The organism is Paraburkholderia sp. GAS82 (assembly GCF_050436285.1).
Taxonomy (GTDB): domain Bacteria; phylum Pseudomonadota; class Gammaproteobacteria; order Burkholderiales; family Burkholderiaceae; genus Paraburkholderia; species Paraburkholderia phenazinium_B.
In genome coordinates, this window is the sequence record NZ_JBNDLX010000018.1 from 1 (window position 1) to 57671 (window position 57671).

The following is a 57671-nucleotide window of genomic DNA, read 5'->3' on the forward strand; positions in this document are numbered from 1 at the left end:
GATAATCCGATGCCCACTCAAGCCGAATGGAGCGCCGTGCGCGCGAAACTGGCCTTTACCTGTGTCCACGAGGCGGACCACCTTCCGCCGCTCGACCCTCAGGCCGATATGCTGTTCAAATATGCCCTCTTCATCGAAAAGAAACCCGGCCCGAAGGACTTCAATGCTGCTGCCCGCTACTACCGGATAGCTGCCGCATATGGTCATTACAAGGCTAACCACAACCTCCAACTGCTAGTGTCCACCGGACAGGCCTCGTCGCCCCACGCGGCCACGGAAACGATTGACCTGGCTGAACAGTTGATCGCCGCGGGCATCCCCGGCGGCTACTACGACATGGGTCACTACCTCGAACTCGGCTATGGAGTGAAGCAGGACGAAAGGAAAGCGCGGATTTATTTCCGCAAGGCCGCTGACCTCGGTAGCCCCGAAGGGCAATATTATGTCGGCGACCTGCTTTCCCCAAAGGATCGCGCGCCGGACGTTTCGCGGCAGATGATGGAGTGCGCAACTGACCAGGGATACGGAAAGGCGGCCAGCTACCTCGCTATAGACCTGAAGACAGATAAGCAATACTCACAAGCTGTCCTGGCGTTTCAAAAGGGTGTGGCTGCAGGTGATGCGACATCTGCCTTCGCTTTGCAATATGGGCTCGATTCGGACCCGTCGGACAAACTCTATTACGTTGGACTATCCAAGGATTCTGAACGCACGCGTCGGTACGGCTTGATCTGGAATTTTCTTGATGCTCACCAAGGCCTGAATCCGAAGGTGCCGGACATCGACCGGATTGTGCCGCTGCCTCCCGCGAAGCTACCGGAGTGGGATGGTACGTTCCAGTGGCAGAAGGAGCAGGACGCCGCCCAGCCACCGCAGAAGCCTGCCGAGTCGCTGGTTACAAAGCTGGCCCGTGAGAAAAACCTCGACCCTGCGACGGGCCTGCCTCTCACGCCGGCTAAAAAGGACAACCGTTTGCCGCTTGGCGCCACGGCTCGCACCAACGAGTTCTGCCCGCAGGATGGCGTCTGGCGCGCGAAACAATGGGCGGGTCTCAGTCCGGACGCGACACGGCGTATCGGCAAGGGGGAAATCATGCCGCGCCTCACCATAACCCAGCCGCGTGCCATACCGGGACTCGACGCGTTGCTTGGGATGCGCCAGCACCATACCGATGTGACGTGGAGCCTGGTTGCCTACAGCGACGAGGCGTAGGACACCCGGTTCGACCAACGTCAACCGGTGCAGCATGGAGGTGGACAGCGAACCGAACATCTGTCATGAGCGCATGGACGTGACGCAGTCGCTACGCAGGCACCTGTGGGATATCCATATCCATATCCATATCCATATCAATAGCATTGAAGACGGCGCGTCGGACGACCCGAAGCTTGCGGCCGCAGCGTGGGAGTACATCATCAGTCGGAACGCAGGAAAGCAGAAAAACGGCGAGACGCCGTTTGCGTCGCTCGTCGGTTTCATGTGGACGGGCGCGAGCTGTTTGCGGTTGGACTGAACGATGAAGAAACGAAGCACATCAATTGCGATCTGCCTGGCGCTTGCGCTTAGCGCCTGTTCGAACAAGGATAATCCGATGTCCACCCAAGCCGAATGGAGCGCCGTGCGCGCAAAATTGGCCTTTACCTGCGCCCACGAGGCGGACCACCTGCCGCCGCTCGATCCGCAGGCCGACGCGCTGTTCAAATATGCCCTATTCCTCGAAAAGAAACTTGGCCCGAAAGACTACGATGCGGCCGCCCGCTATTACCGGATTGCCGCCGCGCATGGTCATTACAAGGCCAACCACAACCTGCAACTGCTGGTGTCCACCGGACAGGCATCGTCTCCCCACGCGGCCACGGAAACGATTGACCTGGCCGAACAGTTGATTGCTGCGGGCATCCCGGGCGGCTACTACGACATGGGCCACTACCTCGAACTCGGCTATGGAGTGAAGCAGGACGAGAGGAAGGCGAGGATCTATTTCCGCAAGGCCGCAGATCTCGGTAGCCCCGAAGGGCAATACTATGTCGGCGACCTGCTGTCCCCAAAGGATCGCGCGCCGGACATTTCGCGGCAGATGTTGGAGTGCGCAACTGACCAGGGATATGGCAAAGCTGCAAATTATCTTGGTATAGACTTCTCGACCAACAATCTGTATCCCGAAGCAGTCGTGGCATTTCAGAAGGGTGTGAAAGCTGGTGATACGCAATCCGCACTAGCCCTTCAAGAAGGGTTTAGTGGACCACCATCAAGTAATAAGCTTTTCTTTCTAGCACTTACTCAGGATCCAGAGCGCTCACGCCGCTATGAACTGATCGGCAGGTTTATCGACGACAACGACGGTCTCAATCCGAAGGTGCCGGACATCGACCGGATCGTGCCGCTGCCTCCCGCGAAGCTACCGGAGTGGGATGGTACGTTCCAATGGCAGAAGGAACAGGACGCCGCCCAACCACTGCAGAAGCCTGCCGATGCGCTGGTTACAAAGCTGGCGCGCGAGAAGAACCTTGACCCTGTAACGGGGCTCCCCCTTGCGCCCATCAGAAGTGCGGAGGCTGAGCGAGTGCCGCTCGGCACGCTTGTCAGTCCTGGCAATGTCTGTCCGCAGGACGGCGTCTGGTGTGTGCAGCCATTCGATATCCGTAACCCTGAGGCAACGCGTCGTTTCACCAAGGGCGAGACGATACCGACCCTAGGCCTGAACGATCCTCGCATCATTCCGGGACTGGACTGGTTGCTTGGCATGCGCACACACAAGACTAATATGGCGTGGACTCTGAAGGCTTACGTCGACCAAGCGTAGAGCGCACGGCTCGGCCAATGTCAACCGGCGCAGCATGGAGGTGGATAGCGAACTGGACATCTACCACGAACGGATGGATGTGACGCAGCCATTGCGCAGGCACCTGTGGAATATCCATACAAACGGGCAGGGGGTACAGGATGCCCTTCAAATCGCGAGCAAGTATTGGGAACTGATAATTTCTCGAAATGCCAGCAATCGGAAAAACGGACTAGCTCCCATCGCATCACTCATTGGATCCATGTGACTGGCAAAAGCCGTTTGCGGCTGGACTGAACGATGAAGAGACGAAGTAAATTAATTGCGATCTGCCTGACGCTTATGCTCAGCGCCTGTTCGAACAAGGATAATCCGATGCCCACTCAAGCCGAATGGAGCGCCGTGCGCGCGAAACTGGCCTTTACCTGCGTCCACGAGGCGGACCACCTGCCGCCGCTCGATCCGCATGCCGATACGCTGTTCAAATATGCCCTGTTCCTCGAAAAGAAACCCGGCCCGAAGGACTTCAATGCTGCTGCCCGCTACTACCGGATCGCCGCCGCGTACGGTCATTACAAGGCCAACCACAACCTGCAATTGCTGGTCTCCACCGGACAGGCATCGTCTCCCCATGCGGCCACGGAAACGATTGACCTGGCCGAACAGTTGATTGCTGCGGGCATCCCTGGCGGCTACTACGACATGGGCCACTACCTCGAACTCGGTTATGGCGTGAAGCAGGACGAGAGGAAAGCGCGGATTTATTTTCGCAAGGCCGCAGATATGGGAAGTCCGGAAGCCCAGGCCTACGTCGGAAAGCTGCTGGAGCCTAAGGATCGGGCTCCGGAAGTCGCTCGTCAGATGCGACAGTGCGCGACTGATCAAGGTAATCGCGATGCAGCCAATGAGTTGGGCATTGATCTGAAGACGGACAAGCTCTATGCCGACGCTCTTGGTGTTTTTCAAACAGGTGTGGCATCCGGGGACCCGACATCCGCGTGGTTCTTGCGATTCGGTTTCGATACGAATCCATCGGACGAGATGTCTTACATCGGACAGCCTAAGGATCATGAACGATCACGCCGATACGGTTTGATCTGGAAATTTCTGAATGACCGCGACGGTCTCAATCCCAAGGTGCCGGACATCGACCAGATCGTGCCGCTGCCTCCCGCGCAGCTACCGGAGTGGGATGGCACGTTCCAGTGGCAGAAGGAGCAGGACGCCGCGAACCCACTGCAGAGACCCGAGGAGAAGCTTGTTGAACGTCTTGCGCGTGAGAAGAACCTTGACTCCGCGACGGGGCTTCCTCTAGCTCCCGCCAAAAGCGCGAAGGATGGGCGGGTGCCTTTGGGTACTGTCGCGCATACGGGTGAAGTCTGCCCACGGAGTGGTGTGTGGTGCGGCAAGCATTGGGCTTCGGTCCGCTACGGCGCGACACGGAGCCTTCTGCCGCCTGAGAGGAATCCTGAGAACCGGGGCGACAGCCCTGTTTTTCTTTTCTCCCGTACTACTGGGGGTGACGGTGTTGCTCAAGGAGGAATTGTTTGATGAGCAAGCATACCGACCAGGTGAAAGAAGTCACGCACTCTCCGCTAACCGTAGCTGGCGCAACGTTTCCGGCCGGCATTCCCGCTTGGTATGAGCAGACGGGTGGCGTGTCCGACCGGCATCTGCTATCCGGCCGGCACATGCGAAGTACGTCACGGAAAATCCATATCCGCCCCGTCACCCCTCGCTACTTCATCTGCTAGTTAGACAACGAAACATAAGGCGAAGTCAAAGGCGTCGGCGGGAACGGCTGCAAACCATTCTGCTTCGTGAAGCTATATCGCACATACACGGCGGCCAGCCATTCGCGATATTGATAAGCATTGCCGAGCGAAGCAGTCGCGCCCACCGCCAGTTGCGGCCCAAGCTGATACTCGCCGACTGCGCTAAATGAGTACGCGACTCCCGTCTTGCTCTGACCGGGGTAGATCGCGCCGCTGTCGAGCGTGGTCGTGGTGACGCTGTCCATGTTCGTGGCGGCATCGCTCTGCAATGTCGAGTCCGTCGGGAAATACGGCGAAGAATTGAGGCGATAGTGCTGTACGCCGATCGATCCCTTGAGGTCGTAAGTGAATTGACCGTTGCGACCCATGTACTCGATAGGCAGGTTCAGGATGACGTACTGCTGCGGACTAAAGTAGCCACCTTGGCCATACGTGAAGTAGGACAGATTCTTGTCGTAGTGCATGAGCGTCGTGTTGACGCCGACAGTGAAGGTTTGATCGGCGTCTTTATAGACGCGCGTATAAACCCCGCCGCCGCCTTTAACCGCAATGTTATCTTCCACGTTGCGGCCGGTGTAATACTGGCCCGAGCCGTTCACGTACAGACCGCTCGTGCCGTCGTCCCAGGCGATGCTGGCGAGACCACCGTTCGACGTTACGCCACCCCACTCGAGGTTTTGCCCCGAGTCCTTCGCACCTGCGTACGAGAGCAAGCTGTCCGTGACTGCGCGCCTGGCGACGGCAAGTGTGTACGACACCTTGTCGGTCACGCTGCCGTCGTACTCGGCGCCACCGACGATGTTCTCAATCGGAAAGCCGATCGGTGTCGTGCCGACGTCGGCCTTGAAATTCCTGGCTTCATAGCCAATTGATAAACCCACGCCGCTTGCGTTTTGCGAACCGAACTGATTGGTTGCATCGACCACTTCGGTCGAGCTTGTCGTTTTGCCAGGCAGATAAGGCGCGAGCCCCGAGCCAAACCGTGCGATCGTCGAGAGCTGGTTGCTCGCAGTGCCCGCATCGAGGGTTACCGGCGTGGCTGTCACAACGATGTGGCCGTTGCCGGCCTGGATGCGTCCCTGGATCGGCGCTTCGATATCGGTCAACTGGGACAGACCGTCTTCGCCTGAGCGGTTGCGAAATACGACGCCGCCGGAAACCGTACTCGTCTGCTCTCGATTGACCTGCGCCAGTTCCTCGGCAACACCAAGCGTTTGCGAATTGGCAGCATTGACCGGCGACGGCGCATAGCTGCCGCCGCTAGCCGGCGCAGCTTGCGCAGCGGGAGCCTGCGGATAATACGGCTGTGCATAACCCGCCGGCGGTTGCGGAATGTACGGCTGCTGCTGCGCGTAGGCTCCCTGATTCGCATAGGGCTGCTGAGGATACGCCGGTTGCCCATACCCCTGCTGCGGATACGGCTGCGGCGCATACCCTTGCTGTTGTTGCGGGTAAGGCTGCGTATATCCCTGCTGTTGCGGATACGGTTGCTGACCGTAATACGGCTGCTGCCCATAACCCTGTTGCTGACCATACGGCGCTTGCGCGTACGCCTGTCCCGCGCCGTTCGCCTTGCGCGTGGTGGCCTGATTGCGGGCCGTCTTCTGCTTCTTGCTAGACTTGCTCTGATTCGCAGGAAGCGGCGCATAGCCGCCCTGAGTCTGCTGTGCCGCTGCATTGGCTTGCGCCTCGCGTGCCGCAGGCGACATCGGCCACGGCGTCGACACGTAGGGCGCAGGCGCCCCATACGGCGTCGCCGCTTGCGCAGGATAAGGCGCGTTATACGGCAGCGGCGCCTGTTGCATCGGCGCCTGTCCCTGTCCCGGATACGGTTGCAAGGGCACGGCGCCGGGTGCGCCCGCCTGGGACGAACCGGAGTCGTCGGGACCGTAGCCGCCCGCTGCGTTACTCGAACTCGGCGCACTGGACGGCGCGCCATAAGGCGTCGTGTACGGGACCACAGGCGCGACAGGCGCCGTGGGCGCCACATAGGGCGCTACGTACGGTGCGGGCTGTGAAGGCGGCGGATAGGTCGGCACGGTCTGCGTCTGATAGGAAGACTGCGAATACGGGGACGCGCTGGGCGCGGCATACGCCGGTGCCCGTGCGCCGACGTTGAAGCCAGCGCCTGCGCTGGATGTACCACTCGAGCCGGCGGCATCGGCCGGCACATCGACGGCGGTTTTTCCTTCGAACGGATTGGTGCCGGGCAGCGGCGTCGCGCCGATCCGGCGCATGGCCACTTCCCAGCCGCGTGGCACATTGCTCGCCGAGCCGGCGCGCGGCGCGGCCAAACCCACGGGTGTGTTGGCCGCGACCAGCGAGCGTTGCAGATACGTGGCCGCAAGCGTCAGCTTGCCCTCGGCGCGATACATGCGGCCAACGGCTGCCAGCACGCCGGGGTCGTCCGGCGCAGCATTCAGTGCCTGGGTGGCAAGCGCCTCTGCATAACGGAAATCCTTCGCGCCTGTAGCGGCAGGGATGGCCGCCAGCATCAGGCTCAGATCATCGGGGCGGCGCGTAAGTGCTACGCGGTAACTGGCGAGCGCATTGCGGTCATCGCCCGCCGACCCATAAAGGCGTCCAAGCGCAGCCTGCAGATCCGGATTGTCAGGCATCGCCGCGAGCCACGGCGCGATCACGTCGTAAGCGCTTGCGAGGTCGCCACGCTGCCGCACGGCATCGCATTGCCGTACGACGATCGTCAGATTCAGGTTGCCGAAATCGGTGCGTTGTTGCGGCGTCAACTGCATCCCGGCGAGCTGGCGCATCACCGTGCCCAGTTCGGCATCCTGATGAGTCGCGAGCAGGATGCCGGCGTATTGCAACAGCAGATCCGTATTGCCGGGCGCGGCGCTCATGGCGTTGCGTACGAGCCACAGTGCGCGGTTCGAATCGCCTGCCTGCTGATAGGCCGACGCCACCACGCCGATCAGTTCCGGATTGCCGGCTGCCACGGGTTCCGCGGCGGCGAGTGTCGCGAAGGCCTGCTGGGTCTGGCCGTGCTTCGCCATCTGGATCGCGAGGCTCGCCTGTTGATGTACCCACAGGCGGTGCTGCAACGTCGTCATGGCGTCGGTGCGCTGGGCCGGCGGAATCCGGTCCAGTTGCGAGAGGCCGGTTGACCAGTCCTCGGTTTCCGCCGACAGCAACGCACTCGCATAGAGCGCATCGGTCATGTCGGGATGGGCTGCCAGAAGTCCGTCCATCATGCTGCGCGCGTTGCCGATCGCGCCCTGGCGCACGTAAATGCGCGCGAGGTCGAGGCGCATCCACGGATCGTCAGGATTGCTGAGCAGCGCGTCTTCGAACAGACTGCGTGCCGCACCCAGATCGCCGCGCGCCTCGGCGGCACGCGCCTGGGCGGCCTGCGCTTCGCCGCGCAGCCGATCGATACCGCCTGCTTTCGACTGCTGTTCGGCATTGAGCTGATTGGCAAACTGCAGCGCTTCGTCGCCGCGTCCCTGCGCAGCAAGTGCGCCGACCAGGCCGCGAATCGCGTCGGGGTTGTCCGCCTGGCGGCGCAACGCCATCCGGTATGCCTGTTCCGCACCGGCCGGATCGCCGTTGTTCAGCAGCATTTCGCCCAGCAGCACCTGCGCGGTGACATCGGACGGGTTGATCGCAATGGCGCGCTCGAATAGCGACTTGGCCTTGGCGAATTCCCCGTTGCTGCGTGCGCCGATCGCGTCGCTGGTATAGGTCCAGTAGGTCGCGCTCAGCAACGCGTCTTTCCAGCGTGCCGGATTGCCGCTGCGCGAGGCCCGCTCCAGGTCGTCGCGCGCCTCGGAGAAGTGTTCCTGCTTGAGTGCGGCGATACCCATGCCGCCGAGCGCGTCGCTATCGTTCGGACTACTCGCTAGCACTGAAGAGAATTTGGCGCGCGCCGTGGCAAGGTCGCTGCGGTCGAGCGCAGCGAAGCCTTCGGCGATCGTGCGGCCGCGTGCATCGACGGCAGCGTTCTGCTGGGCGCGTTCGCGCGCAGCGCTGTCCTGTTGCACCATCGAATCGAAGCGCGCCTTGACCGCGGCATCATCGGGTGTAAGTTGCAGGTAGCTCTGATAGAGCGGGGCGTCGGGGGCGCGTGCATCGAGCCATAGCAACGCTTGTCGCCAGCTCTTGCGTGCGGCTGGGCCCACCGTGTTGTCACCGGAGAGCTTCTCGAGCTGGCCGATACCTTCCCGACGCGTGACGTCGCGATACGTCAGATGCTGAGCGTATGCGAGCGCGTAGCGCGGATCGTCCGGATTCTGTTGTGCGAGCTGCTGCAGTCCGCGGCGTGCCTGGTCCCAGCCTTGCGGCGTGGCTGCGAGTGCCTGGTAATACTCGAGCTGCAGCTCGGGCGTAGCGGGTTTGCCTTGCAGCGCGCGCTGATATTCCTGCACGGCGCTTGCCGCCTGGCCGCTTTGCTGCAGGCGCCGGGCGTCGTTGACGGTCTGGTCGCGCACGCTGCTTTCGCCAAGGCGCCGGCCGAGATCGTCGATGGTCGGATAGTTCGGCGCGACTGCCCGCAGGCGCGCCAGATATTGCTGCGCGCCGCTGCCGTCCTTGCGGTCGGCGAGCACCATGCCCATGCCGAACAGGGCGTCGGGCTGCTTGGGATCGATGCGCAGCACTTTCTGCCACGCCTGCTCGGCGAGGTCGCCGCGGTGGTGCGCTTGCCAGTACTTGCCCTGATCGATCAGCACGTTGAGCGGATCAGACGAAGCCTGGGCAAAAGCGGTGGTGGGCAGCGTCGCCGCAGCGACGCTAGCGAGGCTCAGCGCCAGCGCGAGGGCGCTCAATCGCATGCGTTTCTCCAACTCGGCACGAGGCGGCCGGCATCGTCGAAGCGATAGCGGCCGTCGATGAATCCGGTGCCGAACAAGCCCAGCACACGATCGTAATAGACTGGTTCGTGACCTGCGACGGGGTTGTCGAGCGCCGCCAGGTGGGTGCGTGCGAGTCCGAGGCCGCGCTCGTCGCCGAGCGCCTTGAAGTAAGGCGCAAGTGCGCCCCAATAGCTGAGCGGTCCTTCGCCGCTGACGCTGCCGGTGGTCGCCGCGACCTTCTCGGGCGGGAAGCCCGCCTGGGCGACCTGATTGCGCATGCCGCCGAGGGCGGCGAGCCAGGGCTTGGCGAGCGGATCGGCAGAAGCCGTCATGCCGGCCCAGAGATACACGCGGATCGCGTCGTAGCTGCCGGTGTCGCCGTTCTTCGGATCGACCACGAACTGGCCGGCGCGCCATGCAGCCCAGTCGGGCACGAAACCTTGCGGCGACGTTGTTTTGACGAGCTGGTACGCGTTATCGGCGAGTTTGTTCCACGGGCCGCCCGGCTGCGCCTTGGCGAGCGCACGCAGCACCGGCAACGGCAGGTAGCTGGGATTCAGGCGCGTCACGCCGCCGGCCTGAAAGCCCTGCGGGCCGGGCAGCAGCATGGGACCGAGGCCGGGCAGGCTGGTCACCTCCTTGCTCACGATCTGCGCGGCGAGTGCTTCGCCGAGTTTCGTATAGCCCGTGTCGCGCCACAAACGGCCCGCTTGCAACAGATCGTAGGCGATCCACAGATCGGAGTCCGAAGCAGAATTCGGATCGAGCACGCCGAACGAGCCATCCGGCTTCCTGCCCCATTGCCATGCAGGCAGACGCAGGTTCTGCGCGTCGAACTGGTTGCCGGCGAGGTTGGTGCGAGTCCAGTCGAGCAGCCGGTCGAAAGTGGCGCGATCGTTCGCGACCAGCGCGAAGAACATGCCGTACGACTGGCCTTCGGAGGTGGTTTGCTGGGTCGGCGTCGAATAGTCGATCACGCGCCCGTCGGCCTGCACGAAGTGTTCGACGAAGGTGCGATACGCTGGCCAGTCGCACTGCGCGGAAGTCGAAGCCGGGGCCGTAGCCGCGGCGGCCGCAGCCGGGATGGCCGCTGACGTCATGGACGCAACGAGACCGAATGCAAGTGCCACGGGCGCCGTGTTGAGTTTGACCGCCATATCAATCCTTCAGGCGGCGCGCGGCGATCGAGCGCAGCGCACGGTAGAACAGCGCGGCGATGATCAGCGCGGCGAGGACGCCGCCGAGCAGCAGCAGGAGCGGGTGCGACGACAGCGCCCAGCGCATATATTCCTGCGGCGACAGATGGCCGATGTAGTAAGCCACGCCGTTCGACGTGATCGTGACGCTGCGGCCGTGGATCACGGCCATCGCGCCCTGGATCTGCGGCAACACGTCGGCGTCGAGCAGGGCCGAGCTCAGGTCCGCATCCGACTGGCCCGCGGCGCTGACAAACGCGACGGCGCTACGACCCTTCTGCAACGGCGATTCGAAGCCGGTCAGCAGGGCCGCGCCGTTCGAGCTGACGAGCGACAGGTCCGCACGCGCCGGCGCGCGTTCCACGCCGCGTTCGCCATGCCACCAGTCTTCCAGCTTGAAGACGATGTCGGAGAGCTCGAACGTGCGCGAGTCGCCATCGCTCGAGAACGGCATCGATTTGGCCCAGCGCTGCAACAGCGGCTGACGGTCCGGAGAGCCGAAAATCAGCAGGTCCTTGTTGGCGTTCTGGTCAACCTGGTCGGCGCTCGTGACGGTCACGCCCGTAGAGGGGTAGCCGGTCGAGGCACCCATGCGGCCCATCTCGAGCAGGTACAGGCTGTAGTCGCTCGAGTCGGCATCGTTTGGCAAGACCACGGCGGTTTCAGAGAGGTCGGCCATCCGCGTGAACGGGAAGCCGCTGTTGGCGAACGCGGCCAGATCGGGCAACGCCATGTAATGCGGGAACGACGACAGGTCGATGCTCGAGTTCGGATCGATCGAGCCCACCACGTTGTCGAGCAAGCGGCCGTGACATTCGCCGGTGTTCGGAATGTCGTAGTAGAAATGCAGCCGCAACTGTGCCCGCGGCGTCAGCAGCAGGGGCGGAATATGGACAGTGCGCCGCGCGTCAGCGGTGTTATCCGGCAGGATGTTGTTGAAATAGTGGCCGAGCTCGAACACCGAGGCGGGCCGCGCCGGAATCGGCAGCGCCTGGACGAAGCCGTCGTTGATGCTGATGTTCAGCGAAGAGCGGTCCGGCGTCGGCCGCACGGTATAGCGGTAGCGCAAGTCGATCGGCGCGCCCTTGGTGTGCCACATGAACAGATCGGGCGGCACGCGCAGGTTGACGCGCACGGCGTCGGCATCGTAGCCGGAGACGGTCAGATCGCGGGCATCGGCCAGTTCGCCAAAACGCACCGGCCGGTTGGTGGGCAGCCAGTTCGGCGCGTCGTACGGAGCGCGTGGGGCGAGTTCGTTCAGTTGTGTGATCGTCGCGCTTTCGCCCGAGAGCACGCTCTGGCCCACACCGAGTGCTTTCGCGGCGGTTTTCAGTTCGGCTTCGTTACGCCCGAGCACCAGCAGCAGTTTGCCGCGCGCTGGAGCTTCGCGGTCCACCACCGCAATGGTCGGTCCGGAGATCGCGGGAATCGTCACGCCGGCGGGCCGTTGGTCGGCAGTGGCGAATATCACGGCATTGCCCGACAGCGGCACTTCGTCGACCTGGGCAGGGAACAGCGCGCCGCGATAGCCAGCCAGCGCACCGAACCACGACGCCACGATACCCGCCGCTTCCAGCGTTTCGTCGCCAGGCTTGGCCGGGAACACGAACGGCAGCTCGAGGCGCCGCACATCGCGGCGATCGAAGAACGGCTGCGGCAGCGCTGCGAGATCGGGCTTGCTGGTGAGCGACGCGTAGGTCAGATCGAGCGAGCTCGCATTGCTGACGGTGGCCCACAGCGACGAGTTCGCCGGGTCCTCGCACCGTTCGGTGTAGTGGCCGATCAACTGCACGTTGAGGTGGTTGAACTCGGTGATGAAGCGCGGATCGATCGACACGTCGCGCGCCACCAGCAGGCCGGCCTGCTCGTGCGGCACCGGCAGCGTTGCCGCGACTTCGCCGTTGATCAGCACCTTCAGTTGCGAGATGCTCGGCAGCAGAGCCGGCGAGTAGCTGTAGATCAGATGCAGGATCGCGCCGGTCACTACTTCGTCGTTACGCACCGAGAAGGCGATACCGTTCTGGCCTTCGGTGCCGCGCAACTGCAGCGGATCGAGCGCGCCGAAGTCGGCAAAGGTGAGCGTCTGGCGACGTCCGCCCGATACCAGCGTGCCGGGTTCCGCGGTGGTCGGCGTCTTGATGCCGAGCGCTTTCACCGAGGACGCCGCGAGCGCCGGAGTCGGCGTTGCCAGTGCGGGCTGGGTGATCGCATTCGGATCGAGTGGTATTGCGGCGCTTGGCGCGGGCACGTTCCCCACGCCAGTGGCGTCGGGCGTGCCGGGCGGCGCGGCGGCGCCATGCGGCGCACCGGCGACGAGCTCCGCAGCCGACGCCAACGGCACCGCGAACGCGGTCTGAAAAGCCAGCCATAAGGCAAGTCCGCGAACGAGGCGGCTAGAGCGCAAGCGCAATGCCCATCCTGTCATGCCGTGCTCGCCTTGCAAGTGTTGTTGGTATGTCCGCGCAATCCCATGGCCCATAAGTCAGTCTTTTTTCGTTTCCAGCTTTTTGACATCGATAGGGCGGCTACGCATCGAGCCGCGCAGATCTTCATAGAGGTGTTCGAACAGGCCGGCGATGCCGCGTACGCCGACCAGCAGGACGTGCGAGAGTCCGCGCAACGGGGTGTCCGTTGGGCGGCCTTCGGCCCAGCCCATCCAGGCATCGGCGCGCGCGAACGTCGACTTCACGAACTCGTATTCCTGCTCGCGCGACATGGCATCGAAGCGCAAGCCGACCCGGCCGGGTGCCGTGAAGCCGACCGTGGCCGGGAACGCGTATTCCTCATCGCCGCGGAACAGCGACACGGTGACGCGTTCGTGCATCGGCACCTGGATGCCGTTCGGCAACTCGACGCCGACGCCGCCTTCGGAGTAGTCGATGGTCTGGCAAGCCAGCGTGCGGCCGGTCGAAAACTTCAGCATCACCGGCATCTTCATGGCCACGCGGTGCACGGCGCGAATCTGCCGGCGCTCGCTTGCCGCGGCCACGCTCGCGCCGAGGATCAGCATGTTATAGCCGGTCCACCCCAGATTGAGCACGGTGGTTTTGACTTCGCTGGACACGTCCCACCGCAGGTAGATGTGCACGAGTCCGACGATAAAGCCGAGCAGGTTCAGCAGCAGCAGGAACAGGTAGGGACGCGAGATCGCCCAGTCGAAATAGTTCTTTTCGATCTGGCCGCCCTTGGCCGTCACGTTGAATTTGCCGAGCTTCGGGTTGATCAGCGCGAGCAGCGTCGGCGCGGTGATGTACGAGGCCAGCACCGATTCATAGACTTCCGCCCAGAACGAATGGCGGAACAGACGCTGCATGCGCGAGTTGGTGATGCTCGCATGCATCATGTGCGGCAGCGCGTAGATCGCGATCGTGCCGGCCGCGGCTTCGATCACGTGGGCGCCGAAAAACAGGAACGACAGCGGTGCAGTCAGGAACACGAGGCGCGGCACACCGTAGAAGAAGTGCATCATCGCGTTCAGGTAGCACAGCCGCTGGCCGATTTTCAGGCCTTTGCCGGTCAACGGATTGTCGATCCGGAAGATCTGCGTCATGCCGCGCGCCCAGCGGATCCGCTGGCCGATGTGGCCCGAGAGACTTTCGGTGGCGAGCCCCGCCGCCTGGGCAATCGCCAGATACGCGGTGGTGTAGCCGAGGCGGTGCAACTTCAACGCAGTGTGCGCATCTTCCGTAACGGTCTCGACTGCGATGCCGCCGATCTCTTCCACCATCGAGCGGCGCAGCAACGCACACGAACCGCAGAAGAAGGTCGCGTTCCACAGGTCGTTGCCGTCCTGCACGAGGCCGTAGAACAGTTCGCCTTCGTTCGGCACCTTGCGGAAGGTGCCGAGGTTGCGCTCGAACGGGTCGGCCGAGAAGAAATGGTGCGGCGTCTGCAGCATCGACAGCAGCTTGTCGCGCAGGAACCAGCCGAGGCCGATCTGCAGGAACGAGCGGGTGGGGATGTGATCGCAGTCGAAGATCGCGAGGTACTCGCCGCTGGTGATCTTCAGTGCTTCGTTGATGTTGCCCGCCTTCGCGTGGCGGTTGTGCGTGCGGATCGTCCAGTGCACGCCGACTTCCTCGCAGAACGCCTTGAACTCCGGACGGCGGCCGTCGTCGAGTACGTGGATGGACAGCTTGTCGGCCGGGTAGTCGAGTGCGAGCGCTGCGTAGATGGTCGGTTTGACGACCGAGAGCGGCTCGTTGTACGTGGGGATGAACACGTCGACGGTCGGCCATGCGTTGCGGTCGGCCGGCAAGGGCATCGGCTCGCGCTTGAGCGGCCAGGCGGTCTGGAAGTAGCCGAGCATCATCACGATGGTCGAATAGACCTCGGCCGATACCAGCAGCAGACCCCAGACGGCGTCGAGCGGATGCTCCCAGTAGGTGGTGGCCGTCAGCCGCCAGAACATATAGCGGCCCGACGCGACCACCGACAGCATGATCATGACGAGCGTCGCATAGCGTCCCTGCAGGCGGCGAAACAGCAGCGCGCAGATAAAGCAGCAGGTCGCGAAGGTCAGTTGCTCGTAGAACGCCAGCGGCACGGTGAACACGAAGTACAGGATCACCAGCGCAAACAGCGTCAGGCAGACGGAGACGACCGTGCTGCCCCACAGGCGCGCGTCGACGATGCGCTCGAGCCGCGAAGGTGGCGCGGCGGTATCGATGCCCTCTGATTGCGGTGTGCTCATGCAACACTCCTCGGCGAAACAGCGATCGCGTCGATTCGCGACATCAGCCACTGGCCGCAGGAGCGAAAATCGACGGCTGCCTGGCTGAGCGGATCGTAGTGAATCAGCGTGGTGTCGCAGGCAAGCGACTCGCTGACGCCTTCGTCCTGATGGATGACTCCAGGGAAGAGCTTGTCGCCGAGCAGATGGCGCAGCACCTTGAGGACGTCTTTGGTCAACTGGCGCGACTGGTCGACCTGGTTGATCACGTAGCCGACCCCTCCGAACTCCGGACGCGGCGAGGCGTAGGTTTCGATCATCCGCTCCATCTGCGGAATCGCTGCGTAGGAGGCGGCGTCCGCCAGCACCACGTTCAGCGCGAAGGTCGCCGCGCACAGGGCTGTGCGCGTATACACCGACGAGCCTGGCGGTGTGTCGATGACCACGATGTCGGAGGCTTCGAGCCGTAGCGTGGCGAGCGCATGCGCGAGCCACAGCGGATCGTGATCGATGTGCGCTTCGAAGCGGCGGCGGTCGTCTTCGAGAACGGCGCCGTAGGGCAGCACCGTGACGCCATCGACGCCGTCGAACATGACGCTCTGCCACGCGTCGCCGCTCAGGGTGGCGCGCGAGAGGCCGTCGATGCTGTCGAGCGGTACGCCGAAATGCAGGCGCAGCGCGTTTTGCGGGTCGAGGTCGAGCGCGATCACACGCCGGCCGCTGGTGGCGAGAACGGAAGCCAGGTTGGCAGCAAGGGTGGTCTTGCCGACCCCACCCTTCGCCGATACGACCGCAATGACTTTCATGAGCGACGTGGGCCGTTGGTCAGCCACGAGTGGGGAGCAGGCGTTGCCGCGGCGGGTGCCTCACCGCGCAAACGATCGAATACTGAAGCGAGCGGTGCCGCTGTGTTTTGAGGCGCGGGTGTTGCGGTGGCTGAAGCCGGGTTGTGCGCGGCTGGCTTGAACAGCTTGCCGAGGATCGACCCAGGCTGTGCTGTGGCGACTGCCGGGGCGGGTGTGGGTGCGGGTGCCGCTACAGCTGCGCGCGGCGTCCCGGCGGTAAAGCTGGACGAGGTGGTCGGGACGCGCGAGACACCGGCCCCCGCGAACTTCGCAGAAAACAGCGGCGCGGCGGGTGGTGCGAACGCGCGCAGAGCGGGCGCAGCCGCCGGTTGCGAGGGAACAGCATGCGCAGTGGCCGGAGCCACTACCGGCGGCACGTTGCCCATATGAGCGATAGAAGCAAAACCGGGAGCTGTCGATGCCACGACCGGCGGGATGGGTGGGACCGTCGGAATCGACGCAGCCGGTGCAATGGCCGCGGCCGCTGCCGCTGCTACCGGCGCGGCGGTCTGGCTTGCGGCAACCTGCGGATCGGCAACCTGCGGCAACGCCGAAAAGCGTTCTGCACCGCGCGGTCCGTCCGCTTTCACAACATTGGCAACCGGCGGAATGTTGCGACGATGCGGCCGCGCAAACAACGGCGCCTTGCTGCGCATCAGTGCCGGCCCGGTCAGCGGCGTGTCGGCGGAGACGGACGCCTCGGGCTTGTCGTCTGCAGCGGCCTGCGCCTGCGCGGCGTCGTCGGCCTGTTTCGAAGCGGCATCGCGCCGTTGCACGATCGCCGGAATCGACGGTTGCGTCAGATCCAGCGTGACGAGCAGCGGCCAGCGCGTGCGCGCCGTGCTGGCCTCGTTCTCGCGACCGATCTCCTGATAGTCGCTGGCATTCCCGCCGAAATGCCCGAAGAGGGTTTCGATATCGCTCGAAGGACTCATGTCGCCGCCATGTTGTTCATGTCTGTCTTGTCTTGCGTTGCCCGTTTCTACGGCCGTCACAGCCAGTAGAAGTCCATCCCCTGACTGGGCTCATGCCGGCTGGCGGCCAAGCCTGAATTCGATCGTTGCGTGCTCATCGAACTCGCTCGCTTGCGCGACCGACAGACCCTCTGCACCGAGTGCGCTGAGCCAGGTCTGATAGACGCCTTCGAGAAAGGCGGGCGTCCAGCTGAGCGCGGCGGAGCCGAAAGCATGCAACGGCGCGCACGAGTGAGCGATGCGCAGGTAATCCGGTTCGTCGGAAAGATCCACGTAACCCCAATCCGCTTCCTGCCAGCGCGCGTTGAATGCCTCGGCGAGATCGGCAGTCGAGCCGCAGGGCGGCAAGGGATGCGCCGCTGCAAAACGGCAACCGACGCGATACATCAACTGACGCAGTTCGCCTTGCCCGATCTGCGCTTCGAACTCTTCTGCCAATGCAGTGAGCAAGCCGCGCCATTGAGGGGAGATCTGGCGGTCGAGCAGGTAGTCGAGAATAGGGACCATGTTTTCCGAAAAGGATGACCGTCTGCTGTTTATCCGTCGTTAAAACGGGTGTCTGAAGCCGGACATCTGAAAGTGATTTTTGGTAAGGCGTGCGTGGCACGTGCCGACGGTTGTTTTTACCTGTGCTGCGTGCTGTATGTTGATCGGCGCCTCTTTATCTGCAGTCTACTTAAGAGATAAATATTTCGCTACCACCGTCCGGCGTGAAGTTATATGGCCTTGCGCACACTGCGCATTAACAGAAGCAAACTTTGCGCGAATTTTTTTCCGATCCGTTACGCACGAAGGCGTACAGGGCGAGGACGAAAACGAACGACCTCGAATTGAAACGGTTTGGGTCCGTTGATCGACGCATAGGACTGTTGTGCGGTTGCATCATTGACGCACCTGCCGCGCCGCGAATAAGTGCTCTGCTAGCCGACGCTTTGCTTGCGGTAAGAGTGACCTGCGCGCCGCCCAGTGGCGTGGCTGGCGCGACGCCGCTCGCCGCGGAAATTTGTTTTTGATGAGGGCATTAATATTTGTCAGACATATGCCGTTAACCAGCGGCAGAGTGACGGAACCAGGCTGACTTCTATCAACATGCTCCCCATCCACGCGCAACACATGACCGATGCCCATTTGCGTGACCGCTTTCATCGACGTTCGCTTGACCAGCAGCGCCCGCTTTCGACGATCACGATGGCGTCTACGGTCGTGGCTGCCCTGTTGTTCGTGCTGGCACGCAGCCTCGTAGCCGGCCCCACCATTTCGATTTCTTACCGGCTCGCGTGTGTCGCGATGCTGGCGCTGCTGGTGGCGGGCGTGCGCAAGGCGCGCACCACCGGAATCTTCGGCGCTCTCGGGGTTGGGTTTACGCTGGTGCTGGTGATCCTGATCGCGCTGAACGTCGATGGCCTGAATGAGCCGTTACTGTGGGCGCTGCCTGCCTTGCTGGTGATTCCGATCTGCGCGGCGCCGCTCTGGCTCACGCCGACGCACTTCTTTGTCGGCACAGTCGTATTCTACGCAAGCGGTTTACCGCTGCTGTTCAGGCAAGGGTATACGCACGATGTGAACGTCGTGACGTTGCTATGGGTGGCGATCGGCGTGCCGACTGCGTCGGTGTTCCATTTCGGCTTCTACTGGTTCCGGCGCGATCACTTCCTGCTGGAGAACCGCCTTGCCGAGCTGGCTGCGACCGATCCGCTGACCGGCCTGCAAAACCGCCGTTCGTTCATGGAGCAGGCCGAGCGGCGCCTCTCTAAGCTCGCTGAAGGCGTCAAGGTCTGCGCGATTTTTGTCGACATCGACTATTTCAAGTCGTTGAACGACCAGTTCGGCCATGCTGCCGGCGACCAGACGCTTTATGAAGTCGCCCAGGTGCTGATGGATCAGACCATCGCACAGGACAGCGTGAGCCGTATCGGCGGGGAGGAGTTCGCGATCTTGCGGCGCGAGGGGCTGGCGTCCGCGCTTGAACTGGCTGAACGTTTGCGCGGCGCGGTCTCCCGTATCGCTCGCCCGGATGGTTACGTGACTGCAAGCTTCGGCGTGGCCGAGCATCGCACGGGAGAGAGCATCATGGCCTTGCTCGACCGCGCCGACGAAGCGCTGTTGCGCGCCAAACAGTCCGGCAGAAATCGCGTCTGTGCCGAGCGTGCGAGTCCGTTCGATCCGCTGCACCTGCTGTTTGCCGGCGACCCGGCCGACCCGTCGGGAAGCGCACGGCCCAGATGGGAAGACTACTACCTGACGTCGCACTTTCAGCCGCTCTATAGCTTGTCGCATCAGAAGCAGGTCGGCTTCGAGGCGCTGCTGCGCGGCGAGCAGAGCGATGGTTCACTGGTGCCCCCCGCGGTGCTGTTTGCGCCCCGGCCGCTCAGCGACGAAGGCGAGCTCGATCGCGCCAGCCACGTGGTGCACCTTGGCAACGCGCAACGACTGATACCCGACGAAGCGTGGATCTTTCTCAACATCCTGCCGGCCACTTTCGTCGCAGATGGGTATGCCGACCAGCTTGCCGCGATCGTGCGCTCGGCCGCACTCGAGCCGGAGAAGATCGTCCTCGAAATTCTCGAGTCGCATGGCGGCAGCGTCGACGAGATGTCGCGTGCCGCGGCGCGTTATCGTCAGCACGGCTTTCTGATTGCCGTGGACGACTTCGGCGCGGGTCAATCGAACCTGGACCGGCTGTTCCGCATCCGTCCGGACTTCGTCAAGCTGGACGGCGAGCTGATTCGCGCGACGATTCCGGACACCCAGCATTCGATCCTGCCCAAACTCGTTTCCTTGCTGCATCAGGCGGGCATGCTGGTGGTGGTCGAGGGTGTCGAGACGACCGAGGAACTGATTCTGGCCGTCGAGTCGAATGTCGATTTCGCGCAGGGTTATCTGCTGGGCCGGCCGGCTGCCAGAATCGCGCCGCCGGACGCGGTCAACCGGATGATCGACCGCTCGTTCGATGTGATTGCGCAGGGCCGCGCACATCTGCATGCGCTGTTCGAGAACAAGGTCGAGCCGTACCGGTTCGCTTTGCGCAGCGCCGCCGATGCATTGCTGAGCGGCATCGCCATGGAGGATGCGTTTGCCGATCTGTCGCAGCACGACCTCTGCATCAGCTGCTTCATCCTCGATGACCGGGGGCGTCAGATCGGACCCGAAGTGGCTGGCGTCGCGAGCACGAGCCTTGCCGGCACGTTGCAGCCGGTCTCCGATCCGCGCGATGCGCGCTGGGACCATCGCCCGTATTTCCGCAACGCGGTGCTGCTGCCGGGCGTGCCGGTAGCCAGTAATCCTTATCTGTCGCTCGCGAGCGGACGGCCGTGCGTCGCGGTGACGGTGGCGATCCAGTCGCCGCAAATGCGCTCGGTGGTCGGCACGGAACTCGACTGGTCCGCGCCGCATCTGCCCTGGCCGGCCAGCGAATAGTCAGGAACCCTGAGCGGTGCGAGGCGCGCGTGTCGAGCCGCGCACGACGAGCTTTGGCTCCGACGTGACACACATCCGCGGCGCGTCGCCGTTAGCCCGCACGCCGCGCGGCGATGCCTCGATCAGTTCACGCAGCAAGGACACCGCCAGTTCGGCCGCTTCGACAGTCGGCACGGCGATGGTGGTCAGCGCAGGCCGCGATTCCTGGGCGAGCCGGATGTCGGTGATGCCGACCACGGAGAGATCATGCGGCACCTGCAAACCGAGATCGGCGGCTGCATGCAGGGCACCGAGCGCGGGCAGGTCGTTGGTTGCGAGGATCGCGGTCAGACTGGGATCCGCTTCGAGCAATTCGCGGGTCGCACGATAGCCGCCCTGGGTCGTGTCCGGCGCGTAGCGCACGGGCGAATCCGCGACATCGAGACCGGCAGTGCGCAGCGCGTCGAGGAATCCTTCGTAACGTGCCGCATGGATGCCGGCCACCTTGCTGCCGACGATGGCGCCGATGCGCCGATGCCCCAGTTCGAGCAGATGCTGCCCAGCCAGTTGCCCGGCGAGCCTGAAATCGACCGCCACGCAGGGCAGGCCGGGCGGCTCGTTCGGACGTTCCCACATGCACAGCACGACCGGCGCGCCGCGCGCCTCGGTCTTGTGCAGATCGGCGAAGTCGAGATTCGCGTTCATGACCAGCACGCCTTCGGAGAGTGTGCCGGCGATCTGTTCCAGATACGCGCGGCCTGCCAGCGGATCTTCGTTCGTATTGCAGATGATCAGAAAGTGGCCGCTGCTGCGCGCCGCACGCTCGACCGCCAGCGCAAACTCGGGATAGAACGGGTTGGCGATGCTCGAGACCATCAATGCAATGGTTGGCGCACGGCCCTCGGCGAGTGCTCGTGCCGCGAGATGCGGCTGATAGCCGAGCGCTTCGACGGCATCGAGCACCCGTTGCCGGGTCTGCGCGCCGACCCGGCCGCGATTGCGCAGCACGTTCGACACCGTGGCGGGGGTGCAACCGGCGCGGCGTGCGACTTCGCTCAGTGTTGGCATGGTTGTTCAGTATGTGGGACTGTTTCTCAAAATTTGCGTCCGGCATGAAGGCACGGCACCATTAATCGCACAGACAGCAAGATTTCGGAGACGCTGCAGGCCATTGATCGCACGCGGTCAATTTTTTTCGGCCGAACAGATTAAGCGCTTAATCTCCGACTTCGAGCCGATTAAATCACGGAGACGGAGCAATGGCGAGCATTTCGTTAAGAGGCGTCCAAAAATCGTACGGTGACGGTGCACCCGTCATTCGCGATGTCGATCTCGAGATCGGCGAGAACGAGTTCTGCGTGTTTCTCGGCCCGTCCGGTTGCGGCAAGTCCACCTTGTTGCGCATGATCGCCGGTCTCGAGGACGTGAGCGATGGCGATCTCTTTATCGGCGGTCAGCTCGTCAACGCCGTGCCTTCGGCCCAGCGTGGCGTAGCGATGGTGTTCCAGAGCTACGCGCTGTTCCCGCATATGACCGTGTTCGAGAACATGGCCTTCGGCCTGAAACTCGCCAAAACGCCCAAGGACGAAATCGACCGCAAGGTGCGGGAAGCGGCGCGCGTCCTGCAACTCGAAGCGCTGCTGGACCGGCGTCCCAAGGCTTTGTCGGGTGGGCAGCGGCAGCGCGTGGCGATCGGCCGCGCCATCGTGCGCCAACCCGGCGTGTTTCTGTTCGACGAACCGCTCTCCAATCTCGATGCCACCTTGCGCGGTCAGACCCGCGTCGAAATCGCCCGGCTGCACAAGCAGTTTGCCAAGGCGAGCGTCGTCTACGTGACGCACGACCAGATCGAAGCCATGACGCTCGCCGACAAGATCGTGCTGCTGCACGCCGGCAAGGACACCGAGCGCTACGGCAGCATTGCCCAGATCGGCGCGCCGCTCGAGCTGTATCACCGTCCGAAGAGCCGCTTTGTGGCCGGCTTTATCGGTTCGCCCCGGATGAATTTTTTGCCGGGGAAGGTTGCCTCGATCGACGCCCGCGGCGTGAGCGTGAAGCTCGATGGCAGCGGCGAGACCGTGCGTGTGAGCGTCGACGGGGCAGCGCTTGGGGTCGGGCAGCCTGTGACGTTCGGCGTGCGGCCTGAGCATCTGGAAATGGTCGAAGGGGTTCAGGAAGCCCCTGCCGATACCACCCATGAATCTTCGTTGCTGACCCGCGCGGTCTCGCTCGTCGAGCAACTCGGTGAGCACAGCTATGTCCACCTTGAAGAAGGCGAGGGCATCGTATTGATCGCCAAGGCGCCTGGAGACACGCGTCTGAAGCAGGGCGATCAGGCTGCCTTCCGGGCGCCTGCACCGGTCTGTCATTTGTTCACCGAAGACGGCTTCGCCGTGGCTTCGCTCGAATCCGTCGAACACTACGCATAAAGGAAGGGCACTCGGATGCGCCTTGGAGTCTGTTACTACCCGGAACACTGGCCGGAGTCGATGTGGGAAGACGACGCCCGCCGCATGAAAGCGCTCGGCATCGAACAGGTTCGGATTGCTGAATTTGCCTGGAGCCGGATGGAGCCAACGCCTGGCGAATACGACTGGGCCTGGCTTGATCGCGCCGTCGACGTGCTCGGTGCGGCTGGCCTGCAAGTGGTGATGTGCACGCCGACCGCGACGCCGCCGAAGTGGCTGATCGACCGTCATCCAGACATTCTGCCGGTTGGCGTCGACGGCCGTCCGCGGGCCTTCGGTTCGCGTCGTCACTACGATTTCTCGTCGCCTTCGTATTTTGCTGCTTCAGAACGTATCTGCACCGCAGTGGCCGAACGTTACGGCAAGCATCCGGCCGTTGCGTACTGGCAGACCGATAACGAGTTCGGTTGCCATCAGACGGTGGTCAGCTATTCGCGGGCGGCGGTGCTGCGGTTTCGCGAGTGGCTGAAGGCGCGCTATCAGACGATCGATGCGCTGAACCGCGCGTGGGGCACGGTGTTCTGGAGCATGGAGTACCGCAGCTTCGACGAGATCGACGCGCCGGTGGCGACCGTCACCGAGGCGCATCCGTCGCACCGGCTCGACTACCGGCGCTTCGCATCGGATGAGGTCGCGCGCTACAACCGCATGCAGGTCGAGATCATCCGTGCGCATTCGCCAGGCCGGCCGGTCGCGCACAACTTCATGCAGTTGTTCACCGAATTCGATCACTACAAGGTCGCTGCCGATCTGGATGTCGCCACATGGGATAGCTATCCGCTCGGCGCGCTCGAAGAGCAGTGGTTTGCGCCCGAACTCAAGGCGAAATGGCTGCGCACCGGTCATCCGGATTTCGCATCGTTCAATCACGATGTCTATCGTGGCATGTCGAAGCTGCCGTTCTGGGTGATGGAGCAGCAGCCGGGGCCGGTCAACTGGGCGCACTGGAATCCGGCGCCGCTGCCTGGCATGGTGCGTCTGTGGAGCTGGGAGGCGTTTGCGCACGGGGCGGGCTGCGTGTCGTATTTCCGCTGGCGTCAGGCGCCGTTTGCCCAGGAGCAGATGCACGCGGGTTTGAATACGCCCGATAACCTGCTGGATCTTGGCGGCAGTGAGGCAGCCCAGGTGGCCAAGGAGATTCACAAGGTGCTGGCCGCGGACGCCGACGCGAATGCGAACGTGCGCTCGAAGGTCGCGCTCGTCTACGACTACGAGGCGAAGTGGTTGTTCGAAATTCATCCGCAGGGTGCGGACTTCCACTATCCGCGCTTTGCGTTCGAGTATTACTCGACACTGCGCGGATTGGGTCTCGATGTCGACGTGGTGCCGGTCGATGCGCCGCTCGATGGCTACAGGATGATTGTCGTGCCGCCGTTGCCGGTGGTGCCCGCGGACTTCGCGCAGCGTCTGGCCCGCTCGGGCGCACCGGTCGTGCTCGGGCCGCGCACCGGCTCGAAGACAGACGATCTGCAGATTCCCGCGGGGTTGCCGCCGGGGTCGCTGGCCTCGGTATTGCCGATGCGCGTGTGGCGCGTCGAGTCGCTGCGGCCCAATGTAGCTGAACCGGTCAGGCTCGCGGGTAGCGCAAGCCTCGATGACGGGGTAGGGCGGCATTGGCGCGATCTGATCGAAACGTCGGAGTCGGCCAGCGCGGCAGCGCTCGAGATTCGCGGCCGTTTCGCCGACGGTCATCCCGCGTATGTTCGGAGCGGTTCGATTCACTACCTGGCGAGCATCTTCGACGACGTCCTGACGACGCGACTGTTTGCAGGCGTCGCGCGGGAAGCAGGACTTGATGTGACGGCGCTCGGCGACGGTTTGCGTATCAGCCGGCGCGGTGGGTTGGCGTACGTGTTGAATTACGGCGAGCAGTCTCATACGCTCGCGGATGTCGCGGACGATGCATTTGTAATCGGCTCGCGTGAAATCGGGCCGCAGGGCGTGGCAGTTTATCGGACCAGTTAGAGCTTAAAACGACGTAAAAACCAAGGAGACAGGCATGCAATTCAAACTTCGGAAGGTTCTGGTTGCCGTCGCGCTGACGGCGGCCACCGCAGCGGCATCGATGGCCGGCAGCGCGCAGGCAGGCACGCTCGCGATCAACATCGCGTTCAAGGGCGCCAGTCAACGGGCGGTCTGGCAGCAGGTGATCGACGAGTTCAAGAAGGCCCATCCGGGCACGGACGTCAACGTGTCGTTTATCGATGAGGAAGCCTACAAGGTGCAATTGCCTGGCTGGCTGTCGACGGTCTCACCCGACATCGTCAACTGGCACGACGGTGAACGGATGGCGTATTACGCACAGCGCGGCCTGTTCGAGGACCTGAGCGGAGACTGGAGCAAGAACGGCTGGAACAATACCTACGCCTCGACGAAGGAAGCCTCGTCGTATAAGGGCAAGCAGTACGCGGCACCGACCGTCTACTACTCGTGGGGCATGTTCTATCGCAAGGATCTGTTCCAGAAGGTGGGGATCGCGAGCGAGCCGAAAACGTGGGACGAGTTTCTCGACGCCTGCAAGAAGTTGAAAGCGGCCGGGATTACGCCGATCGCCGTGGGTGGCCGCGATGCCTGGACGCTGGCCGGCTGGTTCGACTATCTGGATCTGCGCCTGAACGGCAACGCGTTCCATCAGAAGCTGATGGCCGGGGAAGTGCCGTACACCGATCCGCGCGTGAAGAAGGTGTACACGACGTGGAAGCAACTGATCGACGACGGCTACTTTATCGACAATTCGCTCTCCTACGATCTGGACGCGGCGCAGCCGTTCCTGTTCCAGGGCAAGGCCGCGATGATGCTGATGGGGACGTTCATCACCGGCGGTTTTCCGGCAAACGTGAAGCCGGAAATGGGCTACTTCCAGTTCCCGATCATCGATTCGAAGGTGCCGACCGCCGAGGATGGCCCGGTCGAGTCGCTGCATATTCCGTCGAAGGCGAAGAACAAGGCGGATGCGCATGCGTTCCTGGCCTTCGTCGAAACGCCGGAAATCGGCGCACAGCTTGCGACGGGGCTCGGGTCGTTGTCCGCGAACAGCAAGTCGCCGGAACCGGAAGATCCGATTTCGAAAATCGGCTTCCAGATTCTCGCCAACACGAAGGGCGGCATTGCGCAGTTCTACGATCGTGACATGACCAAGGAGATGGCCGACGAGGGCATGAAGGGGATGCAGCAGTTTATCTCCGATCCTTCGAAGCTCGACGACGTGCTGGCGCAGCTTGAGCAGACGCGGCAGCGCATCTACAAGAAGTAAGAGAAGTACGAGAAGTGAGCGTGGGCGGCTTCGCGCCGCCTGCGCTTGATCGAGATCGAGCAGGAGACTCGCCGTGGTTCACTCCGTCAGCCGTCAATCCATTACCGGCAATGCCGGGCCGGGAGCTTCGGGCTCCTCCGGCAGCGCCTTGCCGCGTGCGGCGAAGCAGCAGCGCGGTCCATCGCCTACGGCGCGCCGGCAACAGCGTGCGGCGTTTGTTTTCCTCGCGCCCGCTTGCGTGATGGTGGCGATCTATGTCATCTGGCCGATTCTCTCGACGATCCGCATCAGCTTTTTCAACTGGGATGGGATGACCGATCCCAGTTTCGTCGGGATAGCGAACTATCTGGAGCTGTTCCACACGCGCGCTTTCTACACCGCGCTAAAGAACAATCTGATCTGGTTATTGCTGTTTCTGCTGGCGCCGCCCATGGGGCTTGCTGTCGCGCTGTATCTGAACCAGGCTGTGGCCGGCATTCGCGTCGTCAAGTCACTGTTCTTTGCGCCATTCGTGCTTTCAGGCGTGGTGGTCGGGCTGATTTTCTCGTGGTTCTACGATCCCACCTTCGGCCTGCTCGCGCTGATACTCGGGCACGGCGTACCGGTGCTCGGCGATGCGCGTTATGCGACGCCGGGCATCATCTTCGCGGCGTTGTGGCCGCAAACTGCCTACTGCATGATCCTGTATCTGACGGGACTGACCTCGCTGAACAGCGAGCAGGTGGAGGCGGCTCGCATGGAAGGCGCTCAGGGCTGGTCGATGCTATGGCATGTGATCCTGCCGCAACTGCGGCCTACCACCTTCATGGCGATTGTGGTCACGGTGATCGGCGCGTTGCGCAGCTTCGACCTGATCTCGGTGATGACGGGCGGTGGGCCGTTCGAGAGCTCCACCGTGCTGGCGTATTACATGTACGACCAGGCAATCAAGTATTACCGGGTGGGGTATTCCGCGGCCGTCGCCGTGGTGTTGTTCGCGATCATGCTGGTCTATATCGTTTATCACCTGCGGCGGATGCTGCGCGCCGAGCAATAAGGAGCCCGATATGTATCCGATGCCGATCGACAAATGGCGGCCGACCTCACGGCGGCTATACAAGCTCTCGCTGCCGGTGGCGCTGCTGATCTGGCTGCTGCCGATGATCGCTGTACTGGTCACCTCGGTGCGCTCATCCGATGAGCTAAGCGAAGGCAACTATTGGGGCTGGCCGAAGCACTTTGCGATGTGGGACAACTATCGCGACGCGCTGACCACCTCGCCAATGCTGCATTACTTCTGGAACAGCGTGCTGATTACGGTGCCCGCGGTGGCTGGGTCTATCACGCTGGCGGCAATGGCGGGTTTTGCACTGGCTATCTACCGTTTTCGCGGCAACAGCACGTTGTTCGCCACTTTCGTGGCGGGCAATTTCGTGCCGGTGCAGGTGTTGATGATTCCGGTGCGGGATCTGTCCTTGAAGCTTGGGCTGTTCAATACAGTCGGCGCGTTGATCCTGTTTCATGTGTCGTTCCAGACGGGCTTTTGTGCGCTGTTCCTGCGCAATTTCATCAAGCAGTTGCCGTTTGAGCTGGTTGAGGCGGCGCGGATTGAAGGCGCCAACGAATGGACCGTGTTCTTCAGGATTGTCCTGCCGCTGATCCGCCCAGCGCTCGCGGCTCTCGCCATTCTCGTGTTCACGTTCGTGTGGAACGACTACTTCTGGGCGCTGTGTCTGACGCAGGGCGATGAGGCGGCGCCAATCACCGTCGGCGTGGCCGCGCTGAAGGGGCAGTGGACGACGGCGTGGAACCTGGTATCGGCGGGGTCGATTCTGGCGGCGTTGCCGTCCGTGGCGATGTTCTTTGCGATGCAAAAGCATTTCGTCGCGGGGCTGACGTTTGGCGCGACGAAAGGGTGATGGCCAAGGTAATGTGATGCGCTGAGTTCGAAGCGATGTTCCGTGTTCTCCTCCGAGAGGGTTGCCCGCTTATGCGGGCTTTTTTTTGCGCGACGCGGTGGGAACCTGTCCCGCGCTCGCTGTTGGCGTTAGCCATTTGGACGATATGGCTATGGATGAACGCGCTACATAGAATGGTCAGTTCTTCGAAAAAATTCAGGCAACGTTGCAACTCGAACTTCCGACCATCGATTCACCAACAGAAGTCGCCCACCGCTTTTCTGACATTGCCTATCGCGGAATCCAGTGGGACTTGAGTCATCTCGATCCGTTTGCGTTCAGGGTGGATCTCGGACTCGGTACTGACATTACGGTCCTCGTGCTCTACTCGTGCCATTGCTTCTCGCATAGCATCCAGTGGGATAAACGTCTGCGTGATGCGATACCTGCTCACGAGGTCTACTTCGATGGCAGGGAGCATCGGATTTTGAACCCGCAGCGATACGAACTCTCCCGCCGGTTCCTGCCGGACATGGTCTCCAATCTTTCTAACCGGCGGATCACGATCGCCAACGAGAAGATGCCGAACTTTGTCACTATCGAGAATGTGAATGCGGACGGAACGGCCTCGCTCTATGCTGTCTTTTTCGAGGTGAAAAAGGATAAGAGTCGCAGGTGTCGTCTTGTACTGCGCATACAGTCAGCATATCTGCTGGACAGCGGGCTGACGAACCGCCAGGCGAAAGGCGGGAAGATTGCGTTTGAGACGCTGTTACGCTCTACCTACCTCGGCAAGAGGGTTCGCGGCTAAGGATACAAAGACAAACGGCCACCTTTCGGTGGCCGCCGCATGCGGGGTTCTCTATCTGTCTTTCGACAAAACTCCCACTCCTGGTGGGACCCGGTTGCCCGGGCGGCGCTACGTTTTTCGCACCCGCTTGTACGTAGTTTACAGGTGTCCATGCTATCCGCGATGAGCTTTCTGGTCAAGGGAACTCGGCCTGCGGCGCAACGAGAATCGTCTGATACGGCGAGGGGGGCTCCTCCCCCCTAAAATCTCGCTTGACAGTATTTGACATGTCAGATAATATGCATTGCAACGATCACGGAGTCAGCGATGGATCACTACACGAAAGAACGGTTTCAGTCGGAGGAAAGCATCGGCTTTTTCATCAACAAGGCCCGCAACCTCCTGATCGCGGAGTTGGACAACGCGCTGAAGGACCTGGAGATCACCAGCCAGCAAATGGGCATTCTGCTGTCCATGCAGCGCGGCGTTGCGACCACGCCGTTCGAGTTGTCGAAGTTCCTCGGTATCGACACCGGCCTGATGACCCGAATGCTCGACAAGCTCGAGTCCAAAGGCCTGCTGGAGCGCTCGCGTAGCCTCGAAGACCGGCGGGTGGTCAACCTGACACTCACGAAGAAGGGCGGCGAAGTGGCGAGTCAGATTCCCGACATCGCACCAATGGTACTGAACCGGCGCCTCAAGAGCTTTACCAAAGAAGAGTACAAAGAGTTCGGCCGCTTGCTCAAGAAATTCCTTGAAAGCTGAGAGGCATTTTTTTACCCATATATCTGACAGGTCAGAGAATGAAGTCACAGTTAAATGGAAAGATCGTGGGTTTGCGGCTCGCGAAGGCCAGCGTAACCGTGATCTGCGCGGCGGTGCTGTCGGCGTGCGCCAACTATGCGGGTATCTCGAGCGACAAGCAGATGGCGCAGCCGCAGAGCTTCGCGACCCAGCAGAGCATCCCATCGGATCAGGGCCGCTGGCCGGCAACGGATTGGGCCGATCAGTTCGGCGACGCGCAACTCAAGGCACTGCTGGCCGAAGCACTGCAGGGTAGTCCGACACTCGCGCAGGCTCGCGCCCGTATCGCCGCTGCCGCGGCATATACCGAAACGGCGAAGTCGAGCACGCTGCCCAAGGTAGGCGCGAGCTACTCGTTCACTCGCGAGCAGTACTCGGGTACCGCGTTGATCCCGCCACCTTATGCCGGTAGCTGGCAATCGGAAAACGAGGGCTTGCTGACGGCTTCGTACGACCTCGATCTGTGGGGCAAGAATCGCGAGGCGCTCAAGGCTTCGATGTCGCAACTCCAGGCAAGCGAAGCGGATGCGGAGGTCGTCAAGCTGACCTTGACCTCGGCGATCGCGCGCAACTACAACCAGCTGGCCCGGCTGTACGCATTGCACGACATCGCGCAACAGGAGGTCGAGCAGCGCGAGCAGATCGACCGCATCACGGCGGGTCGCATTGCCAACGGACTGGATACCGAAGTCGAGCGCAAAACGGCGCAGGCCAATCTCGCCACCAGTCGCGCCGCGCTGGCCTCGTTCGACGGCAGCATCGTCACGACGCGCTATCAACTGGCTGCTTTACTCGGCGCAGGTCCCGATCGCGGCCTGTCGATTGCGAGGCCCACGCTCGGCATTGGCGATGAGGTACGTTTGCCCGATAACCTCCCGGCCGATCTCGTCAGCCGTCGCCCGGATCTGGTGGCGGCCCGCTGGCGCGTCGATGCGCTGACGCACGACGTCAAGGAAGCCAAGGCTGAGTTTTACCCCGACATCAACCTGAGCGCGGCTGTCGGTCTGGATGCGTTCGGCTTCGGCCGTTTCCTGACCGCAGCAAGCCGCACCGCCAACGCGGGGCCGGCGGTCCATCTGCCGATTTTCGACGGCGGCGAACTGCGCGCGCAACTGAAAGGGCGCTACGCCGATTTTGACGATGCCGTCGCGGGCTACAACCAGACGCTCGTTACGGCGCTCTCGGAAGTCGCCACGCAGCTCGCGCAGATCCGTTCCACCGACACCCAGCTCGGCGACGCCGAGGCTGCCCAGGACGCCGCGCGCAGCGCTTACCAGTTGGCGCTAACCCAATACCAGGCGGGGCTGACGAATCAGCTCACGGTGCTGAATGCCGACACCAATGCACTCGCTGCCGACGAGTCGGTCGCCAATCTGAAGATGAATCGCCGCGATCAGCAGATTGCGCTCGCGCAAGCGCTCGGCGGCGGTTACACGGAGGACGCCGGTGCCAGTGCAGAGGCCAACGCAGGCACTGGTGAACGGTCCAACACAAGCAGCCAGCCGGATGCATCAGCGGCTCGACCCAACCCTGTCGTCGCCGCACGCTAAGGCGCGTTTTGCGACACCTTCATTCTTTGCCTGGAGTCATTGAAATGAGCGATACAACCACTATCGAGCGCGCGCCGGCCCAAGCCGGACAACCCGAGCAGACCGGACAGCCCGAGCAGGCTGGCCAGGGTGACACGCAGAATCCCGGTAAGCGCAAGCTTATGCTGATACTGCTGGCCGCCACTGTCGCGGCGGCCGGCGCTGCCTACGGTGGGTACTACTACACGATTGGGCGCTTCGAGCAGTCTACCGACGACGCCTATGTAAGCGGCAATCTCGTGCAGTTGACCCCGCAGGTCAGCGGTACTGTGGTTGCCGTCAACGCGGACGACACGCAGATCGTCAAGCAGGGTGATCCGGTGGTCACGCTGGACGGCGCCGACGCAAGGGTCGCACTCCTGAACGCTGAAGCGACGCTCGGCCAGACCGTGCGGCAAGTCAGCGGTCTCTATGTGAACAACGACTTCTACGCGGCAAACATCGCCCAGCGCGAGTCGGACCTGGCGCGCGCGAATGACGATCTGAAGCGTCGTGAAGCCGTGGCCGGAACGGGGGCCGTGTCGGGAGAGGATATTTCGCATGCTCAGGACTCCGTCAGGTCCGCAGAGGCGTCGCTCGAGGCAGCGCGTCAGCAAGCCGAAGCAAATCACGCGCTGACCGACCGGACCACGATTGGCCAGCATCCGGATGTCCAGGCCGCGGCGTCGAAGGTGCGCAATGCTTACCTCGACTACGCACGCAATACCTTGCCCGCGCCGGTGACCGGCTATGTCGCGCGTCGCTCGGTTCAGGTCGGCCAACGTGTTGCCCCGGGCACACCGCTGATGGCGATCGTACCGCTCGACGGGGTGTGGGTTGATGCGAACTTCAAGGAAGGGCAACTGCGGCACATGCGCATCGGTCAACCCGTCACATTGACGGCTGATGTCTACGGATCGAATGTCCAGTATCACGGCAAGGTGGTGGGCTTTTCGGCCGGCACTGGCGCGGCCTTCGATGTATTGCCGGCGCAGAACGCCACCGGCAACTGGATCAAGGTCGTGCAGCGGCTGCCGGTGCGCGTACAACTGGACCAGCGCGAACTCGATGCGCATCCGTTGCGGATCGGTCTGTCGATGCAGGTCGAAGTGAATACACATGACGAGTCCGGCACCCAGTTGGCCGCTGCAGTCAACACGACGTACCGCACGGATGTATTCGCCCAGTACGGCGCGGCAGCCGAGGCCCAGATCGAGCAGATCATCGCCCAGAACATACCGCTCAGCCAGGGCGCATCGAAGGGTGCTCCGCAGAAGATCGCCGTACGTCACGCGACATCGCGGAACGCCGGTTGACCTTCAACAGCCCACGCAGACGCCAATTTTTTTGCCGTATTAGCTGACAGGTCAGATAGACGTGCACGCTTTCTGACCGTCGATCCTTCCGACGGGTGATGAAATGAATCAATCGACCAATCCCGCTGCACTCGCGCCGCTCTCCGGCGGCAAGCTCGTGCTGGCGACTCTCGCCGTGGCGCTGGCCACTTTCATGAACGTGCTGGACTCGTCGATCGCGAACGTCGCGATTCCGACCATCGCCGGTAACCTCGGCGTATCGGTGGACGAGGGCACCTGGGTGATCACGCTGTTCTCGGCCGCCAACGCGATCTCGATTCCGCTCACCGGGTGGCTGACGCAGCGGGTCGGACAGATCAAACTGTTTGTCTGGGCGATCCTGCTGTTTGTGGTGTCGTCGTGGCTGTGCGGCCTCGCGCCGAACCTGCCGGTGCTGCTTGCAGCGCGGATCGTGCAGGGCGCGGTGGCCGGTCCGCTGATCCCGCTGTCGCAAGCGATTCTGCTCGGCTCCTATCCAAAGGAAAGGAGCTCGCTTGCGTTGGCGCTGTGGGCGATGACTGCGACTGTCGGTCCGATTGCCGGCCCGGTGTTAGGAGGCTGGATCACCGACAGCTATTCATGGTCATGGATCTTCTATATCAACATTCCTGTAGGCATCTTTGCCGCGGCGGTGACGTGGGCCATCTATCGCGAGCGCGAAACGCCGACCAAACGTCTGCCCATCGACAAGGTAGGTCTGCTGTCGCTGATCGCCTGGGTGGGCTCGCTGCAGGTGATGCTCGACAAAGGCAAGGATCTCGACTGGTTCAACTCGCCGGTCATCGTCGCGCTAACGGTGTTCGCGTTGATCAGTTTCGCTTTCTTTCTGATCTGGGAGTTGACGGAGAAAAATCCGATCGTCAACCTGCGGTTGTTCGCAGGACGAAATTTTCTTGGCGGAACCGCGGCGATTTCGGTGGCGTATGCCGTGTTTTTCTCGAACCTCGTGCTGTTGCCGCAATGGATGCAAGAGTATCTGAACTACCGCGCCGTCGATGCGGGTCTCGTCATGGCGCCACTCGGCATCTTCGCCGTGCTGCTCTCGCCGGTCATCGCGAAGCTCCTGCCGCGTTCCGATGCCCGCGTGCTTGCGACCCTGGCGTTCCTCGGTTTTGCGGCCGTGTTCTTCATGCGCTCGGGTTATACGACGGGCGTCGATACTCGCACGCTCGTGCTTCCGACTTTGCTGCAGGGCTTCCCGACCGGCTTTTTCTTTGTGCCGTTGACCGCGATCATTCTCTCGGGACTAACTGCCGAGAAGATTCCCTCTGCGGCTGGTCTGTCGAATTTCGTGCGCGTGTTTGCCGGCGCCGTAGGGACTTCGCTAGCGAGCACAGGCTGGAACAATCGCCAGATCCTGCATCACGCTCGCCTCGCGGAACAATCGAGCGTCGACAACCCAACCTTTGTTTCCGGGCTCGATGCAGTGCAAACGACACTCGGCGGTGGTTCGCATCAGGCGCTCGCATTCTTCGAACGTTCGCTCGACGCGCAGGCGGCCATGCTTGGCCTCAATGACATCTTCTGGCTCTCAGCGGTGATCTTTATCGCCATCATTCCGCTGATCTGGTTGACGAAACCGGGTAAGGGTAGTGCGGATGCAGCGGCTGCCGCTGCGCACTAAGCAGTCCCGATCGTGCTGCCGCGGCGCGTGGTACTACGCGCCGCTCGCTCAATGGCTTTTTATATACCAGGTCGCATAGCTGACGACGAGCGCGACCTTGCACACGCATTCGACTAACGAGAGCGTGAACAGCTCGTGCGAGATCGTGTATTCGAACGGTAGCGTAGAGGCGACCGCGAACACGCTCGATGCGCAGAGGAAAACAAACAGGGTGCGTGCATACCGAACCCCGAAAAATGCCGCGGCACCGACTGCCAGTAGCAGGCATTTGGCGAGCATCAGCGCGAGGAAGCGCGTGAGGCCATCAGTGGGGTTCAGTTCCCAGGGTGTTTCGACGATCGACCATACACACACCAATGCGATGCAAACCGGCATCGCGCGTCGCGCGAGCGGGGCGGCCTGTGCATGCGACGCCGCTACGTGTTGCTCGTGTGCGGCGTCAATGTGCGCGCGGCGCATGTGACCGTCCCATGTATCTTCAACGTTCATGAGTTTCTCCGTCAACGGACCGTGCTGTTTACGCAGTCTGCTTGATATAAGACGGCAACCCAAATTAAATTTTGTTAAAACCCCCAATTTTATGGAGGTTTTTTTGTTTTGGGCTTATGCCGCGGTCTCAGGTGAACGTTCTGTGTCAGCGCGGTGACACAACGAAGCACTCATTTAGTGTGACTAGTCGGCGCGCGCGTTGCTCACGTGTCGCGCGCCGCGTTGGCATTCACGGCCCTCTGCATTCAGTCCGCGCTCGCGCCAGTGCGCTTAACTAGCCAACTTCGCCGCGATTCCGGCAACGTGTTTTCCCTGGTAGCGCGCGATTTCCAGTTCGTTCTGCGTTGGGTGGCGGCTACCGTCTGCACCTGCCATCGTTGTCGCGCCATAAGGTGTGCCGCCCGTGATCTCGTCCATTTTCACGAGTCCTGCACATGCGTACGGCACGCCCACGACCACCATGCCGTGGTGCATCAACGTGTTATGGAACGAGGTGATGGTGGTCTCCTGGCCGCCGTGCTGCGTGCCGGTCGAAGCAAACACGCTGCCCACCTTGCCGACCAGCGCTCCTTTCATCCACAGGCCGCCGGTTTGATCGAGGAACGTCCGCATCTGGCCGGCCATATTGCCGAAGCGCGTCGGCGTGCCGAAGATAATGGCGTCGAAATTCGCCAGATCGTCGGGCTTGGCTACAGGCGCCTTCTGGTCGAGCTTGACGCCGTGAGCCGCCGCCTGATCGGCCGGAATGGTTTCGGGCACGCGCATGACCGTGACCTCGGTGCCTGGCACCGAGCGGGCGCCTTCGGCCACCGCTTCCGACATGGTTTCAATGTGGCCATACATCGAGTAGTAGAGAACCAATACTTTCGCCATGATGTCTCCTGGGGTGAGCGGCCGCGCCTGACGGGAAGTGATGCGTTTGAACGGCCTGCGCATCTAACAGTAGCACCGCTTTTGCGCGCGTGGGCGTAACTTGTGTATGCGTGGAGCGCCTGGCCGGCGTTGTCGTTGGGTAACTGATCTGCAGTGAACCCGGGTTTTGGAGTGTGCGACACTGCCTTCTGTTAGTCATCTGTAGCGTACGCATATGCTGGATCCGTTTGCCATGAGTTATCGTTTTGCTGCGCCCGATGAGGCAGAGGTGGTGCGGGCGATCGAGTACGAAGCCGCGCAGCGCTTTGCTACGGTCGGCTTGACCGGCATTGCGGACGCCCGGCCGATGAACGTCGACTTTGTGCGCCGGAAGATCGAGGCGTCAGAAATCATCGTAGCGGTGAACGATACGGGGAACTGTGTCGCTTTTGTGATGTTCGCGCGATTGGCGAAGCGTTTCTATATCGAGGAACTCGATGTTCTGACCACATGGTCGGGGCGGCGCATCGGGGCCAGGCTGATCGACGAGGTGGCCGTACTCGCCCGTCGCGCGGGTGTGCCGCAGCTGGTGCTATCGACGTTTCGCGATGTGCCGTGGAATGCGCCGTACTACCGGCGACTGGGTTTTAGCATGATCGAAAGCGAGCGCCTCGACGCGAAATTGCGGGCAATCCGCGCCGCGCACGTGGCGCGCGGGCTCGACGAAACAAAGCGGGTTTTTATGTACCGCGATGTGACTGCGGTGGACGCAACCGGGTAACACATTCCGGTTGCGTCCGCCGCACGTTCAGGCGTGACTTGCGCTCATTGCAACGCGCGGTCCAGTGCCTGTTGCAGCACGTGTTCCTACGCTTATTCCACCGTTTCCAGCGCCGGATAATCCGTGTAACCCTCTTCGCCTTCGGCGTAGAACGTCGCCGGATTCGGCTGGTTCAGCGGCGCATTCAGTTCGAAGCGGCGCGGCAGATCCGGATTAGCGATGAACAGTTGACCCCACGCCACGGCATCCGCTTCGCCTGCGTCGAGCACCTGTTGTGCGGACTCCTTGGTGAATCTTTCGTTGGCAATGTACGGGCCGCCGAATGCCGCCTTCAGTTGCGGGCCGAGGCGGTTCTCGCCGAGCGCTTCACGTGCCGCGATAAACGCAATCTTGCGCTTGCCGAGTTCACGCGCGACATAGCCGAACGTCGCTGCGGCGTTCGAGTCGCCCATCGTGTGTGCGTCGCCGCGCGGTGCGAGGTGCATGCCGACGCGATTCGCGCCCCAGACTTCGATACACGCATCCACCACTTCGAGCATCAGGCGAGCGCGATTTTCGATCGGGCCACCGTATGCGTCGGTGCGCTGATTCGTGCTGTCCTGCAGGAACTGGTCGAGCAGATAGCCGTTCGCGCCATGCACCTGAACGCCGTCGAAACCAGCGGCCTTGGCATTTTCAGCACCCTTGCGGTACGCCTCGACGATGGCGGGAATCTCGGCCAGATCGAGCGCACGCGGCGTCACAAACGGACGCTGCGGACGCACGTGACTCACGTGGCCTTGTGGCGCGATTGCGCTCGGCGCAACCGGCAGGTCGCCGTTCAGGAAGATCGGGTCCGACACGCGGCCGACGTGCCACAACTGCAGGAAGATCTTGCCGCCCGCCGCGTGAACCGCGCTGGTGACAAGCTTCCAGCCTTCAATCTGTTCCTGCGACCAGATACCCGGCGTTGCCGCGTAACCCACGCCCTGCGGCGTGACCGAGGTGGCCTCGCTGATGATCAGGCCGGCCGAGGCGCGCTCGGCGTAGTACTTCGCCATCAGTGCGTTCGGCACGCGGACGTCGCCCGCGCGTTGACGCGTCAGCGGCGCCATGATGATGCGGTTTTGCAGCGTGAGATCGCCAATTTGCAGCGGGTCAAAAAGCGTCGGCATAAGTATTCACCTTTCCTGGCGGGCAGCGGCCCGGGACAATAAGAACAGCGTGATGAAAGAAGCGCGGCGAGGCAGACGCACGCGTCAGAGATCCGTGTTCATGTGCTCGAGAAACGCCTGGATGACGGGCTCGTTGCGTTTGAAAAACACCCACTGGCCGACCCGCTTCGACGTGACGAGGCCGGCGCGCTGCAATGCGGCCAGGTGCGCCGACACGGTGGACTGTGACAGTCCGCAACTCGCGTCGATCTTGCCGGCGCACACGCCGTGATCGAGCGGCAACTCCTGATCGGCGAAGTGCGCTTGCGGGTCCCGCAGCCGCGCCAGAATCTCGCGGCGGATGGGATTGGCTAGCGCCTTGTGGATCGCGTCGATGTCGATGGTCATCAATGAGGTTTCAGTCATGAACAGCGGTACAGGGGCCGAAGCGGCCCGGCATCTGCATCGCAACGGAGCGAATTATATATCGGATATTTGCGATATGCGTCAAGCCACTACTGTTCATGAGGTTGATTGACGCCCGCAGATCAGGGGCGCGATGCCACGTATTCGGATACATTGACGGTTCCCATGCTGAGGTTTGATTGGGAATCGTATGAAGCATCAACGAGAGATGTCTTTTAGATCCTGCATTCGACTGGAGATAATCAATGAGCTTTTCACCTTCGAAGAAAATGGCTGTCCTCCTCGCATCGGCCGCACTCATGATCGGATCGGCTGCACCTGTGTTCGCCCAAAGCAGCGGGGGCGCTTCCGGCGGCGACGCAGCCGCTGCGCCGGCGACCCCGGCGTCGGCAACCACCAAGGCTCAGCGAAAGGCGGCGCGCAAGCAGGCGCGGGCGAAGAAAAACGCCGAATTGAAGAAACTGGAGGCGAACGGCTATAACCCGTCGCGCAATGATCCCAACTATCCGACAGACCTGCAGAACGCGGAGAAGAAGGCGGGGGCCGGTCAGGCTGCGAGTCAGTAAAAGCGGGTAAGGGCGGGCGCGTTGTGCTTCACAACGACGCCTGTTTTAGCACGTGCATCAATCGCCCTTTTTCCTGCGGGCGCTCGGCATGACGCGGACGGAGGGCGAGCGCACAAGTAGGTGATGGACGGGTCGTCAAGCGCGGATTAAAGGGAGTAGGGCAGGCGCATGAACGCAACTAACGGTCAAGCCCGCCGGCGCCACCCGAATTCGCGGCGGGCGGGGACGCGATCCAAAGCCTCCTCCACCGCGCGAACCTCAGCGGCTACGCAAGATTGCGACAGCTAAGCCACTCACCGGTTGCCGTCAAGCAGATCTCCGAGCAATTCGTCGAACGCTGCTTGCGCATCTTCCAGTTCCTGCAGTGCCGCGTCGAAGGTCTGCAGCGCAAATTGCGACGGTCGCCCTTCGCCGGTGGGCGGAAATTGCGACTGCAGGGAAGTGAAAGCCGACTGCACGCGTTGTGTGGCAGTCAGTACGCGCTCCATCGCGCGCGATTCTTCGGCTCGCGCCTGTTCGTGATTCATCGAGAAAACTCCGTGGTTCATCCGGCGAGAACGTCATGCCGTGCCGTACCGGCGACTATGCCACGACTGGTGGGCGGCGCGCACCATGCCACGGATCAGACGAACGGCAGGCCGCCATTGGACTTGATTTCGCGTAGCGACAGCGAAGATTCCACGGATGTCACACCCGGCAGGCTGCGCAGTTCGTCACGCATGAACGTGCCGTAGTCATCGAGATCGCGCGCCACCACTTGCAGCACGTAATCTGCGCTGCCCGACACGTTATGACACGTGAGGATGCGGGGAATCGCCTGTACTTCGTGCTCGAAGCGGGTCGCCACCGCGCGATCGTGCACCGCGAAGCGAACATAAACGAACGCGACTACGCCGAAGCCGAGCGCCGAACGCGACAGCATGGCCCGGTACCGCTCGATATAGCCGGCGCTCTCGAGACGCTTTAGCCGACGAGCGCAAGGGGTCTCGCTGAGGCCGACAGCCTCGGCCAGCCGGGCGTTGGATATGCGGCCGTCATTTTGCAGCGCGGCCAGGATCGCGCGGTCGATTTTATCGAGGTCGTCCATGGAGAGGGGAAAGATCTGCTGGATTCCGGAATGTTAGCGCATTCCACCAGTGTACTGAGATTCGTCTATGTAAATCGCCAGAAAACCCTCGTACTTCGACAGCAAGATAGAGCCTTGATAAACGTGAGGCTCCTATGATTTCCGCACACCTTCTGATCGTCTTCGTCGCTGCATTGCTTATCGTCTACGCGGTGCCAGGGCCGGACATGGCGCTCTTGCTGCAGACAAGCATCGGACGCGGCGCACGCACCGGATTTGCTACCGCGGGCGGCCTCGGCCTCGCACGGGCGACCCATGTGACTCTGTCGGCGTGCGGGGTCGCGGCGCTGCTGCGTAGCGCGCCATGGCTCTATGAGGTGGTGAGGTACGGCGGTGCCGTCTATCTCGCATGGATCGCCGTACAGATTTTCCGCTCGCCGGTGTTCGCGTTGCCCGAGGGCGGCGTCGCGACGGGTGGGCCGCGGCCGCTGCGGACCGCCTTCGTCAAAGGCCTGCTCACCAATCTGCTGAATCCTAAAGCGCTGCTGTTCTGCTCGGTGCTGCTGCCGCAGTTCGTGCGGCCGGAAGCAGGGCCGGTCGCGTTGCAGATGATCGAACTTGGCGTGATCCTGGTCGCTATCGGCGCATGTTTCGACATAGCCTGTGCGATTGGCGCTGCGCGTATTGCAGGCTGGATGCGCTCGCATCCTCTCGCGCAAACACTGCAGCGCTGGACGTTCTCCGCTGCCTTGATCGGTTTCGCGTTGCGTCTGTCGCTTGACTAGCCGCGCGTACGCCATTGATTGCACATGGCCGGGGTGCCGTGAGTGAGGTGATTATGTTAATAAAGGCGATAGACTCGAGCGCGCCTCGCGCGCCGTGGTCTGTCCATAACCAATCACCATCAAAACCTCGCCGTTGAATGAAGACCTTTCTGCTGTACGTCCTGACCGCCGTCGCCGAGATTCTCGGCTGCTATCTGCCGTGGCGCTGGCTGAAAGAGGGCGGCTCCGCATGGCTGCTCATACCCGGCGCGCTCAGTCTTGCCGCGTTTGCGTGGCTGTTGACGTTGCATGGCGCGGCCGCCGGCCGTGTGTATGCCGCTTACGGCGGTGTGTACGTCGCGGTGGCGATCTTGTGGCTGTGGTGCGTCGAGCAGGTGCGGCCAACACTCTGGGATCTGGCCGGTGTCGCGTTCACGCTGGCTGGGATGGGGATCATCGCATTCCAGCCGCGTGTTTGAGTTCGCGGCCGGCACGACTTTTTATGCCGTGTGAGTAGCTGCCTGGCACGCCTGACGCTCCGCCAAGGCAGCCCCTTCACCGGCTGACTCTAACAACTGGCGTTATCGTGCGCCGAGATAGTCGAGTTTGCCGAGTTCGACGCCGTTGTGACGCAGGATGTCATACGTCGTCGTGACGTGAAAATAGAAATTCGGCAACGCGAACTGCAGCAGATAGTTGAGGCCTGTGAACTCAACCGGCCCATTGCGCATTTTCAGCGTGACGGTGCGTTCTTCCGAGCCGTCGATCTGCGCCGCATTGAATTCCTTCAGGTAATCAATCGTTTTCTGGATACGAGCCTGCAGCTCTTCGAACGTCACCTCGACGTCGTCGTACTTGGGCGGCTCCACGCCGGCGAGACGTGCGGCGCAGCCCTTGGCTGTGTCGGTCGCGATATAGACCTGACGCACGAGCGGCAGCATGTCCGGGAAGAGCCGGGCGCTGACAAAAATTGACGGGTCGATCTGCTTTTCTGCCGCGTGCGCCTCGGCCTTGCCGAGAATGCTTTGCAGGCAGGTCAGACCGCGCACCAGCACGGGCACGGAGGCTTGATACATCGAAATTGACATGGAACTTTCCCCTGATTCGCTCAGATTCTCTGACGCACGTGCGGGATTGCCGCACGAGACAACGTAACGACTGGTTCGCCGCTGCAGCATCATAGCGCGGCCCGCGTGACGCATCCAGGACATAGCCATCCGGACAACTGTTACGCGCGCTGGAACTGTGTTCGAATGGATCTGTCGGACGGCTTGATGATGTCCATGCAACCAGAACCCTGCGCGGGTTGCGCTGCAACCTGAATGTGTCACGAGGCGCATGCCCGCCGGGACCAACGCGCAGCCGCACGGCGGCGCACCGAGGAGTATCGAAACTATGGCCAAGCATCCCCTGCAAGGAAGTGAGCGCACGGTAGCGGAAGGTTCAAAACTCATCGGGCAATGCGATCCGGCTGAACGGATCGAAGTCCACGTCGTCCTGCGCCGTCACGCGCAGGAGCAATTCGACGCGTTGATCGCCAGGATCGAAGCGGGCGACTCCAGTGTCAAGCCTTTGTCACGCGAGGCCTTCGCCAAAGAGTTCGGTGCCGCGGCGGAAGATATCGAGAAGGTCAAGGCCTTCGCAGCACAATCGGGCCTGACCGTGGAGCGTGAGAATCCCGCTGCCCGCACTATTGTGCTTTCCGGCACCATTGCGCAGTTTCAGGCCGCCTTCGACGTCGAGTTGCATCATTACGAGCATCAATCAATCGGCCAGTATCGCGGCCGAACCGGCGTCATCAGCGTGCCCGGCAACCTTGCGAACGTCGTGACAGCCGTGCTCGGGCTCGATAACCGGCCGCAGGCGCGTCCGCATTTCCGCATCCGGCCGCCGATCCGTTCGGCCAATGCACAAGCCTCGGGTGCGTTCACACCACTGCAGGTCGCGGCGCTGTATCAATACCCGCAAGGCGACGGGAGTGGCGAGTGCGTCGGCATCATCGAGCTTGGCGGCGGCTATGAGACGTCCGATCTGAGCACCTATTTTTCGAATCTCGGCGTGACTGCGCCTACCGTGGTCGCGGTGAGTGTCGACAAAGGCAAGAACAAGCCCACCGGCGACGCAAGCGGTCCGGACGGCGAGGTGTCGCTCGATATCGAGGTGGTCGGTGCAATCGCGCCAGGCGCGAAAATCGCGGTCTATTTCACGCCCAATACCGACACCGGTTTTATCGACGCCGTGAGCAACGCCGTTCACGACACGACCAACAAACCGTCGGTCATCTCGATCAGTTGGGGCGGCCCGGAGTCGTCATGGACAGCGCAGTCGCAGCAGGCGTTCAACAGCGTGCTGCAAGCCGCTGCAACCATGGGTGTGACGGTTTGCGTGGCCTCCGGCGATAGCGGCTCGAGCGACGGCACGAGCGGCAATGTGGTCGATTTTCCCGCCTCGAGTCCGTACGTGCTGGCATGCGGCGGGACCAAGCTGACTGCCTCGGGAACAAAGATCTCCCAGGAGGTGGTGTGGAACGACGGTAGCCAAGGCGGCGCAAGCGGCGGCGGTGTGAGTACCGCATTTCCCGTCCCGACCTGGCAAGAGGGTTTGTCTTCCACGAATGCATCCGGTGCGAAGACGGCATTGACAGGGCGTGGCGTGCCCGACGTAGCGGGAGACGCGTCGCCGGAGACCGGCTATGACGTGCTGATCGATGGGTCCCAAACGGTAGTTGGTGGCACGAGCGCGGTGGCGCCGCTGTGGGCCGCGCTGATTGCCCGCATCAACGCGGCTAACGGTTCGCCAGTCGGCTTCGTCAATCCGAAGCTGTATGCCGCGACGAGCGCGTTTAACGACATCACGCAAGGCAACAACGGCTCGTACGCTGCTTCGGCGGGCTGGGATGCGTGTACCGGACTTGGCAGCCCCAATGGTCAGAAGATCGCTGCGGCACTATAGTCTGTAGTCTCGCAAGCACGCGCCCGATGAACCTGGCGTGTGCTTGCGGTGTTGTTGTTGCGAAGGTTATTGCAAAGAAGGTGGTGCGTGGTTCGAGACAGCGTCCGTATGACGCCTAGATGACGAAAATGACGTAAAACGAGATGGAGCGATCATGACCAACACCGAGTCAGCTTCCGGCAGTCCGCAGTCGTCCCACAATTCTCATGCTGCTCCCGCCAAGGCGGCCGCGACCGCGGCGCAGAAGTCAGGAGATCAACCGTTTTTCGATCCTGTTGCCTATGGCAACGGACCCAACGATTCCGTCACCGATACCACCGAGAATGCTGCGATCACGAAGCATTCGATTGTGATCGGCGGTCGCAAGATTGCCTACACCGCGACGGCAGGTCACCTGGTGACAGTGGATCCGAGCAGCTCGGTACCCAACGCCAAGATGTTCTACGTGGCTTTCACGGAGGACAACCAGAAGGAAGAAACGCGCCCGGTTACCTTTTTCTACAATGGCGGCCCGGGGTCGTCATCGGTATTCGTGCTGCTCGGCTCGTTTGCGCCGCGCCGTATCAAGACGGCAATGCCGAGTTTCACGCCGCCCGCACCCTATACGCTGGAAGACAATCCCGATAGCCTGCTCGACAAAAGCGATCTGGTTTTTATCAATCCCATCGGCACGGGGTATTCGGCGGCAATCGCGCCCAGCACGAACCGCAATTTCTGGGGCGTCGATCAGGATGCCACCTCGATCAAGCAGTTCATCAAGCGCTTTCTGACGAAGAACAACCGCTGGAATTCACCGAAGTATCTGTACGGCGAATCGTACGGTACGGCTCGCAGCTGCGTGCTGGCCTATATGCTGCACGAAGATGGCGTCGATCTGAACGGCATTACGCTGCAGTCGTCGATACTCGACTACACGCAGTCCGGCAATCCGGTCGGCGCCTTGCCGACGGCCGCCGCGGATGCGTGGTATCACAAGAAGCTCGGCGTTGCGCCCACTCCGACCGATCTCGGCGCGTTCGCCGAGGAGGTCGCCCAGTTCTCGCGCACGGACTATCTCGCCGCCTTGCGCAAGGTGCCCGCCACGGATGCGGCGACAGTCGAGAAGCTGAGCGAATACACCGGCATCGACAAGGCGACGCTGCTCGCATGGAGCCTCGACATTGCGGCTTATGACAGCCGTGGCAACTCGCTGTTTCTGACCACGCTGCTGAAATCGAAGGGGCTTGCGCTCGGGGAATATGACGGCCGGGTGACCGCGATCGAAACCGGCATCGCGGGGAAAATCGACCCGAACTCGGGCGGCAACGACCCGACCATGACGGCAGTGACAGGCGTCTACACAAGCATGTGGAACGTCTATCTCAACGAGCAGTTGCTCTATACGTCGAATTCGGCGTTCACGGATCTGAACGACCAGGCGTTCCAGTACTGGGACTTCAGCCATATCGATCCGACCGGCGCGCAAAAGGGCGTGGACGCGAAGGGCAACGTGATTCTGTACACCGCGGGCGATCTTGCTGCGGTCATGGCGCTCAATGTGGACCTGAAGGTGTTGTCGGCGAACGGCTTCTTCGATTTCGTCACGCCGTTTTACCAGACCGTGATCGATCTGCAGAAGATGCCGCTCGTCAGCCCGCAGGTGCGTCAGAACCTGTCCGCGCGTTTCTATCCCTCTGGGCATATGGTCTATCTCGACGGCGCTTCGCGTACGGCGCTGAAAGCGGATCTGGCCAAGATGTATGAGGCAACGGTGTCGAACACAGCCGCGGTGGCCAGGATTCGCGACTTGCAGGCTCGCAGGCCGAGCTAGGCGGTTTCGGCGCTGACCAGGTGCTTGCCGGTCAGCGCCGATTTTCCACCGCGATACCGAGTGTGCTTTAATTGCCCTGCGAATTTAACCATTCCGCGCCAAGGCCTGGCGCGCCACCGAATGAATCAAGGAAAGGCAGGCAGACGTGGCGGATCGCTGCGCAGTAGACAATTTCATATTTTGCGCGCGCTGAAAGGCGCCTATGACAGTCGTGCCGCCTGGGTATTGCGTCTGGGCGCGGTGGTGGTGTTCGGTGCGCTTGCGGGACTGCGCACGGGCGAGGCGGCCGCGCAGGACGCCACCATGCTGGATGAGCGCGTCACCCAGCAATCGATTGCCGATACGATCTGCCGGCCGGACTATGCGGACGCCGTGTCGCCTCCACTTGATGTGATGATGCAGCACAAGGCCCATCTGCTCGCCGAGCGCGGTATCGATACGGACGCCGGGGCCGACTATGCGATCGACCGCCGCGTGCCGGTCCTGCTTGGCGGTTCGCCCGATGCGCCCGCCAATCTCGATCTGCTGCCGTGGGCCGGGACGAGTGGCGAGCGTCGCAAGGCACGTTTCGTCGTGCATCTCAAACGGTGCGTGTGCGAAGGCAAGATGAGCCTGAGCGTCGCGCAGGCTGCCATTGTCGGCAACTGGTCTGCCGCGTATGCGGGATTCGGCCGGGACTCGTGCGACGTGACCGGTCTCAACGTCGCGACCGGCACCCGCGATAGCGAGCCCTGACGCACCGCTCGCACGATGCGTCAGGCCGGCTACTTCTCCCTCCCGCTTACCCCCGTTCTTCTGTGCGCTTGGCCCAAAAACGTTGCGGTTGGGCCAAACAGCGCGTGTATAGGTATTTTTGTTTGCGTTTATTCAGGTACAGTGCATTGGTGGCTTTTGACAACGTCCGTAATGACCGATACCCGTCAACAGTTTATTTCGCTTTCCAGCGTGATCCGGTCAGCATGACTGCTGGCGGGATAGCGGGAATCGAACTTGCTCATAGCAACGTGTGGTATTGGATTTGCGAGCGCTTCTGTCTATCCTGGTAACAGGACGAAACTCGAAGGGGAGATTTCAAATGATTGCCTTTTATCTGTCATTGGCTGTACTTGGGACAGCCCTCATCATGAGTGCTGCCGCGCAAACCAGGAAACGCGCGAGCCTTCAGCCGGTACGCATACGTAGCACGGAGCGCCGCGGGCGCTGAGGTAACGCCGCCATGAACCTGTTCGTCCGGAATATCGCCGAATCATGCTCCGAGCAGCAAGTTCGCGAGTTTCTCGAGCATGAACTAGGGCACTACGCGAAAAGCGTAACGGTTCATGAGATCGGGACGCCTGAAGCGAACGCGACCGTCGAGTTGGAGACGGATGGACCGTACGTCGGCGAGGTCATCGCTCGGGAACTGCACGGCAAGCATCTGGCGGGGGTGCCGCTGGAAGTGAGCAGCGAGTTGTTCCGGGAAGAGGAACCGCCCGCAGGCTGAGCGGTTCGATCCTTGAACCCGTTGCGGCCTTCGCCAGCGCCTGGGGTGTCGGGAACGTCTGCGGCTTCGCTTGTGTGCGGCGGATAGTCCAGAGGTCCGCAACCGTCACCCGGTTGCGGCGCGCCGCATCGCACGCGCACCCCGTCCGTTCACGCCTGCTCAGGCCAGTCGAACGGCGTATAAGGCAACGCGCGTTTGTGACGCGTGTTTTCATAGAAGCGCAGCACCGTCTCGCGAGCCGCAGCGCTTACCGGCTTGCCTTCCAGAAAATCATCAATGTCGTTGTACGGAATGCCATAGGCATCTTCGTCAGGACGTTGCGGACGCAACATTTCCAGATCGGCCGTCGGCACCTTGTGCGCGAGCGAATCAGGGGCGCCTAACGCGCGGGCCACTGCGCGCACCCGACGTTTATTGAGGCCGGCGAGAGGCAGGATATCCGCGCCGCCATCACCGAACTTGGTGAAGAAGCCCATCACCGATTCGGCCGCATGGTCAGTGCCGATCACGACGCCTCCACGTGCCCCCGCCACTGCATACTGCGCAATCATGCGTTGCCGCGCCTTGATGTTGCCATGCACGAAATCCTTGTGGGCATCGTCCGTGAACGGGATGCCCGCTGTGCCCAGCGACGCGAGCATGGCGTCGGCCGCCGGCTTGACATCGATCGTCAGTGTTTCGTCGGCGCGAATGAGGCGAGTGCCTGCTGCGCATCCGCTTCGTCTTGCTGCACACCATAAGGCAGCCGGATCGCAACGAAATGTGCGGCGTACTGCTCTGTGCGCAGGCGCTCGACGGCAAGCTGCGCGAGACGCCCGGCCGTCGTCGAATCGACGCCGCCGCTAATGCCGAGCACATACGTCTTCAGACCGCTCGTTCGCAGGTAGCGCGCGAGGAAGGCGATCCGCCGCTCGATCTCCTCTTCGGCCACGAAACTGTCCGTGACATGCATCTCCCTGGCGATAAGCCGTTGCCGTTCGACCGGATCGTGTTGCGTCATGTTTCTTCCCCTGCAAATGGATTGCTCGAAGTATGCGGGCGCGCCCACTTCCCGTTACCGGTTTAACGGCGGATTTTCCGCTTAAACTCACTTCGACCGTGGATTTAAATACGCTCGCGCGTCGTTGCGCCAATGTCGCCTATTCAATGGATCACCTGTTGAAATTGGGTAGCGCTGTTATCGACAGTAACGGATGTCCTGAGTAGTATCCTGTTAATCTGTACGCTGCATGAGCCGCTTGGCGGGTAATGATAAGCAGGTTTGCTCAAACACGCGATGAACGAAAAAAAACGGCTCGACCAGCCCGCGGAAAGTGACGCGATCCATTGGGTAGAAATTAATCGAAACGCCGCTGAGAGGGCGTTACATGTCAGGGATACATGCCGTGCAGCGGTTGCCAAATCAGGTAGCAAACTGGTTGTCGCGACAAATGCCATATTGCGGGCTGCCGCATTAGTCAGCGCATTATTTGTTTTAACTTACAGTTTCTCTTTCGCGGTCGGCGAGCAAAAGAGCGAGCCTGCTGCGCCGGCGGATATCACAGCCTCCGCAGTCGCGGCACCGGACGCGGCAGGCGTGGTGGATCCCCATCGGGCGATGCTGCTGCGTGCAATGTTCGCGCGCGATGTCACGCGTCGCTTGAACGTGCCCGCAGCGGCGCAACAGGAATACGGCCAACGTCTTCAGACGGCGCTTGAACAGAATCAGCTTGGCAATCTGTCGGGCGAGTATGTCGTGCTGGTCGATCGGAACGCCAACGTTCAGGCGCTCTTCATCTATTTCCGTGCGACGCCATCCGACAAATGGCTGATGATCGGTGCGTCACCGGTCGCGACCGGCCGGCCGGGCGAGTTCGATCACTTCATTACGCCGCTGGGCGTGTTCGAGCACACCCCCGACAATATGGATTTTCGCGCTGAAGGCACGATGAACGAGAACGGCATTCGCGGCTACGGCAAACGCGACATGCGGATCTTCGATCTCGGCTGGGCGCAGGGCGAACGCGGCTGGGGCAAGGGCGGCATGTCGCAGATGCGATTCCAGATGCATGCGACCGATCCAGACAGGCTTGAACCGTTGCTGGGTGTCCGTCATTCGAAAGGTTGTGTGCGGATTCCCGCGTCGCTCAATGTGTTTCTCGACCACTACGGTATTCTCGATGCGGAATACGAGGCGCTGGTCGAGTCGGGCAAGCCGCTCTGGGTGCTGCATTCAGACCGTCAGGTGACGCCGTGGGCGGGCCGTTACATTGTCGTCGTCGATTCGGAGCGCAAAGCGCGCCCCGCATGGTCGCCGGCGCCGGGCAGTAAAGCTCGTGCGAAAGTGCCGGCCGCGGGGGACACGGCTGACTGAGGTGTGCGGCCAGAAAGACGGGCCACACTCCGCTCCGCAAGCTGCGCTACGAACGGGCCAGCAACACCCCCAGCAGCGCGACCACGAACCCGGCGATCTGCACCGTCAGCAGTGTTTCGCCGAAGCCGATATATCCTTCGATCGCCGCAAGAGGCGGCGCCAGAAACATCAGCGCGGTGGCCCGCGCGGCGTCGCCGCGCCGGACCATCCACACGAGCAGCGTCACGCTGATGCCGGAAAGCATCACGATGCCCCAGGCAAGCGACCCCCAAAGAGTGGTTGAGGCGACCCAGCGATGCTCGCCCAGCGCCAGCGCGAGCACTGCCGCTACGGCGGCGGCGCCGAAGTTCTGTACGGCGCTGGCGCTGCGAATGTCGGCCCGCGCGAGCGAAGTCTTCTGAAACAGCGTACCTGCCGTGATTGCCCCAATCGCCAGAATCGACACGGCGACCACGAGCCAGCTCGGTGCGTTGCCGTGCGCTATGCGAGATGCATGCGGCGCAGCCGCGCTGAGTTTGGGCTGCAGCACGAGCACGACGCCGGCGAGTCCGAGCCCCATGCCGGCCCAGCCGCGCCGCGACAGACGCTCACCGAAAAGCGGGACCGCCACGGCCGCAGTCAGTAGCGGCTGCAGTGCGCCGAGCAAGGCCATCACGCCGGCGCTCAGACCTTGCGCGACGGCCCAGTATCCGGCGCCGAGATAGACTCCCTGCAGCAATGCGCCGGCCAACAGATGTTTGCCGAGGTCGCGTCCCGTCGGCCAGGCGGCGCGCGCGAGAACCGCGGCCAGCGCGAACAGCAGGGCAGTGCCGCCAAAGCGAGCGAGCAGGAACAGGTTGGGATCGGCGAACGGCGTGATTGCGCGGGCGACCACGAAGCCGGTCGACCAGAGCACGACAAAGACAGCAGCGATGAGGGTAGCGAGCATGGACGGCGTGAGCAGCGGCGTAAAAGGCTCGCAGTATTGCGCGGTGCGTCAGGCGTGTCTTGTTCGAGGCTGCACTCTGGGCGCAACGAGGGTTTCACTCGCGCTTTGCCGCCTCACCGTCGCATGGCTCTACCGCGTCAGCAATACCGCTCCCGCTCCCAGCAGGCCTCCGCACACGGCGCATGCCCACAGCAAAAACCTCGTACGCCGGTACTCGATGCCGATCTCGCGCAGCAATTGCGTATGCTGCCGGGAGCCCGCCGCATCGTGCTGACGTTGCAGATAGCGCACCGCGAGCTGTGGCAGGCGCGGCAGCATGTGAGCGAGATGCGGCACTTCCTGCGCGATGCGCTTGATCCAGCCGCGATGGTCGATGTCGCGCTGCGCGATGCCGGCCAGCACCGTGCGCGCGACATTCCACGTATCGACGCCGGGATGCAGCGCGCGTGCCAGCGCTTCGGCCTGTTGGAACGAGCGCTGGGCGGTGGCCAGCCGGGGTGAGACGGTGCCGCCTTCGAAGGGCAGCACCGAACGCAGCAGATGATGAAACAGCGCCCCCGCCGTGCGGTCTTCGGGTTCCGCGGCGAAATGCGCCTCGCTGCGCCGCCGCAGCTCGGCTTCCAGCACTTCCGTGCGCGTCGTCGACTCGACGTGGCCGGCCTCGCGATGCAGGTCGGCAAGGCGGCCGTAGTCCTGCTCGAACATGGCGGTGGCGCCATGCACGAAGAATTCCCGTTCGTGCGAGGACAGGCTCGACATCACCGCAAACTGCGCCAGCACGATCCGCCCGAGCGTCTCGGGTTCGACGCTGACGCGCACATGCTCGGCATCGAAAGTCGCATGAAAGAAGCCGTGCTCGAAAGCCTGCTCGGTGACGACTTCAACGATGTGGGTGGCAAGCGGCGCGAGCTTGATGCGATGCTGGAGCAACCCGGGCAGATTGGTCGCGGCCACCGTGTCGAGATGCTGCACCGCCAGGGTCTGCGCGGTGCACAGGTCCCAGATCACGTCCGGCACCACAAGCCGTTTGTCACCGTCGAAATGATGACCGGTCTGGCTCAGATTGGCGGCTTCGGCGCGCAGGTCGAAGCGCCGCAGCACATCTTCGGTGAACGACTGGGCGAGCGCGCGGACCTGCAGGCGACGCGCGTCGCGGGAAAACTTTTCCAGCCAGCGCGCCACCCAGCGCAGCAGCGCCAACTCGTCGCCGATCTGTTCGACCTGCGCTGCGCGCACGAACTTGATCGCGATATCGCGGTGGCCGTTCACCGGTTCGGCGAGGCGGGCGAGGTGGGTCTGTTCGGCGAAGCCGCTGCGTGCCGGCAGCAGATCGACGCGTGTGAAGAGCCCGGTGAGCGGTCGTCCGAGCGCGCCGGCCAGCGCCGGCTCGACCTCATGCGGCGGCAGCGGAGCTTCCATGCGGCCGATCGCGTCGAAGGCATCGTGCAGGGTGCCGGTGGCGAGTTCCGGGCGTTCGGCCAGGGACTGCATGAACGTGCTGGCGAGCGGCCCGAGCGTGGGCAGCAAACTGTGCAGGCTATCGCGGCCACCCTCGGTTGCATGCACACGCTTCACGAGCGTGATCATCCAGTGAAGCTTGTGCTCACGCGGCGCTGCGAGCCAGATCAGGCGTGCGCCGAAGCGCAGCGCATGGAAAAGCAGCAGTGACCGGCGAAGCAATGGCGGCATGAGTAGATCGTAAGACACGGCGCGCGTCGGGCGACGCGCTACCTGGACCGTCAGGTTAGCAGGGAAGCGCGGGAATAGGGGAGCGCCCAGGGCGATCGCGTACTACAATACCGCGGCCTCCTGAACCTATATGTGCCGCTCGCCGGCCGTCTATCGATGCTCGCAGAACAACGTCATCAGTACATCCTCGCGCAAGTGACCAAGAATGGCGCGCTGTCGGTGGCTGAGCTGGTGCGCGAACTGAATGTGTCGCGCGAAACGATCCGCCGCGATCTGAATACGCTGGCCGCCCGCGGCCTGGTGGTGACCACCCACGGCGGCGCGCTGTCGGGCGACCGGCGCGAACCCGATCTCGATGTACGCGAAGCGGCCAATGCCGGCGCGAAGCGGGCGATCGGCGAGCGCGCGGCCGATCTGGTGCCGGACGGTGCATCGCTCATCATCGATTCGGGCAGTACCACCCAGGCCGTCGCGCGGGCGCTGACGGGGCGCCACCGGCTCACCGTCTATACGAACGACTGGCGTATCGCGCTGCTGCTTGGCCGTCGCAACGAGAACCGGGTCACCCTGCTGGGCGGCGAGCTCTCGGAGAACGAGGACGCCACTTTCGGCCTCGACACGGTTTATCAGCTGACGCAGTATCACGCGGACTTCGCCTTTGTCGGAGCAGGCGGCATCTCCGCAGATGCCTGGCTGACCGACTACACGCGCATGGCCGCCGAAGTGCGCAGCCGGATGATCGCTGCCGCCAACCTGGCGGTGGTGGTGGCGGATAATTCGAAGTTCGGGCGTGTCACGCCGGTGCGGATCAACGGGTTCGAAAGCACCCGTTATCTGGTGACCGAACTCGCACCGGACCGTACGCTTGCCAAGGCTATCGCCACGCGCGGGCCGGAACTGCTGATTGCGTGACGTCGTTTGTCTGATCGCGACGCACGGTATCAGCGTGCCACTTACCCGGGCGCTGCGCTTTCGTCTGACGTTCAAACTCAAAAACGCGCGCCAGGGCGCCTCACTGGAGCCCCGTGCGCCCGCCGGTTTGCGGCAATGCGAGGGGCGAATGCGTCGCGTCGGTAATCAGGTGCTTGCCGTGCCGCTGACATACTGCGGCGATATCGTCGAATGGATCGGGCAGGGCTTCTGGACGCACTGCTTTGAACAATCTCCGTTTGCATATTATTGGCGAATTGTGTCGTTTGTTGGAAATAGCCAGAATGGTCACGGCGCTGTCACGCAAACCTGCAATCCTTGCCGTGCCCGTTCAGGCAAGGCAGGCAGCGCCAAAGTGTCAGGTTGGCTGTAAGTCTGGCTGGAAAGAAGCAGCAAGGTTGTCAGCAATCTGCAATCGCACGAACCTGACAGCCGCTGCGGGCGAATTCAATCGGCGCGGCGCTACCGCCGTCAAATCACAACAGGTATCGGGTTATCCCGACCGTCTGGTTTTTTGCCTTTCGGAGAGAGCGACATGAAAAAGACGAATCACCTTCGCGCGACGGCCAGCATTGTCCGCAAAACCTTGCCGGCACTGGTTGCGGCTGCTGCATTCGGCGGCGCTGCGCTGCCGGCCCATGCCGCCGACGCAGTCGTGCTGTACACGGCCGATGGCCTCGAGAACCTCTACAAGGACGTGCTGCCGGGCTTTGAAAAGCAGGAAGGCGTCAAGGTCAATATCGTCACGGCGGGTAGCGGTGAAGTGGTGAATCGCGCGACCATCGAAAAGGATGCGCCGAAGGCCGACGTGCTCGTCACGTTGCCGCCGTTCATCCAGCAGGCGGATCAGGCTGGTCTGCTGCAGGCATACCAGAGCGCCAACTACAAGAACGTGCCGGCCATCGCCAAGGCGCCGAATGGTACGTGGGCGACCTTCGTGAACAACTACTTCTCGTTCGCGATCAATCCGGATGTCGTGAAGACCGAACCGAAGACGTTCGCCGATCTGCTGCACCCGGATTACACGGGCAAGATCGCTTACTCGAACCCGGCGACCGCCGGCGACGGCATGGCCGTGATCATCCTCACGACTTCGTTGATGGGTGAAGACAAGGCGTTCGACTATCTGAAGAAGCTCGAAGCGAGCGCCAAGTTCCACACCAAGGGCACCGGCTACCTCGACGTGCTGCTCTCGCGCAACGAAATCTCGCTCGCCAACGGCGACCTGCAGATGGATCTGGACGACCAGGCCAATGGCGGTCTATCGCTCAAGCCGATCTTCCTGGCAGCAGCGCCTGGCGGCAAGCCGACGACTTTCCAGTTGCCGTACGCGATCGGTCTGATCAAGAACGGCCCGAACCAGGCTGAAGGCAAGAAGCTGATCGACTACCTGATGTCGAAGGACGTGCAGGCCAAGGTGCCGGATATCTTCGGCATTCCGGGCCGCACTGACGTGCCGCTGGCCGGCAAGAACGGCGAAGCGGTGAAGCAGGCGATTGCCGGCGTGAAGCTGATTCCGGTGGACTGGACCCAGGTCATGGCGAAGAAGGCTGACTGGACCGCACGTTGGAAGAACGACGTGATCGGCGATTCCGGCAAGCAGGTTGAAGTCGTCAAGCCGGCGCAGTAAATCGCTTGTAGTACGCCTCGCAGGACGCGTGACGGTCGGCCCATGCTGTTGAGTTGACCCGCCGCACGCGCGCCGCGAGGCCTTCACCCGCAAGACCCTAGTTGGAGGATGAATCCGGTGAATACCGCAACTCTTGCCCCTGGCGCGCTCGGCGCCTCACCGGAGGCGCTCGCTGCGGCGCAACCGGGCACGCCGGGCGGCGTGCAGATCGAGCATCTGACCGTGCGTTTCGGTACGCGCACGGTGCTCGATGACCTGTCGCTTAACATCGAGCGCGGCGAATTGCTGACTGTGCTCGGCCGCAGCGGGTGCGGCAAGACGACGTTGTTGCGTTTCATCGCCGGATTCATCGAAGCGGATGGTCTCGCCGGCACCTTGACGGTGGCCGGTCACGATCTCACGCATGTACCGCCTCACAAGCGCAATCTCGGCCTGTTGTTCCAGAGCTATGCGCTGTTTCCTCATCTGTCGGTGTTCGAGAATGTGGCGTTCGGTTTGCGCGCGCGGCGTGAATCGTCCAAGGAGATCGCCCGCCGTGTGGCGGATGCGTTGAAGCTCGTGCAGCTTGGCGATTCGGGCCATGTCATGCCGGCACAATTGTCGGGCGGCATGCAGCAGCGCGTGGCGCTCGCGCGTGCGCTCGTGATCGAGCCGGATGTGCTGTTGCTCGACGAACCGCTTTCCGCACTCGATGCCAATCTGCGCGCCTCGGTGCGTTCCGAACTGAAGGCGCTGCATGAGCGTCTGCCGAATCTCACCATTGTTTGCGTGACGCACGATCAGGACGACGCGCTGGTGTTATCCGACCGTACGCTGCTGATGCGCGAAGGTCACATTGCGCAGCTCGGCACACCGCAGCAACTTTATGATCAACCGAACGACGGCTTTGTGGCGCGTTATCTCGGCGCAGCCAATCTGCTGCCGCCGCACGTCGCGTTTCCGCTCGGCGATTCGCGCTACAACGAACGTGAGCGGGTGGCCTGCCTGCGTCCCGAAGCGCTGCGGATCGTGCCGCTCGGCGAAGGGCACCTGCACGGCATGATCAGCTCGGTCGAGTGGTATGGCGCGGTGCTGTCGGTGTCCGTCGTGCTCGACGCGATGCCCAGCGAGCCCGTGCTCGTCACGATGCAACGCGGCCACGGCATGCTGCCCGAGAAGGGCGCGCGTATCTCCTTGCGCTATGAGGCAGACGATGTCGTCCTTATCAACCCCTGGTAGTCCCGACGCGCTCGGCGACGCGCGGCGCGCGGCCACCTTCGCTTCGCACGCGGCTGCGGTACGTCGTCGAGAACGTGCGGCGCAGTGGCAACTGGTGTTCCTCACCGTGGTGGTGCTCGGACCGCTGGTGATCTATCCGCTGGTGCGACTGCTTTTATTGAGTCTGACCGGGCCGCATGGCGGCTTCGGTTTTCAGGCGTACGCGGCGTTTTTCAGCAATCCTGACACGCGCGGCGTGGTCGGCACGACGCTGTGGATCCTGTTCGCAAGCGCGGGTCTGGCGTCGCTGCTCGGTGTGGCGCTCGCGTCGATGCTGTTCTTCAAGCCGTTTCCCGGCGCGCGGCTCGTCACGCGTTTTCTTGAACTGTTCGTTGCCTTTCCGTCGTTCCTTGTCGCCTTCACGTTGATCTTTTTATACGGCTCGCAAGGTTCGGTCAGCATCGGCTTGCAGCGGCTCTTTCATCTGCAGGCGCCGCCGCTCGATTTCCTGTTCGGCGTGGGCGGCGTGATTCTCGCGGAAGTGGTGTTCTACGCGCCATTCGTGGTGCGCCCGACGCTCGCCTCGTTCGCGACCCTCGACATGCGCCTGATCGAAGCCGCCCGCAGTCTCGGCGCGAATGGCTTGATGGTGGCGTTCAGGGTGATCCTGCCGCTTGCATGGCCGGGCATCGCAGCCGGCACGATCCTGTGCTTTCTGCTGACGCTGAACGAGTTCGGTATTTTGCTGGTGCTAGGCAGTGCGCATCTGATCACGCTGCCGGTTGCCATCTACAGTTCCGCGACCGTCGACCTGGATCTGCCGACCGCGGCCGCCGGCGCTGTCGTGATGCTGATGATGTCTCTGTCGCTGTATGCGTTGTACCGCCAGGTCAACCGCCGCAAGGTTAGAGGAGCACGGTAATGGCCGTCGAACTGGATCCCACTGTCTTGCCGGTCATGCACAAGCGTGCGCGTCCTGTGCAGCGTAGCCTCGCCACGCGCGTCGCAGGTGGTGCCTTCATGGCGTTCGCCGCGTTGCTGTGCTTCTGGCTGTTCGTATTGCCGGTGGTGGTGGTGGCGCTATCGAGCGTGGCCGCTCACTGGTCCGGCACGATCTTGCCCGACGGTTTCAGCATGCGCTGGTTCGAGCGCCTCGGTTCGAGCGATTTCGATGCGCTCAGTACGAGTCTCGAGATCGGCTTTGGCGTGGCGGTGCTTGGCACCATCCTCGGGCTCTGGCTGGCGCTGGCGCTCGAAGGACGCGATCGTCGCGGACTCGGTGCGTTCGTCGATACGATCGCGATGATGCCCAACGGGGTGCCGAGCGTGGTGCTCGGGCTGGCGGTGCTGATTGCATATCACAAGCGTCCGCTCGATCTGTCGAGCTCGGCCGCGATTGTGGTGCTGGTGCAGCTCGCGCTAGTCCTGCCGTTCTGCTACCGATGTGCCGCCGCGGCGTTGCGCCCGGAACTGACCATCCTGCGCGAGGCAGCTGCCAGCCTCGGCGCGCCGCCGTCGATGGTGCTGCGCCGGGTCGTCCTGCCGCAACTGGTGCCGGCCATCCGCGCGAGTCTCGCGCTCGGTTTCGCGCTTTCGCTCGGCGAACTCGGCGCCACGCTGACCGTGTATCCGCCGGGATTTGCGACGGTGCCGATCGTCGTGGTCGGTCAGGTCGAGCGCGGCTATTACCTGCCGGCCTCGGCCCTCTCGCTGATTCTGCTGCTTGTCTCGCTCGCGGCGCTGCTGTTGATTGCCGCACGGGTTCCGCGCCGCCGGGCCGACTGACCCGCGGATTGCCCTGACTTCCGGTGTTGAACGTCAAGTCGGCGTTCAACGCATGTTGATGTGGCAAAAAATGTCAAAATGACCGAAAATATGGAAACAGCATCCGCCGATCCGATTGACGTTGTACGCCGGCATTCGCTCACCGCGTTGGTGCGCGACGAGATCGAGCGCAACATCGTTGATGGCGTGTTGGCGCCCGGCGCGAAGCTCAACGAGGCCGACTGGGCCGCGCGGCTACAGGTTTCGCGAGGGCCGGTGCGCGAAGCGTTCCGCGCGCTGGAGCAGGCCGGACTCGTCACGACCGAAAAGAATCGTGGCGTGTTCGTGCGGGTGGTGTCGCTCGCGGAAGCTGACGAGATTTATGCCGTGCGGGCCGTGCTTGAAGAGGCGGCGTGCCGGATGCTGGCGTCGAGCATCGACGCGGCGCAACTGGCGGGTTTGCGCACGCAGATCGACGCCATGCGCAGCGCGCTCGACGCGCAGGATCACGACGCCTACGCACGGGCCAATGTGGCGTTTCACGACGGCATCGTGGTGGCGGCGGGTAATGGCAAGCTGTATGAGACGTACCGGCGTCTCGTGGGTGAGTTGAGTCTGTTCCGGCGCGCCGCGCTGGTGGTGCATGCCGACGCGATGGAGCGCTCGCT

49 protein-coding genes and 1 pseudogene (1 of these 50 running past the window's edge) are annotated in these 57671 nt (G+C 62.5%); 32 read left to right on the top strand and 18 right to left on the bottom strand.

Going from position 1 to position 57671, the window contains the following annotated elements; translation table 11 throughout:
* From P3T17_RS36555 to P3T17_RS36575, 5 genes are all read left to right on the top strand, one after another.
* A partial coding sequence (locus P3T17_RS36555) for an SEL1-like repeat protein (protein WP_429411799.1) occupies positions 1-1212 on the top strand: 1212 nt, incomplete at its 5' end.
* 34 nt (positions 1213-1246) lie between these two features.
* Positions 1247-1513: a phospholipase gene (locus P3T17_RS36560; protein ID WP_429411801.1), complete on the top strand. Its 267-nt coding sequence runs from the start codon at positions 1247-1249 to the stop codon at positions 1511-1513.
* A gap of 78 nt (positions 1514-1591) precedes the next feature.
* Positions 1592-2803 carry an SEL1-like repeat protein gene (locus P3T17_RS36565; protein ID WP_429411870.1) on the top strand — a complete coding sequence of 404 codons (1212 nt, stop codon included), beginning with the start codon at positions 1592-1594 and terminating at the stop codon, positions 2801-2803.
* 354 nt (positions 2804-3157) lie between these two features.
* Positions 3158-4333 (top strand): SEL1-like repeat protein, encoded by a 1176-nt coding sequence (locus P3T17_RS36570; RefSeq protein ID WP_429411872.1) that lies wholly within the window; start codon positions 3158-3160, stop codon positions 4331-4333.
* Positions 4333-4536, top strand: coding sequence for a hypothetical protein (locus tag P3T17_RS36575; RefSeq protein WP_429411803.1), 204 nt, complete (start codon positions 4333-4335; stop codon positions 4534-4536). The genes P3T17_RS36570 and P3T17_RS36575 overlap by 1 nt, the downstream gene beginning before the upstream one ends.
* On the opposite strand, the gene P3T17_RS36580 is transcribed toward P3T17_RS36575, so the two are convergent.
* The 7 genes from P3T17_RS36580 to bcsD all read right to left on the bottom strand — a co-directional run bounded on the left by P3T17_RS36580 (position 4533) and on the right by bcsD (position 17562).
* The gene (locus P3T17_RS36580) at positions 4533-9347 is read right to left on the bottom strand and encodes a cellulose synthase subunit BcsC-related outer membrane protein (RefSeq protein WP_429411805.1); all 4815 of its coding nucleotides are present in this window, start codon (positions 9345-9347) and stop codon (positions 4533-4535) included. The two genes, P3T17_RS36575 and P3T17_RS36580, sit on opposite strands and share 4 nt — an antisense overlap.
* Entirely contained in the window at positions 9338-10468 is a 1131-nt protein-coding gene (gene bcsZ, locus P3T17_RS36585; RefSeq protein ID WP_429411874.1) for a cellulose synthase complex periplasmic endoglucanase BcsZ, read from the bottom strand. The genes P3T17_RS36580 and bcsZ overlap by 10 nt, the downstream gene beginning before the upstream one ends.
* Positions 10469-10526: 58 nt before the next feature.
* Positions 10527-12989: a cellulose biosynthesis cyclic di-GMP-binding regulatory protein BcsB gene (gene bcsB / locus P3T17_RS36590; RefSeq protein WP_429411807.1), complete on the bottom strand. Its 2463-nt coding sequence runs from the start codon at positions 12987-12989 to the stop codon at positions 10527-10529.
* Between the two features lie 57 nt (positions 12990-13046).
* Positions 13047-15257 carry a UDP-forming cellulose synthase catalytic subunit gene (gene bcsA / locus P3T17_RS36595; RefSeq protein ID WP_074268170.1) on the bottom strand — a complete coding sequence of 737 codons (2211 nt, stop codon included), beginning with the start codon at positions 15255-15257 and terminating at the stop codon, positions 13047-13049.
* Entirely contained in the window at positions 15254-16042 is a 789-nt protein-coding gene (bcsQ, locus tag P3T17_RS36600) for a cellulose biosynthesis protein BcsQ (RefSeq protein ID WP_074268171.1), read from the bottom strand. The genes bcsA and bcsQ overlap by 4 nt, the downstream gene beginning before the upstream one ends.
* A complete protein-coding gene (gene bcsP / locus P3T17_RS36605) occupies positions 16039-17016 on the bottom strand; it encodes a cellulose biosynthesis protein BcsP (RefSeq protein ID WP_429411809.1) in 978 nt (325 codons plus the stop codon). Before bcsP ends, bcsQ begins: the two co-directional genes overlap by 4 nt.
* A 90-nt stretch (positions 17017-17106) precedes the next feature.
* On the bottom strand, positions 17107-17562 hold the full coding sequence (bcsD, locus tag P3T17_RS36610; protein WP_074268173.1) for a cellulose biosynthesis protein BcsD: 456 nt from the start codon (positions 17560-17562) through the stop codon (positions 17107-17109).
* Between the two features lie 582 nt (positions 17563-18144).
* Here bcsD and P3T17_RS36615 point away from each other — a divergent pair.
* The gene (locus P3T17_RS36615; RefSeq protein ID WP_429411811.1) at positions 18145-20472 is read left to right on the top strand and encodes an EAL domain-containing protein; all 2328 of its coding nucleotides are present in this window, start codon (positions 18145-18147) and stop codon (positions 20470-20472) included.
* Here P3T17_RS36615 and P3T17_RS36620 read toward each other — a convergent pair whose 3' ends face one another.
* Positions 20473-21519: a LacI family DNA-binding transcriptional regulator gene (locus tag P3T17_RS36620; RefSeq protein ID WP_429411813.1), complete on the bottom strand. Its 1047-nt coding sequence runs from the start codon at positions 21517-21519 to the stop codon at positions 20473-20475.
* A 191-nt stretch (positions 21520-21710) separates the two neighbouring features.
* Here P3T17_RS36620 and P3T17_RS36625 point away from each other — a divergent pair, with 191 nt between their 5' ends.
* The 10 genes from P3T17_RS36625 to P3T17_RS36670 all read left to right on the top strand — a co-directional run bounded on the left by P3T17_RS36625 (position 21711) and on the right by P3T17_RS36670 (position 34190).
* Positions 21711-22880, top strand: a complete 1170-nt coding sequence (locus tag P3T17_RS36625; RefSeq protein WP_429411815.1) for an ABC transporter ATP-binding protein — start codon at positions 21711-21713, stop codon at positions 22878-22880.
* 15 nt (positions 22881-22895) lie between these two features.
* Positions 22896-24884, top strand: coding sequence for a beta-galactosidase (locus tag P3T17_RS36630; RefSeq protein WP_429411817.1), 1989 nt, complete (start codon positions 22896-22898; stop codon positions 24882-24884).
* A gap of 34 nt (positions 24885-24918) precedes the next feature.
* Positions 24919-26172, top strand: a complete 1254-nt coding sequence (locus P3T17_RS36635) for an ABC transporter substrate-binding protein (RefSeq protein ID WP_429288648.1) — start codon at positions 24919-24921, stop codon at positions 26170-26172.
* A gap of 73 nt (positions 26173-26245) precedes the next feature.
* Positions 26246-27208 (top strand): carbohydrate ABC transporter permease, encoded by a 963-nt coding sequence (locus P3T17_RS36640; RefSeq protein WP_074268179.1) that lies wholly within the window; start codon positions 26246-26248, stop codon positions 27206-27208.
* A gap of 10 nt (positions 27209-27218) precedes the next feature.
* Positions 27219-28070: a carbohydrate ABC transporter permease gene (locus P3T17_RS36645; RefSeq protein WP_074268180.1), complete on the top strand. Its 852-nt coding sequence runs from the start codon at positions 27219-27221 to the stop codon at positions 28068-28070.
* Between the two features lie 205 nt (positions 28071-28275).
* A complete protein-coding gene (locus P3T17_RS36650; RefSeq protein WP_429411820.1) occupies positions 28276-28860 on the top strand; it encodes a hypothetical protein in 585 nt (194 codons plus the stop codon).
* Positions 28861-29166: 306 nt separating this feature from the next.
* Positions 29167-29604 carry a MarR family winged helix-turn-helix transcriptional regulator gene (locus P3T17_RS36655; RefSeq protein WP_429411822.1) on the top strand — a complete coding sequence of 146 codons (438 nt, stop codon included), beginning with the start codon at positions 29167-29169 and terminating at the stop codon, positions 29602-29604.
* Positions 29605-29642: 38 nt separating this feature from the next.
* Positions 29643-31193, top strand: coding sequence for an efflux transporter outer membrane subunit (locus P3T17_RS36660; protein WP_429411824.1), 1551 nt, complete (start codon positions 29643-29645; stop codon positions 31191-31193).
* Positions 31194-31237: 44 nt separating this feature from the next.
* Complete coding sequence (locus P3T17_RS36665; RefSeq protein ID WP_429411826.1) at positions 31238-32527, top strand: HlyD family efflux transporter periplasmic adaptor subunit; 1290 nt, start codon at positions 31238-31240, stop codon at positions 32525-32527.
* Positions 32528-32630: 103 nt separating this feature from the next.
* Positions 32631-34190 (top strand): DHA2 family efflux MFS transporter permease subunit, encoded by a 1560-nt coding sequence (locus tag P3T17_RS36670; RefSeq protein WP_429411828.1) that lies wholly within the window; start codon positions 32631-32633, stop codon positions 34188-34190.
* 48 nt (positions 34191-34238) lie between these two features.
* On the opposite strand, the gene P3T17_RS36675 is transcribed toward P3T17_RS36670, so the two are convergent.
* Both P3T17_RS36675 and wrbA read right to left on the bottom strand, forming a co-directional pair.
* Positions 34239-34679, bottom strand: coding sequence for a hypothetical protein (locus P3T17_RS36675; protein WP_429411830.1), 441 nt, complete (start codon positions 34677-34679; stop codon positions 34239-34241).
* 270 nt (positions 34680-34949) lie between these two features.
* Complete coding sequence (gene wrbA / locus P3T17_RS36680) at positions 34950-35552, bottom strand: NAD(P)H:quinone oxidoreductase (RefSeq protein ID WP_429411832.1); 603 nt, start codon at positions 35550-35552, stop codon at positions 34950-34952.
* A 232-nt stretch (positions 35553-35784) separates the two neighbouring features.
* On the opposite strand from wrbA, the gene P3T17_RS36685 reads away from it, so the two are divergent.
* Positions 35785-36312: a GNAT family N-acetyltransferase gene (locus P3T17_RS36685; RefSeq protein WP_429411834.1), complete on the top strand. Its 528-nt coding sequence runs from the start codon at positions 35785-35787 to the stop codon at positions 36310-36312.
* A gap of 92 nt (positions 36313-36404) precedes the next feature.
* Here the strand turns inward: P3T17_RS36685 and P3T17_RS36690 are convergent, their stop codons facing one another.
* Both P3T17_RS36690 and P3T17_RS36695 read right to left on the bottom strand, forming a co-directional pair.
* On the bottom strand, positions 36405-37466 hold the full coding sequence (locus P3T17_RS36690) for an alkene reductase (RefSeq protein WP_429411836.1): 1062 nt from the start codon (positions 37464-37466) through the stop codon (positions 36405-36407).
* Positions 37467-37550: 84 nt separating this feature from the next.
* Positions 37551-37853, bottom strand: a complete 303-nt coding sequence (locus P3T17_RS36695) for an ArsR/SmtB family transcription factor (RefSeq protein ID WP_074268189.1) — start codon at positions 37851-37853, stop codon at positions 37551-37553.
* A 263-nt stretch (positions 37854-38116) separates the two neighbouring features.
* On the opposite strand from P3T17_RS36695, the gene P3T17_RS36700 reads away from it, so the two are divergent.
* Entirely contained in the window at positions 38117-38437 is a 321-nt protein-coding gene (locus tag P3T17_RS36700; protein WP_429411838.1) for a DUF4148 domain-containing protein, read from the top strand.
* 293 nt (positions 38438-38730) lie between these two features.
* Here the strand turns inward: P3T17_RS36700 and P3T17_RS36705 are convergent, their stop codons facing one another.
* Together P3T17_RS36705 and P3T17_RS36710 are read right to left on the bottom strand one after the other, a co-directional pair.
* Positions 38731-38964 carry a hypothetical protein gene (locus P3T17_RS36705; protein ID WP_074268191.1) on the bottom strand — a complete coding sequence of 78 codons (234 nt, stop codon included), beginning with the start codon at positions 38962-38964 and terminating at the stop codon, positions 38731-38733.
* A 95-nt stretch (positions 38965-39059) separates the two neighbouring features.
* Positions 39060-39524, bottom strand: a complete 465-nt coding sequence (locus P3T17_RS36710; RefSeq protein ID WP_429411840.1) for an Lrp/AsnC family transcriptional regulator — start codon at positions 39522-39524, stop codon at positions 39060-39062.
* Positions 39525-39658: 134 nt separating this feature from the next.
* On the opposite strand from P3T17_RS36710, the gene P3T17_RS36715 reads away from it, so the two are divergent.
* Positions 39659-40288: a LysE family translocator gene (locus P3T17_RS36715; RefSeq protein ID WP_074268193.1), complete on the top strand. Its 630-nt coding sequence runs from the start codon at positions 39659-39661 to the stop codon at positions 40286-40288.
* Positions 40289-40425: 137 nt separating this feature from the next.
* Complete coding sequence (locus tag P3T17_RS36720; RefSeq protein ID WP_074268194.1) at positions 40426-40746, top strand: YnfA family protein; 321 nt, start codon at positions 40426-40428, stop codon at positions 40744-40746.
* Between the two features lie 102 nt (positions 40747-40848).
* On the opposite strand, the gene P3T17_RS36725 is transcribed toward P3T17_RS36720, so the two are convergent.
* On the bottom strand, positions 40849-41355 hold the full coding sequence (locus tag P3T17_RS36725) for a DUF1993 domain-containing protein (RefSeq protein WP_429411842.1): 507 nt from the start codon (positions 41353-41355) through the stop codon (positions 40849-40851).
* Between the two features lie 307 nt (positions 41356-41662).
* On the opposite strand from P3T17_RS36725, the gene P3T17_RS36730 reads away from it, so the two are divergent.
* From P3T17_RS36730 to P3T17_RS36745, 4 genes are all read left to right on the top strand, one after another.
* Positions 41663-43219, top strand: a complete 1557-nt coding sequence (locus P3T17_RS36730) for a S53 family peptidase (protein ID WP_429411844.1) — start codon at positions 41663-41665, stop codon at positions 43217-43219.
* A gap of 154 nt (positions 43220-43373) precedes the next feature.
* The gene (locus tag P3T17_RS36735) at positions 43374-45029 is read left to right on the top strand and encodes a S10 family peptidase (protein WP_429411846.1); all 1656 of its coding nucleotides are present in this window, start codon (positions 43374-43376) and stop codon (positions 45027-45029) included.
* A 120-nt stretch (positions 45030-45149) separates the two neighbouring features.
* Positions 45150-45764, top strand: coding sequence for a hypothetical protein (locus P3T17_RS36740; RefSeq protein WP_429411848.1), 615 nt, complete (start codon positions 45150-45152; stop codon positions 45762-45764).
* A 481-nt stretch (positions 45765-46245) separates the two neighbouring features.
* Entirely contained in the window at positions 46246-46512 is a 267-nt protein-coding gene (locus tag P3T17_RS36745) for an RNA recognition motif domain-containing protein (RefSeq protein ID WP_429411850.1), read from the top strand.
* 149 nt (positions 46513-46661) lie between these two features.
* Here P3T17_RS36745 and nadE read toward each other — a convergent pair.
* Positions 46662-47512 (bottom strand): annotated as a pseudogene (gene nadE, locus P3T17_RS36750) (ammonia-dependent NAD(+) synthetase).
* 414 nt (positions 47513-47926) lie between these two features.
* On the opposite strand from nadE, the gene P3T17_RS36755 reads away from it, so the two are divergent.
* Positions 47927-48865 (top strand): L,D-transpeptidase, encoded by a 939-nt coding sequence (locus tag P3T17_RS36755; RefSeq protein ID WP_429411876.1) that lies wholly within the window; start codon positions 47927-47929, stop codon positions 48863-48865.
* Positions 48866-48911: 46 nt separating this feature from the next.
* Here the strand turns inward: P3T17_RS36755 and P3T17_RS36760 are convergent, their stop codons facing one another.
* Positions 48912-49793, bottom strand: coding sequence for a DMT family transporter (locus P3T17_RS36760; protein WP_429411852.1), 882 nt, complete (start codon positions 49791-49793; stop codon positions 48912-48914).
* 129 nt (positions 49794-49922) lie between these two features.
* The gene (locus P3T17_RS36765; protein WP_429411854.1) at positions 49923-51482 is read right to left on the bottom strand and encodes an ABC1 kinase family protein; all 1560 of its coding nucleotides are present in this window, start codon (positions 51480-51482) and stop codon (positions 49923-49925) included.
* Between the two features lie 156 nt (positions 51483-51638).
* On the opposite strand from P3T17_RS36765, the gene P3T17_RS36770 reads away from it, so the two are divergent.
* The 7 genes from P3T17_RS36770 to P3T17_RS36800 form a co-directional block, all read left to right on the top strand.
* Complete coding sequence (locus tag P3T17_RS36770) at positions 51639-52394, top strand: DeoR/GlpR family DNA-binding transcription regulator (RefSeq protein WP_074269403.1); 756 nt, start codon at positions 51639-51641, stop codon at positions 52392-52394.
* On the top strand, positions 52387-52785 hold the full coding sequence (locus P3T17_RS36775) for a hypothetical protein (RefSeq protein WP_429411857.1): 399 nt from the start codon (positions 52387-52389) through the stop codon (positions 52783-52785). Before P3T17_RS36770 ends, P3T17_RS36775 begins: the two co-directional genes overlap by 8 nt.
* A 162-nt stretch (positions 52786-52947) precedes the next feature.
* Positions 52948-54042, top strand: a complete 1095-nt coding sequence (phnS, locus tag P3T17_RS36780) for a 2-aminoethylphosphonate ABC transporter substrate-binding protein (protein WP_074268202.1) — start codon at positions 52948-52950, stop codon at positions 54040-54042.
* Positions 54043-54159: 117 nt separating this feature from the next.
* Entirely contained in the window at positions 54160-55260 is a 1101-nt protein-coding gene (phnT, locus tag P3T17_RS36785) for a 2-aminoethylphosphonate ABC transport system ATP-binding subunit PhnT (protein WP_429411859.1), read from the top strand.
* Positions 55235-56161, top strand: a complete 927-nt coding sequence (locus P3T17_RS36790; protein ID WP_429411862.1) for a 2-aminoethylphosphonate ABC transporter permease subunit — start codon at positions 55235-55237, stop codon at positions 56159-56161. Before phnT ends, P3T17_RS36790 begins: the two co-directional genes overlap by 26 nt.
* Positions 56161-57024, top strand: a complete 864-nt coding sequence (gene phnV, locus P3T17_RS36795; RefSeq protein WP_429288671.1) for a 2-aminoethylphosphonate ABC transport system, membrane component PhnV — start codon at positions 56161-56163, stop codon at positions 57022-57024. Before P3T17_RS36790 ends, phnV begins: the two co-directional genes overlap by 1 nt.
* Positions 57025-57102: 78 nt before the next feature.
* Positions 57103-57671 carry the 5' portion of a phosphonate utilization associated transcriptional regulator gene (locus P3T17_RS36800; protein ID WP_429411864.1) on the top strand. Its footprint extends 178 nt past the window's final position, so only the first 569 of its 747 coding nucleotides appear in the window; its start codon is at positions 57103-57105; the stop codon falls past the right edge of the window.

Coding starts and splice junctions, on each gene's coding strand:
- P3T17_RS36565 (WP_429411870.1), top strand. CDS start 1,592: ATGTCCACCCAAGCCGAATGGAGCGCCGTGCGCGCAAAATTGGCCTTT.
- P3T17_RS36690 (WP_429411836.1), bottom strand. CDS start 37,466: ATGCCGACGCTTTTTGACCCGCTGCAAATTGGCGATCTCACGCTGCAA.
- bcsD (WP_074268173.1), bottom strand. CDS start 17,562: ATGGTCCCTATTCTCGACTACCTGCTCGACCGCCAGATCTCCCCTCAA.
- P3T17_RS36700 (WP_429411838.1), top strand. CDS start 38,117: ATGAGCTTTTCACCTTCGAAGAAAATGGCTGTCCTCCTCGCATCGGCC.
- P3T17_RS36685 (WP_429411834.1), top strand. CDS start 35,785: ATGAGTTATCGTTTTGCTGCGCCCGATGAGGCAGAGGTGGTGCGGGCG.
- P3T17_RS36560 (WP_429411801.1), top strand. CDS start 1,247: ATGGAGGTGGACAGCGAACCGAACATCTGTCATGAGCGCATGGACGTG.
- phnV (WP_429288671.1), top strand. CDS start 56,161: ATGGCCGTCGAACTGGATCCCACTGTCTTGCCGGTCATGCACAAGCGT.
- P3T17_RS36730 (WP_429411844.1), top strand. CDS start 41,663: ATGGCCAAGCATCCCCTGCAAGGAAGTGAGCGCACGGTAGCGGAAGGT.
- P3T17_RS36735 (WP_429411846.1), top strand. CDS start 43,374: ATGACCAACACCGAGTCAGCTTCCGGCAGTCCGCAGTCGTCCCACAAT.
- P3T17_RS36570 (WP_429411872.1), top strand. CDS start 3,158: ATGCCCACTCAAGCCGAATGGAGCGCCGTGCGCGCGAAACTGGCCTTT.
- P3T17_RS36665 (WP_429411826.1), top strand. CDS start 31,238: ATGAGCGATACAACCACTATCGAGCGCGCGCCGGCCCAAGCCGGACAA.
- P3T17_RS36725 (WP_429411842.1), bottom strand. CDS start 41,355: ATGTCAATTTCGATGTATCAAGCCTCCGTGCCCGTGCTGGTGCGCGGT.
- P3T17_RS36625 (WP_429411815.1), top strand. CDS start 21,711: ATGGCGAGCATTTCGTTAAGAGGCGTCCAAAAATCGTACGGTGACGGT.
- P3T17_RS36765 (WP_429411854.1), bottom strand. CDS start 51,482: ATGCCGCCATTGCTTCGCCGGTCACTGCTGCTTTTCCATGCGCTGCGC.
- P3T17_RS36655 (WP_429411822.1), top strand. CDS start 29,167: ATGGATCACTACACGAAAGAACGGTTTCAGTCGGAGGAAAGCATCGGC.
- P3T17_RS36580 (WP_429411805.1), bottom strand. CDS start 9,347: ATGCGATTGAGCGCCCTCGCGCTGGCGCTGAGCCTCGCTAGCGTCGCT.
- P3T17_RS36705 (WP_074268191.1), bottom strand. CDS start 38,964: ATGAATCACGAACAGGCGCGAGCCGAAGAATCGCGCGCGATGGAGCGC.
- P3T17_RS36745 (WP_429411850.1), top strand. CDS start 46,246: ATGAACCTGTTCGTCCGGAATATCGCCGAATCATGCTCCGAGCAGCAA.
- P3T17_RS36710 (WP_429411840.1), bottom strand. CDS start 39,524: ATGGACGACCTCGATAAAATCGACCGCGCGATCCTGGCCGCGCTGCAA.
- bcsP (WP_429411809.1), bottom strand. CDS start 17,016: ATGAGTCCTTCGAGCGATATCGAAACCCTCTTCGGGCATTTCGGCGGG.
- P3T17_RS36635 (WP_429288648.1), top strand. CDS start 24,919: ATGCAATTCAAACTTCGGAAGGTTCTGGTTGCCGTCGCGCTGACGGCG.
- P3T17_RS36615 (WP_429411811.1), top strand. CDS start 18,145: ATGCTCCCCATCCACGCGCAACACATGACCGATGCCCATTTGCGTGAC.
- phnS (WP_074268202.1), top strand. CDS start 52,948: ATGAAAAAGACGAATCACCTTCGCGCGACGGCCAGCATTGTCCGCAAA.
- P3T17_RS36630 (WP_429411817.1), top strand. CDS start 22,896: ATGCGCCTTGGAGTCTGTTACTACCCGGAACACTGGCCGGAGTCGATG.
- P3T17_RS36620 (WP_429411813.1), bottom strand. CDS start 21,519: ATGCCAACACTGAGCGAAGTCGCACGCCGCGCCGGTTGCACCCCCGCC.
- bcsQ (WP_074268171.1), bottom strand. CDS start 16,042: ATGAAAGTCATTGCGGTCGTATCGGCGAAGGGTGGGGTCGGCAAGACC.
- wrbA (WP_429411832.1), bottom strand. CDS start 35,552: ATGGCGAAAGTATTGGTTCTCTACTACTCGATGTATGGCCACATTGAA.
- P3T17_RS36770 (WP_074269403.1), top strand. CDS start 51,639: ATGCTCGCAGAACAACGTCATCAGTACATCCTCGCGCAAGTGACCAAG.
- bcsB (WP_429411807.1), bottom strand. CDS start 12,989: ATGACAGGATGGGCATTGCGCTTGCGCTCTAGCCGCCTCGTTCGCGGA.
- P3T17_RS36695 (WP_074268189.1), bottom strand. CDS start 37,853: ATGACCATCGACATCGACGCGATCCACAAGGCGCTAGCCAATCCCATC.
- P3T17_RS36660 (WP_429411824.1), top strand. CDS start 29,643: ATGAAGTCACAGTTAAATGGAAAGATCGTGGGTTTGCGGCTCGCGAAG.
- P3T17_RS36790 (WP_429411862.1), top strand. CDS start 55,235: ATGTCGTCCTTATCAACCCCTGGTAGTCCCGACGCGCTCGGCGACGCG.
- bcsZ (WP_429411874.1), bottom strand. CDS start 10,468: ATGACGTCAGCGGCCATCCCGGCTGCGGCCGCCGCGGCTACGGCCCCG.
- bcsA (WP_074268170.1), bottom strand. CDS start 15,257: ATGAGCACACCGCAATCAGAGGGCATCGATACCGCCGCGCCACCTTCG.
- P3T17_RS36760 (WP_429411852.1), bottom strand. CDS start 49,793: ATGCTCGCTACCCTCATCGCTGCTGTCTTTGTCGTGCTCTGGTCGACC.
- P3T17_RS36740 (WP_429411848.1), top strand. CDS start 45,150: ATGAATCAAGGAAAGGCAGGCAGACGTGGCGGATCGCTGCGCAGTAGA.
- P3T17_RS36670 (WP_429411828.1), top strand. CDS start 32,631: ATGAATCAATCGACCAATCCCGCTGCACTCGCGCCGCTCTCCGGCGGC.
- P3T17_RS36720 (WP_074268194.1), top strand. CDS start 40,426: ATGAAGACCTTTCTGCTGTACGTCCTGACCGCCGTCGCCGAGATTCTC.
- P3T17_RS36645 (WP_074268180.1), top strand. CDS start 27,219: ATGTATCCGATGCCGATCGACAAATGGCGGCCGACCTCACGGCGGCTA.
- P3T17_RS36715 (WP_074268193.1), top strand. CDS start 39,659: ATGATTTCCGCACACCTTCTGATCGTCTTCGTCGCTGCATTGCTTATC.
- P3T17_RS36575 (WP_429411803.1), top strand. CDS start 4,333: ATGAGCAAGCATACCGACCAGGTGAAAGAAGTCACGCACTCTCCGCTA.
- P3T17_RS36675 (WP_429411830.1), bottom strand. CDS start 34,679: ATGAACGTTGAAGATACATGGGACGGTCACATGCGCCGCGCGCACATT.